Source organism: Bradyrhizobium sp. LTSP857 (assembly GCF_000938285.1).
Taxonomy (GTDB): Bacteria; Pseudomonadota; Alphaproteobacteria; order Rhizobiales; family Xanthobacteraceae; genus Bradyrhizobium.
Map to the genome: position 1 here is coordinate 33816 of NZ_JYMS01000027.1, position 57252 is coordinate 91067.

At 64.3% G+C, this 57252-nt stretch carries 52 protein-coding genes and 1 pseudogene (1 of these 53 cut by a window edge); 27 read left to right on the plus strand and 26 right to left on the minus strand.

Annotation, left to right across the window (positions count from 1 at the left end; all coding sequences use genetic code 11):
• Positions 1-87: 87 nt before the first annotated feature.
• Positions 88-1053, minus strand: coding sequence for a Bug family tripartite tricarboxylate transporter substrate binding protein (locus UP06_RS17570; protein ID WP_045004333.1), 966 nt, complete (start codon positions 1051-1053; stop codon positions 88-90).
• Positions 1054-1248: 195 nt separating this feature from the next.
• On the opposite strand from UP06_RS17570, the gene proB reads away from it, so the two are divergent.
• The 10 genes from proB (at position 1249) to UP06_RS17620 (ending at position 10898) form a co-directional block, all read left to right on the plus strand.
• On the plus strand, positions 1249-2370 hold the full coding sequence (gene proB, locus UP06_RS17575; protein ID WP_045004334.1) for a glutamate 5-kinase: 1122 nt from the start codon (positions 1249-1251) through the stop codon (positions 2368-2370).
• A 147-nt stretch (positions 2371-2517) separates the two neighbouring features.
• Positions 2518-3813: a glutamate-5-semialdehyde dehydrogenase gene (locus UP06_RS17580; RefSeq protein ID WP_045004336.1), complete on the plus strand. Its 1296-nt coding sequence runs from the start codon at positions 2518-2520 to the stop codon at positions 3811-3813.
• A gap of 23 nt (positions 3814-3836) precedes the next feature.
• Positions 3837-4481 carry a nicotinate-nucleotide adenylyltransferase gene (locus UP06_RS17585; RefSeq protein WP_045004338.1) on the plus strand — a complete coding sequence of 215 codons (645 nt, stop codon included), beginning with the start codon at positions 3837-3839 and terminating at the stop codon, positions 4479-4481.
• A gap of 224 nt (positions 4482-4705) precedes the next feature.
• Positions 4706-5062 carry a ribosome silencing factor gene (rsfS, locus tag UP06_RS17590; RefSeq protein WP_045004340.1) on the plus strand — a complete coding sequence of 119 codons (357 nt, stop codon included), beginning with the start codon at positions 4706-4708 and terminating at the stop codon, positions 5060-5062.
• A gap of 97 nt (positions 5063-5159) precedes the next feature.
• Positions 5160-5642, plus strand: a complete 483-nt coding sequence (gene rlmH / locus UP06_RS17595; protein ID WP_045004342.1) for a 23S rRNA (pseudouridine(1915)-N(3))-methyltransferase RlmH — start codon at positions 5160-5162, stop codon at positions 5640-5642.
• Between the two features lie 33 nt (positions 5643-5675).
• Positions 5676-7040, plus strand: a complete 1365-nt coding sequence (locus UP06_RS17600) for a murein hydrolase activator EnvC family protein (protein WP_045004344.1) — start codon at positions 5676-5678, stop codon at positions 7038-7040.
• Positions 7037-8395 carry a S41 family peptidase gene (locus UP06_RS17605; RefSeq protein WP_045004346.1) on the plus strand — a complete coding sequence of 453 codons (1359 nt, stop codon included), beginning with the start codon at positions 7037-7039 and terminating at the stop codon, positions 8393-8395. The genes UP06_RS17600 and UP06_RS17605 overlap by 4 nt, the downstream gene beginning before the upstream one ends.
• A gap of 145 nt (positions 8396-8540) precedes the next feature.
• Entirely contained in the window at positions 8541-9764 is a 1224-nt protein-coding gene (locus UP06_RS17610) for a divergent polysaccharide deacetylase family protein (RefSeq protein WP_045004347.1), read from the plus strand.
• A gap of 66 nt (positions 9765-9830) precedes the next feature.
• Positions 9831-10334, plus strand: coding sequence for an RNA pyrophosphohydrolase (locus tag UP06_RS17615; protein ID WP_045004348.1), 504 nt, complete (start codon positions 9831-9833; stop codon positions 10332-10334).
• A 63-nt stretch (positions 10335-10397) separates the two neighbouring features.
• A complete protein-coding gene (locus tag UP06_RS17620; RefSeq protein WP_045004349.1) occupies positions 10398-10898 on the plus strand; it encodes an RNA pyrophosphohydrolase in 501 nt (166 codons plus the stop codon).
• A 12-nt stretch (positions 10899-10910) separates the two neighbouring features.
• Here UP06_RS17620 and UP06_RS17625 read toward each other — a convergent pair whose 3' ends face one another.
• The 6 genes from UP06_RS17625 to UP06_RS17650 all read right to left on the minus strand — a co-directional run bounded on the left by UP06_RS17625 (position 10911) and on the right by UP06_RS17650 (position 17818).
• On the minus strand, positions 10911-12548 hold the full coding sequence (locus UP06_RS17625; protein WP_045004350.1) for an adenylate/guanylate cyclase domain-containing protein: 1638 nt from the start codon (positions 12546-12548) through the stop codon (positions 10911-10913).
• Positions 12549-12695: 147 nt separating this feature from the next.
• The gene (locus tag UP06_RS17630; protein ID WP_045004351.1) at positions 12696-13103 is read right to left on the minus strand and encodes a F0F1 ATP synthase subunit epsilon; all 408 of its coding nucleotides are present in this window, start codon (positions 13101-13103) and stop codon (positions 12696-12698) included.
• A gap of 90 nt (positions 13104-13193) precedes the next feature.
• Positions 13194-14636, minus strand: coding sequence for a F0F1 ATP synthase subunit beta (atpD, locus tag UP06_RS17635; RefSeq protein WP_045004352.1), 1443 nt, complete (start codon positions 14634-14636; stop codon positions 13194-13196).
• A gap of 70 nt (positions 14637-14706) precedes the next feature.
• Positions 14707-15582 (minus strand): F0F1 ATP synthase subunit gamma, encoded by an 876-nt coding sequence (locus tag UP06_RS17640; protein WP_045004353.1) that lies wholly within the window; start codon positions 15580-15582, stop codon positions 14707-14709.
• Between the two features lie 146 nt (positions 15583-15728).
• The gene (atpA, locus tag UP06_RS17645) at positions 15729-17258 is read right to left on the minus strand and encodes a F0F1 ATP synthase subunit alpha (protein ID WP_045004354.1); all 1530 of its coding nucleotides are present in this window, start codon (positions 17256-17258) and stop codon (positions 15729-15731) included.
• Positions 17258-17818, minus strand: a complete 561-nt coding sequence (locus UP06_RS17650; protein WP_045004356.1) for a F0F1 ATP synthase subunit delta — start codon at positions 17816-17818, stop codon at positions 17258-17260. Before UP06_RS17650 ends, atpA begins: the two co-directional genes overlap by 1 nt.
• Positions 17819-18467: 649 nt before the next feature.
• Here UP06_RS17650 and UP06_RS17655 point away from each other — a divergent pair.
• A complete protein-coding gene (locus UP06_RS17655; protein ID WP_045004357.1) occupies positions 18468-18974 on the plus strand; it encodes a septal ring lytic transglycosylase RlpA family protein in 507 nt (168 codons plus the stop codon).
• Positions 18975-19226: 252 nt separating this feature from the next.
• Here UP06_RS17655 and UP06_RS17660 read toward each other — a convergent pair whose 3' ends face one another.
• Entirely contained in the window at positions 19227-21437 is a 2211-nt protein-coding gene (locus tag UP06_RS17660; RefSeq protein ID WP_045004359.1) for a primosomal protein N', read from the minus strand.
• Positions 21438-21563: 126 nt separating this feature from the next.
• Here UP06_RS17660 and UP06_RS17665 point away from each other — a divergent pair, with 126 nt between their 5' ends.
• From UP06_RS17665 to UP06_RS17685, 5 genes are all read left to right on the plus strand, one after another.
• Entirely contained in the window at positions 21564-22529 is a 966-nt protein-coding gene (locus UP06_RS17665) for a tyrosine recombinase XerC (protein ID WP_045004360.1), read from the plus strand.
• A 191-nt stretch (positions 22530-22720) separates the two neighbouring features.
• Positions 22721-22966 carry a hypothetical protein gene (locus tag UP06_RS17670; RefSeq protein WP_045004362.1) on the plus strand — a complete coding sequence of 82 codons (246 nt, stop codon included), beginning with the start codon at positions 22721-22723 and terminating at the stop codon, positions 22964-22966.
• Positions 22953-24356 (plus strand): class I SAM-dependent methyltransferase, encoded by a 1404-nt coding sequence (locus UP06_RS17675; protein WP_045004363.1) that lies wholly within the window; start codon positions 22953-22955, stop codon positions 24354-24356. The genes UP06_RS17670 and UP06_RS17675 overlap by 14 nt, the downstream gene beginning before the upstream one ends.
• Positions 24357-24361: 5 nt before the next feature.
• Positions 24362-25894, plus strand: a complete 1533-nt coding sequence (locus tag UP06_RS17680) for a sulfatase-like hydrolase/transferase (protein WP_045004364.1) — start codon at positions 24362-24364, stop codon at positions 25892-25894.
• A gap of 103 nt (positions 25895-25997) precedes the next feature.
• On the plus strand, positions 25998-26585 hold the full coding sequence (locus UP06_RS17685) for a DUF4337 domain-containing protein (protein ID WP_045004366.1): 588 nt from the start codon (positions 25998-26000) through the stop codon (positions 26583-26585).
• 166 nt (positions 26586-26751) lie between these two features.
• On the opposite strand, the gene UP06_RS17690 is transcribed toward UP06_RS17685, so the two are convergent.
• The 13 genes and pseudogenes from UP06_RS17690 to UP06_RS17745 form a co-directional block, all read right to left on the minus strand.
• A complete protein-coding gene (locus tag UP06_RS17690; protein WP_045004368.1) occupies positions 26752-27282 on the minus strand; it encodes a hypothetical protein in 531 nt (176 codons plus the stop codon).
• A gap of 34 nt (positions 27283-27316) precedes the next feature.
• Positions 27317-28717, minus strand: coding sequence for a dihydrolipoyl dehydrogenase (lpdA, locus tag UP06_RS17695; RefSeq protein ID WP_045004370.1), 1401 nt, complete (start codon positions 28715-28717; stop codon positions 27317-27319).
• A 56-nt stretch (positions 28718-28773) separates the two neighbouring features.
• Positions 28774-29523: an SDR family oxidoreductase gene (locus UP06_RS17700; RefSeq protein WP_045004982.1), complete on the minus strand. Its 750-nt coding sequence runs from the start codon at positions 29521-29523 to the stop codon at positions 28774-28776.
• Positions 29524-29590: 67 nt separating this feature from the next.
• Positions 29591-30568: 2-oxoglutarate dehydrogenase complex dihydrolipoyllysine-residue succinyltransferase (gene odhB / locus UP06_RS17705; RefSeq protein ID WP_245305499.1), on the minus strand; the 978-nt coding region annotated here is incomplete at its 5' end.
• Position 30569: 1 nt separating this feature from the next.
• Positions 30570-30846, minus strand: a pseudogene (locus UP06_RS42120) (biotin/lipoyl-containing protein); the annotation flags it as partial.
• A 180-nt stretch (positions 30847-31026) separates the two neighbouring features.
• Complete coding sequence (locus tag UP06_RS17710; protein WP_045004372.1) at positions 31027-33996, minus strand: 2-oxoglutarate dehydrogenase E1 component; 2970 nt, start codon at positions 33994-33996, stop codon at positions 31027-31029.
• Between the two features lie 137 nt (positions 33997-34133).
• Positions 34134-35018: a succinate--CoA ligase subunit alpha gene (gene sucD / locus UP06_RS17715; protein ID WP_045004373.1), complete on the minus strand. Its 885-nt coding sequence runs from the start codon at positions 35016-35018 to the stop codon at positions 34134-34136.
• Between the two features lie 33 nt (positions 35019-35051).
• Positions 35052-35531 (minus strand): DUF1579 family protein, encoded by a 480-nt coding sequence (locus tag UP06_RS17720; protein WP_045004374.1) that lies wholly within the window; start codon positions 35529-35531, stop codon positions 35052-35054.
• Between the two features lie 4 nt (positions 35532-35535).
• Entirely contained in the window at positions 35536-36732 is a 1197-nt protein-coding gene (gene sucC / locus UP06_RS17725) for an ADP-forming succinate--CoA ligase subunit beta (RefSeq protein WP_045004375.1), read from the minus strand.
• 221 nt (positions 36733-36953) lie between these two features.
• Positions 36954-37922, minus strand: a complete 969-nt coding sequence (gene mdh, locus UP06_RS17730) for a malate dehydrogenase (RefSeq protein WP_045004376.1) — start codon at positions 37920-37922, stop codon at positions 36954-36956.
• Between the two features lie 280 nt (positions 37923-38202).
• Positions 38203-39387 (minus strand): cell division protein ZapE, encoded by a 1185-nt coding sequence (zapE, locus tag UP06_RS17735; RefSeq protein ID WP_045004378.1) that lies wholly within the window; start codon positions 39385-39387, stop codon positions 38203-38205.
• 101 nt (positions 39388-39488) lie between these two features.
• Positions 39489-40025 (minus strand): RNA 2',3'-cyclic phosphodiesterase, encoded by a 537-nt coding sequence (gene thpR, locus UP06_RS17740; RefSeq protein ID WP_045004380.1) that lies wholly within the window; start codon positions 40023-40025, stop codon positions 39489-39491.
• Between the two features lie 174 nt (positions 40026-40199).
• Positions 40200-40844, minus strand: coding sequence for an arylesterase (locus tag UP06_RS17745; protein WP_045004983.1), 645 nt, complete (start codon positions 40842-40844; stop codon positions 40200-40202).
• Between the two features lie 55 nt (positions 40845-40899).
• Between UP06_RS17745 and UP06_RS17750 the strand changes: the two genes are divergently transcribed.
• The 4 genes from UP06_RS17750 to UP06_RS17765 all read left to right on the plus strand — a co-directional run bounded on the left by UP06_RS17750 (position 40900) and on the right by UP06_RS17765 (position 46006).
• Complete coding sequence (locus tag UP06_RS17750; protein WP_045004382.1) at positions 40900-41622, plus strand: ABC transporter ATP-binding protein; 723 nt, start codon at positions 40900-40902, stop codon at positions 41620-41622.
• Positions 41619-44189 carry an ABC transporter permease gene (locus tag UP06_RS17755; protein ID WP_045004384.1) on the plus strand — a complete coding sequence of 857 codons (2571 nt, stop codon included), beginning with the start codon at positions 41619-41621 and terminating at the stop codon, positions 44187-44189. Before UP06_RS17750 ends, UP06_RS17755 begins: the two co-directional genes overlap by 4 nt.
• Before the next feature lie 269 nt (positions 44190-44458).
• A complete protein-coding gene (locus UP06_RS17760) occupies positions 44459-45250 on the plus strand; it encodes a Bax inhibitor-1/YccA family protein (RefSeq protein WP_045004386.1) in 792 nt (263 codons plus the stop codon).
• Between the two features lie 225 nt (positions 45251-45475).
• Positions 45476-46006 (plus strand): GNAT family N-acetyltransferase, encoded by a 531-nt coding sequence (locus UP06_RS17765; RefSeq protein ID WP_045004387.1) that lies wholly within the window; start codon positions 45476-45478, stop codon positions 46004-46006.
• Positions 46007-46152: 146 nt separating this feature from the next.
• On the opposite strand, the gene UP06_RS17770 is transcribed toward UP06_RS17765, so the two are convergent.
• The 3 genes from UP06_RS17770 to acnA all read right to left on the minus strand — a co-directional run bounded on the left by UP06_RS17770 (position 46153) and on the right by acnA (position 50849).
• Entirely contained in the window at positions 46153-46524 is a 372-nt protein-coding gene (locus UP06_RS17770) for a DUF2794 domain-containing protein (protein WP_045004388.1), read from the minus strand.
• Positions 46525-47129: 605 nt separating this feature from the next.
• Positions 47130-47909 (minus strand): DUF1223 domain-containing protein, encoded by a 780-nt coding sequence (locus tag UP06_RS17775; RefSeq protein WP_045004389.1) that lies wholly within the window; start codon positions 47907-47909, stop codon positions 47130-47132.
• Between the two features lie 219 nt (positions 47910-48128).
• Entirely contained in the window at positions 48129-50849 is a 2721-nt protein-coding gene (gene acnA / locus UP06_RS17780) for an aconitate hydratase AcnA (protein ID WP_045004390.1), read from the minus strand.
• A 244-nt stretch (positions 50850-51093) separates the two neighbouring features.
• Here acnA and ccmA point away from each other — a divergent pair, with 244 nt between their 5' ends.
• The 5 genes from ccmA (at position 51094) to UP06_RS17805 (ending at position 54003) form a co-directional block, all read left to right on the plus strand.
• Positions 51094-51696: a heme ABC exporter ATP-binding protein CcmA gene (ccmA, locus tag UP06_RS17785; RefSeq protein ID WP_045004391.1), complete on the plus strand. Its 603-nt coding sequence runs from the start codon at positions 51094-51096 to the stop codon at positions 51694-51696.
• A 58-nt stretch (positions 51697-51754) separates the two neighbouring features.
• Positions 51755-52423 carry a heme exporter protein CcmB gene (gene ccmB, locus UP06_RS17790; protein WP_045004393.1) on the plus strand — a complete coding sequence of 223 codons (669 nt, stop codon included), beginning with the start codon at positions 51755-51757 and terminating at the stop codon, positions 52421-52423.
• 76 nt (positions 52424-52499) lie between these two features.
• A complete protein-coding gene (locus UP06_RS17795) occupies positions 52500-53231 on the plus strand; it encodes a heme ABC transporter permease (RefSeq protein ID WP_045004395.1) in 732 nt (243 codons plus the stop codon).
• The gene (ccmD, locus tag UP06_RS17800; protein ID WP_082078609.1) at positions 53228-53413 is read left to right on the plus strand and encodes a heme exporter protein CcmD; all 186 of its coding nucleotides are present in this window, start codon (positions 53228-53230) and stop codon (positions 53411-53413) included. The genes UP06_RS17795 and ccmD overlap by 4 nt, the downstream gene beginning before the upstream one ends.
• Positions 53410-54003, plus strand: coding sequence for a DsbE family thiol:disulfide interchange protein (locus UP06_RS17805; protein ID WP_045004398.1), 594 nt, complete (start codon positions 53410-53412; stop codon positions 54001-54003). The genes ccmD and UP06_RS17805 overlap by 4 nt, the downstream gene beginning before the upstream one ends.
• Positions 54004-54167: 164 nt before the next feature.
• Here UP06_RS17805 and UP06_RS17810 read toward each other — a convergent pair whose 3' ends face one another.
• Positions 54168-54770 (minus strand): septation protein A, encoded by a 603-nt coding sequence (locus UP06_RS17810; protein WP_045004399.1) that lies wholly within the window; start codon positions 54768-54770, stop codon positions 54168-54170.
• A 128-nt stretch (positions 54771-54898) separates the two neighbouring features.
• Complete coding sequence (gene ftsY / locus UP06_RS17815; RefSeq protein ID WP_045004400.1) at positions 54899-55846, minus strand: signal recognition particle-docking protein FtsY; 948 nt, start codon at positions 55844-55846, stop codon at positions 54899-54901.
• A gap of 47 nt (positions 55847-55893) precedes the next feature.
• Between ftsY and UP06_RS17820 the strand changes: the two genes are divergently transcribed.
• On the plus strand, positions 55894-56595 hold the full coding sequence (locus UP06_RS17820) for an RluA family pseudouridine synthase (RefSeq protein ID WP_045004984.1): 702 nt from the start codon (positions 55894-55896) through the stop codon (positions 56593-56595).
• A 104-nt stretch (positions 56596-56699) separates the two neighbouring features.
• Positions 56700-57252: the beginning of a DUF2336 domain-containing protein gene (locus UP06_RS17825; RefSeq protein WP_045004402.1), read on the plus strand. Its footprint extends 557 nt past the window's final position; 553 of the gene's 1110 nt are visible here — the first part of the coding sequence; its start codon is at positions 56700-56702; its stop codon lies off the right edge, out of view.

Genomic DNA, 57252 nt, shown 5'->3' on the forward strand with positions numbered 1-57252 from the left:
CTCTCCGCGAGCCCAACTGCCACCGTCCCCGCAGAGACTCCCCCTCACCCCGACCCTCTCCCCGCAAGCGGGGCGAGGGAGAGGAATTCAATTCTCGATCTTGTATCCCGTCGCCGTCACGATCGGCTGCCAGAACGCCGTGTTCGCGGCGAGCTCCTTGGACAGACCTTCGGCATTGCTGCCGACCGGAATCAAGCCGATCGCGGTGAGCCTTTCCTTCACGTCAGGCTTGGCGAGCGCCGCGCTCGCGGCAGCGCCGAGCTTGCTTGCGAATTCCGGCGGGCTGCCGGCGGGGAGCCACATGCCGTACCAGGCATCCGCGACGAGATCGATGCCGCTCTCCTTCAGCGTCGGGACTTCTGGCGCGAAGGGCGAACGCTCCGCGCTCGAGACCGCAATGATGGTCACGCCCTTGGCGCGATGCTGCGGGAGTGCGTCGGCCAACGTCGTGATCCCGAACGAGATGTGGCCGCCAATGAGGTCGTTGAGGATCGGCGCGCTGCCGCGATAGGGCACGCGGGTCAAGGGAATGCCGAGATCCTTCTCCAGTTTCGATCCGGCAAAATGCGGAATGGTGCCGTTGCTCGGTACCCCGAACGACGTCTTGTCGGGATGCGCCTTCAGCCACGCCACGAATCCTTTGAAATCCGTGACATCGACTGCCGGACCGACCACGAGCGCGAACTCGAACCGCGCCAGGAGCGACACCGGCATAAAGTCCTTGGCGGTGTCGAAGCTCGGCACCGTCTCCACCATCGGCAGCAGGTACATGGTCGGACCCGTCGTCACCAGCACCATGCTGCCGTCGGGGCTTGCGCCCTTCACCGCCTTGATGCCGATCAGGCCGTCGCCGCCGGTGCGGTTCTCGACCACGATGGTCCGTTGCAGCACCGGGGCCATCTCCTGCGCGATCAGGCGGCATAGCGTATCGCCGCCGGCCCCCGCTGCGAACGGAAAGATGATTTTGGTGAGCCCGGCCTGCGCCTGTGCCCCGCCTGCCTGCGCGAGCAGCGGCAGCCCCAGACATCCGGCGACGAAATTGCGGCGATCCATTCGTTTCCTCGTTTGGCCCACTATAGTTGGCTGCAATTAGAGCCAGGCGGGCGTCCCGGACAAGGCCGTTTACCGGGCCTGCCGCCTTGCGCCGGCCATCGTCCTGCTGCAAAAGCAGGCCTCATCGGCGCCGCCTGTCGCTCCGCCGTCTTTCGAAGCAGAGCAATTCGTCGCAACGCGCCAATACATACACACATGGCCAGCCCCGAACTCAGTCAATTCCGCCGCATCGTCGTCAAGGTCGGCTCCGCGCTGCTGGTCGATTCAGACAAAGGCGAGGTGCGGGCGTCCTGGCTCGCCGCGCTCGCCGACGACATGGCCAAGCTGCACCGCGAGGGCCGCGACGTCCTCGTCGTCTCCTCGGGCTCGATTGCGCTCGGCCGCAGCCGGCTGAAACTGCCGCGCGGCCCCTTGAAGCTCGAGGAGAGCCAGGCTGCCGCCGCCGTCGGCCAGATCGAGCTCGCCCGCATCTGGTCGGAGGTGCTCGGCGCCCACGGCATCGGCGCCGGCCAGATCCTGGTGACGCTCCAGGACACCGAGGAGCGCCGCCGCTATCTCAATGCGCGCTCCACCATCGGCAAGCTGCTAGAGTGGCGCGCCATCCCCGTGATCAACGAGAATGACACGGTCGCCACCAACGAGATCCGCTATGGCGACAACGACCGCCTCGCCGCGCGCGTCGCCACCATGGCGAGCGCCGATTTGCTCGTGCTGCTGTCCGACATCGACGGGCTCTACGACGCTCCGCCGAAGAACAACCCGAACGCAAAGCTCATTCCCGTCGTCGACAGCATCACCTCGGAGATCGAGGCTGTGGCAGGAGACGCCGAATCCGAGCTGTCGCGCGGCGGCATGCGCACCAAGGTCGAGGCGGCGAAGATCGCCACCACCGGCGGCACGCATATGCTGATCGCCTCCGGCAAGATCGAGCATCCGTTGCAGGCGATCGCCAATGGCGGCCGCTGCACCTGGTTCCTGACGCCGGCCAATCCCATCACCTCACGAAAACGCTGGATCGCGGGCACGCTGGAGCCGAAGGGCACGCTGACCATCGACGCCGGCGCGGTGACGGCGCTGCGCGCCGGCGCCAGCCTGTTGCCGGCCGGCGTGATCAAGGTCGAGGGCCAGTTCGCCCGCGGCGACGCGGTGATCGTGCGCGGCCCCGACACCAGCGAAATCGGCCGCGGCCTGATCGCTTATGACGCCGAGGTTGCCGAGCGGATCAAGGGCCGCTCCTCCCCGGACGTCATGACCATCCTCGGCAGCAGCGGCCGCTCCGAGATGATCCACCGCGACGATCTGGTGGTGGGCGGGTAAGGCCGCAACGGCCGCTTTTTCACGGAATTTGCTAGGCCAATGACCTAGCCGGCACGCGGCCGGGAGACCAGCCATACCCTCCCGACCCTTCGCAGAAGCGGGATTTCCGTGCTAGGACACTGCCTTAGCAGAAGGTTGAACTCTCCTATGGCCGCCCCCCTCAAAGCCGTCGACGGCAATGCCGATCTCCAGGCGCTGATGACCGATCTTGGCACCCGTGCCCGCGCTGCCGCGCGCGTGCTGGCGCTGGCGCCGCCGGAGCAGAAGAACCGGGCGCTGGAAGCCATGGAACGGGCGATCCGCCAGAATGCGTCGGCGATCCTTGCCGCCAATGCCGAGGACGTCGCAGAGGCCCGCGCGTCCAGCAACATGACCTCCTCCTTCATCGACCGCCTGACGCTGACGCCGGCGCGGGTCGAATCCATGGCCGAAGGCATCGGCATCGTGCGCGGTATCGCTGATCCCGTCGGTGTCGTCACCGAGAGCTGGCAGCGGCCGAACGGCATGACCATCGAGCGCGTACGCGTGCCGCTCGGCGTCGTCGGCGTGATTTTTGAGAGCCGACCCAATGTTGCAGCAGACGCCGGCGTGCTGTGCCTGAAGGCGGGCAATGCCGTGATCCTGCGCGGTGGCTCCGACAGTTTTCGTTCGTGCCGTGCCATCCATGAATGCCTGGTGCAGGGCTTGCGTGAAGCCGGACTGCCCGAGGCCGCGATCACGCTGGTGCCGACGCGCGACCGCGCCGCGGTCGGCATGATGCTGTCCGGGTTGAACCGCGCGATCGACGTGATCGTGCCGCGCGGGGGAAAAAGCCTCGTCGCGCGCGTCGAGGCCGAAGCACGCGTGCCGGTGTTCGCCCATCTCGAAGGCGTCAACCACGTCTACATCGATGCCAGCGCCGACCTCGCCATGGCCAAGTCGATCGTGCTCAATGCCAAGATGCGCCGTACCGGCGTCTGCGGCGCCGCCGAGACGCTGCTGGTTGATCGCGCCGCTGCGGCCAAGAGCCTGAAGCCGCTGGTCGAGATGCTGATCGAGGCCGGCTGCGAAGTCCGCGGCGACGACGCCGTGCAGAAGATCGATGCGCGCGTAAAACCTGCGAGCGCTGACGATTGGGACACCGAATATCTCGACGCGATCATCGCAGCGAAAGTGGTCGACGGCGTCGACGGCGCGATCGCGCATATCCAGAACCACGGCTCGCAACACACCGATGCGATCGTGAGTGAGGATCAGGCGGCTGCGACGAAATTCCTGAGCGAGGTCGATTCCGCGATCGTGTTGCATAACGCCTCGACGCAGTTCGCCGATGGCGGCGAGTTCGGCTTCGGCGCCGAGATCGGCATCGCGACTGGGCGATTTCATGCCCGCGGCCCGGTCGGCGCCGAGCAGTTGACCAGCTTCAAGTATCGCGTCCACGGCACAGGTCAGACGCGGCCGTAAGTCATGTCGCGAGGCGCGGGGCATTGAGTAACAATTTCGTCGCGCCACGTTTCTTCGCGCAGGCCATACCGCCCTATACCGAGGGCATGCGCATCGGGCTGCTCGGGGGCTCGTTCAATCCGCCGCATCAGGCCCATCGCGCCATCAGCCAATTTGCGCTGAAACGCCTTCAGCTCGACCGCGTGTGGTGGCTGGTGACGCCGGGCAATCCGCTGAAGGAGAACGGCACGCTGCATGAGCTCGGCGAGCGCATGCAGGCCGCGCGCGACGTCGCCAACGATTCCAGGATCGAGGTCACCTGTCTCGAATCCGTCATTCGTACGCGCTACACTATCGACACGATCAACATTTTGCGCCGCCGTCTCAGTGGCTTGCGCTTTGTCTGGATTATGGGCGCCGATAACCTCGCTCAATTCCATCGTTGGCAGCACTGGCGGCGCATCGCCGACCAGGTGCCGATTGCGGTCATCGATCGCCCGCCACAGAGTTTTCGCGCCCTCGCCTCGCCGGCTGCCCAGGCGCTTTCGCGCTATCGCATGCCCGAGAATAAGGCAGCATTGCTTGCGGACCAGCGGGCGCCCGCCTGGGTCTTCCTGACCGGATTGAAGCTGAATCTCTCCTCGACGGGCTTACGGAACCCGGACGGGAGCTGGAAAGGTACGAAGTGAGACGGAGTGTGCGGAAGTCGTGTGGATTTTGGGGCTCTCTGGCATATTGAAACCCTTAACCCCACATGATGTAGTGTAACCAGTGAAGGTCGGATTCGGCCTTCGCGATACAGTGAAAGGAATGGTCCCTGGCCACGTCTGTATTGTCCAAGTCAGCTTCACCCAAGTCTGTTTTACCCAAGGCAACGAAACCGGCGCGTAAAACATCGACCAAAGCTGCGGCCTTGAAGGCGCAACCCGACGCCGACAAGACGCTGAGCCTGATCCTCTCCCGCCTCGAGGACATGAAGGCGGAAGAGACGGTCACCATCGACCTTCGCGGCAAATCGGCATACTCCGACTACATGATCGTCACCACGGGCCGGGCCAACCGGCACGTTGGCGCGATCGCGGAGAACGTGACGAAGAGCCTCAAGGAAACCGGCATCAAGAACATCCATGTCGAGGGCATGCCCAATTGCGACTGGGTGCTGATCGATTCCGGCGATGTGATCGTGCACGTGTTCAGACCCGAGGTCCGCGAGTTCTACAGTCTGGAAAGATTGTACACGCAGGGCCCAGGGGCGGCGAAGGCGATCTAGAGGCCTGACGAGCCGATTTCAAATCGGCTGACGCGCATGCTAGCGTCGTGCGCGCGCATCATGCGCGCGGTCTTGGAAACGCGACCCTGAAAATATCATGCGTGTTGCTGTCATTGCGGTGGGCCGGCTGAAGCAGGGCCCCGAACGGGAGCTTGCCGACCGCTATTTCGAGCGGTTCGACGAAGCCGGCCGCAAGCTCGGATTCCGCGAGCTCTCCGTCCACGAAATTCCCGAAAGCCGTGCCCGCGATACCGCGACGCGGATGGCTGAGGAGGCCGCGGCGATCTCCGCGCATATTCCCGACAAGTCGATCCTGGTGGCGCTGGACGAACGCGGCCAGAATCTCGATTCCACCGTATTCGCACGGAATCTCGGACGCTGGCGCGACGAGGGCGCCGGTCATACTATCTTCGTGATCGGAGGGGCGGACGGACTTTCGCCCGAATTGCGCCGTAAGGCCAAGCTCGCGATCGCGTTCGGCTCTGCGACCTGGCCGCATCAAATGGTCCGCGTCATGCTTCTGGAACAGCTTTATCGGGCCGCCACCATTCTGGCCGGCCATCCCTATCACCGCGCGTGATGCGCGCCACAACGAGCACCTTTGCTTAAAGCGATGCGAGCGCCGATCCTCAATTTGTTGCTGATTGCAAGCTGCGCCGGCGCAAGCCTCTTCGCTGAAGAGAGCCTCGCGCAAGCTCAGACGGCAACGCCGGCGCCACAGACCGCAGCCATTTCACCCGACGCCATCAAGCAGCGCGAGCAGGAGCTCGAAGCCGCGCGCGCGAGCAAGAAGAGCGCGGAGGAAGCGCAAGCCAAGCTGAAAAGCGAGATCACTGCGCTTGGCCAGGACCGCACCCAGTTCAATCAGCAATTGATCGACACCGCCGCCAATGTCCGCGCCGTCGAGACCAAGATCGACGAGGCCGAAGCGCGGCTGCGGACGTTGAACGGCCGCGAGCAGGAGACACGCGCCTCGCTTGATTCGCGCCGCGCCGACATCGTCGAGGTGCTGGCGGCCTTGCAGCGCGCCGGCCGGCGCACGCCGCCGGCGCTCTTGGTGCGGCCCGAAGACGCGCTGCAATCCCTGCGCACCGCGATGCTGCTCGGCGCCGTCGTGCCGGAATTGCGCGGCCGCGCTGAAAAGATCGCAGGCGAGCTTGGCGAGCTCGTTGTCTTGCGCAAGAGCATCGCCGCCGAGCGCGACCAGCTCGCCTCCGACCGCGACAGGGTCCGCAACGACCAGACCCGGCTCACCGCCCTGGTCGACGAACGGCAGCGCCAGCAGTCGGCGCGGGAAAAGGACCTCGACGCCGAGAATTCGCGCGCGATCACGCTGTCAAAGCAGGTCGGCGATCTCCAGGGGCTGATCGCCAAGATGGAGCAGGACCTGCAAAGCGCCGCCAAGGCCGCTGAGAAGGCGGCTGAGGCCGCAAAGCAGGCCGAGGCCAAGGAGGCCAAGGCAGCTGCAAACGCGGCCGCCAACGCCAAGCCCGGCCCGGCCACTTTCAAGGACCGTTCCCGGACCACCCCGGCGATTCTCTTCGCCTCGGCCAAGGGCCTGCTGCCCTTGCCGGTTAACGGTAACAAGATCAGGGACTTTGGCGGTTCCGACGGGGTCGGCGGGGTCCAGAAGGGCATTTCACTGGCGACCAGGCCCGGTTCGCAGGTCACAACGCCGTGTGACGGCTGGGTGGTCTATGCCGGACCGTTCCGCAGCTATGGACAACTCTTGATCCTCAATGCCGGGGGCGGGTATCATGTCCTGATCGCCGGGATGGAGCGCATTTCGGTAAACATCGGCCAGTTTGTGCTCACGGGGGAGCCGGTCGCGACCATGGGGTCGACTTCTCAAGTCGCCTCCATTCTTGCCACGAACGCGAGTCAACCTGTGCTCTATGTCGAGTTCCGCAAAGACGGCACTCCAATCGATCCAGGCCCATGGTGGGCCGCAAATGAAGGCGAGAAGGTTCGCGGATGATGCGCAAGACTTCAGTTATCCTCCTCAGCGCTGCCACCGGTGCGGCGCTGACGCTGTTCGTGACCCAGCCGCGCGCGGTGTTCATGGGCTCCAGCGCGCGAGCCGCGACCGCGGACACCTATCGCCAGCTCAATCTGTTCGGCGACGTCTTCGAGCGCGTGCGTTCGGACTATGTCGAGAAGCCCGACGACACCAAGCTGATCGAGTCCGCCATCAGCGGCATGCTCTCCGGCCTCGATCCGCATTCGAGCTACATGGATGCCAAGAGCTTCCGCGACATGCAGGTGCAGACCCGCGGTGAGTTCGGCGGCCTCGGCATCGAGGTCACGATGGAAGACGGCCTGATCAAGGTGGTCTCGCCGATCGACGACACGCCTGCTTCGCGCGCCGGCGTCATGGCCAACGACATCATCACCAATCTCGACGAGGAGGCGGTGCAGGGCCTGACCCTGAACCAGGCGGTCGAGAAGATGCGCGGCCCCGTCAACACCAAGATCAAGCTCAAGATCATCCGCAAGGGCCAGGACAATCCGATCGACGTCACGCTGGTGCGCGACAACATCCGCGTCCGTTCGGTGCGTGCTCGCATCGAGGCCGACGACATCGCCTATATCCGCATCACCACCTTCAACGAGCAGACCACCGAAGGCCTGAAGAAGGAGGTCGCCAACCTCTCGAATCAGATCGGCGACAAGTTGAAGGGCTACGTCATCGACCTCCGCAACAATCCGGGCGGCCTGCTCGAGGAAGCGGTCACCGTGTCTGACTCGTTCCTGGAGAAGGGCGAGATCGTGTCGACCCGCGGCCGCAATGCCGAGGAGACCCAGCGCCGCACTGCGCATTCAGGCGACCTCACCAAGGGCAAGCCTGTCATCGTGCTGGTCAACGGCGGCTCTGCTTCGGCGTCTGAAATTGTCGCCGGCGCGCTCCAGGACCACAAGCGCGCGACCATCGTCGGCACGCGTTCGTTCGGCAAGGGCTCGGTGCAGACCATCATCCCGCTCGGTTCGGGCAATGGCGCGCTGCGTCTGACCACGGCGCGCTACTACACGCCGTCGGGCAAGTCGATCCAGGCCAAGGGCATCGTGCCCGACATCGAAGTGCTCCAGGACGTGCCGGATGAGCTGAAGTCCCGCACCGACACCAAGGGCGAGGCTTCGCTGCGCGGCCATCTCAAGAACGACGGCGACGAGAAGACCGGCTCGCAGTCCTACGTCCCGCCGGACGCCAAGGATGACAAGGCGCTCAAGATGGCCGACGATTTGCTCCACGGCATCAAGAACAGCGCCTCCGCGGCACCCACGCCGGGCACCACCGACAAGGCGGCTGCCGACAAGCCGAAAGCTGCGAACTAAGCGCATTATCCGATCTGTCGAAAAGGGCGGCTCCTGGAGCCGCCCTTTTTGCTTGGAACTTCCGCGTCGCGCCCCCGGCCTATCCCGGCCTGCCGCCGCTTGACCCCGGCGTGGTATCGTCGGCACCAGTGATTCGGGATCGCGCATGACTGAAACGGCCGATGATCTGAGCGCCCCGCTCGGACAGGAGAAGCCGCGCCGGAAACGGCGGCTGCGGCTGCCGTTCACGGCCATGCAGGCACTCGCCATCCTGCTCGGCCTGTTCCTGGTCGCCTTTGCCGGCTTTGCCATCTTCAACAAGGATCCGCTCGGCGGCGAACCGATGACGCGGATCGCGATCCGCGACTCGAAAGCCACCGACGAGAAGCCCGCCGCCGAGGCGGCCGCGACCGGCCATGGGCAAGAGAGCAAGCACGAGACCAAGGAGGCGCCGAAGCCGGCCGCTTCAGGCGAGAACAAGACCGTCACCATGATCGACGGCTCCACCGGCGCACGCCGCGACGTGGTGATCGGCGGTGGCGACGCCGCTGACAAGGGCGAGGCAGCTTCCGCTGCGCCGGCCGTCATGGCCGGGATCGACCCCAAACTGCTGGAGAAATCGCGCTACGGCATGATCCCGGTGGTTTCCGGAGATCTGAAGCCGTTCAACGTCTATGCGGCCGATGCCGACCGCGCCAAGGCCGCCAAAATGCCGGTGGTCGCGATCGTGATCGGCGGCCTCGGCGTCGGCGCCGCCAAGACCACCGACGCAATCATGAAGCTGCCGGCGGCGGTGACGCTGGCCTTCACGCCTTATGGATCAGATCCTGGAAAACTTGCCGAGCGGGCCCGCGCCCAACGCCACGAGATCTTCCTTCAGATTCCGATGGAGCCCTACGACTTCCCGGACAATGATCCGGGGCCGCAGACGCTGCTGACCTCGCTGAGCGTCGACCAGAACACCGACCGCCTGTACTGGCATCTGAGCCGGATGCAGGGCTATGCCGGCATCACCAATTTCATGGGCGCCCGCTTCGTGGCGACCGACGCGGCGATGCAGCCGATCATCCGTGAGGCGTCCAAGCGCGGGCTCGGTTTCTTCGACGATGGTTCCTCGCCCCGCAGCATCGCGCCGCAGGCCGCGGGTAGCCTGGCGGTACCGTTCGGGAAGGGCGACATCGCCATCGACGCGGTGCCGACCCCGGCTGAGATCGACCGTGCCCTGAACAAGCTGGAATCGACAGCGCGAGAACGCGGCGTCGCCATCGGCACCGCCTCCGCCCTCCCGGTCTCGATCGAGCGGCTCGGCGCCTGGACCAAGACATTGAGCGACCGGGGTATCCTTTTGGTGCCATTGACAACCGCGATGCTGAAATCAAAATCCAGCTAAATCAACGAATTGGTACGGCAGGGGTCCTCGACATGCCTGCCGGCAGTACGCGAGAGGTCTGGCGGAATGGCGCGTTATGAGGATCTGCCCTACCGAACCTGCGTCGGAGTGATGCTGATCAACAATAAGGGCCTGGTGTTCATCGGCCGCCGCGCCGGCGGCATCGAGCATGTCGACGAAACCCATGTCTGGCAGATGCCGCAAGGCGGCGTCGATCCCGGCGAGAATACCTGGGACGCCGCCAGGCGCGAACTCTATGAGGAGACCAGCGTGCGCTCGGTCGAGCGGCTCGGCGAGGTCCCGGACTGGCTGATCTACGACATCCCGCGCACGGTCGCGGGGCGCGCCTGGAAGGGCCGTTATCGCGGCCAGCGTCAGAAATGGTTCGCGGTCCGCTTCACCGGCAAGGACAGCGAGATCAACGTCGAAAACCCCGGTGGTGGCCACAAGGCCGAGTTCGTCAACTGGCGCTGGGAGCCGATGAAGAACCTGACCGAGCTGATCATTCCCTTCAAACGCCCGGTCTATGAGCGCGTGGTGAAGGAATTCTCCGCGCTGGCGGAAGAATAGTCCTTATTGTCGTCCCGGTTCGATGCGCAGCATCGAGCCGGAATGACGACGAAAGATGCATGAGTGACTGATCAAAAACCCTACCGTCCCAATGTCGGGATCGCGCTGTTCAACGCCGATGGCCGCGTGCTGATCGGGCACCGCTTCAAGGGCGACGGCCCCGAGATCATCCTGCCGGGCCTCGACTGGCAGATGCCGCAAGGCGGCGTCGACGAGGGCGAGAACCTGCGCGATGCCGCGATACGCGAGCTCTGGGAAGAGACCAGCGTCAAGAGCGCAACCTATCTCGGCGAGACCGACTGGCTGACCTACGAGTTTCCGCCTTACGATGGGCCACAGACGCACCGGCTGGCGAAGTTTCGCGGCCAGCGCCAGAAATGGTTCGCGCTGCGCTTCACCGGCCGCGACGAGGAGATCGATCCGCTCACACCGCGCAACGATCAGCCCGCGGAGTTCGACGCGTGGCGCTGGGAGCGCCTCGACCGTGTCGCCGATCTCGTGGTGCCGTTCCGCCGCGACGTGTATCGCGCCGTGGCGACGCAGTTTGCGGTGTTTGCTGCTTAGGCCGAAGCAAGTTTAATTCGTCGGTCCCACCGTAAACGGGCCGATCGCGATCACGTGGCAGTCGCTGTCGTGCTTGACGCAATCGGCGAGGGCCGTGTTGATTGCGGTCTGCTCGTCGGCGGCTTTCAGGCCGAGACCGGGGCGACCAGCGCTGCCGACAGCGACGGCGTTCCAGCCCATGCCCTCGCCAAGCTTGCGCACGACATTGTCGCGCGCATCGGCCACGATCGAGGAATTGCTCGCGGCGTGGAAGAAGCCGGTGACCCTGAGCAGGGTTGGGATCGGCACGACGAAGACATCGTCGACCGCGACGATCATGCAGGCCACGCCTGCGATCGCGCCGCAAGATTCCAGCGAACGCCGCGTCGTCTCGTCGACCGACGATGCCCCCAGCACCATGAAATATTGTCCGCCGGGACCGAGTGCGATCGAGCGCGATTTCGCCGCCGGAACATACATGTTCTCGACGCGGACTTTCGCCTGGTCGCGCAGCATCGGAAAGTCCTTCGTCACGAAGGCGCGCTCGGTCATGGTGTCGTGCCGAACCCAGGGCTTCGGCGGCATCGGCGGCCCGCCATGCGTGTAGACGACGTTGTTGCCGACCGCATAGAGCTCGCAGCGCCGCGGCGATTGCGCGGCATCCGCGCGCTTCTGGCACTGGTCTAGCGCGGCATTGCGCGCGGCTTCCTCGTTTGGCTGATTGAGCGCAGAGCCGGAAAAGCCGCCGATGTTCAGGGCGAAGGCCTTGTAGTCGCCGGCGGCGGAATATTCGTTGGCCAGATAGGTACGCAGGCGTTCGCCGATGAACGGCACGGCGTCCGCGGGGAGCTTGCCGCTTGATGCGGCCGGCGGCGAAGGCATCGGCGCCGGCGTGGCCGCAGCATTTTGCGTCGGCATGGGCATCGGCGACTTCGCGGCCATTGTGGGCGTCGGGCTCGGTGTTACCGTCGGGCTCGGCGCTATCGCGGCGGCCGTCGACGGTCCCGTCGAGGTCTCGAGCTTGGTGAAATAGAGGAAGCCACCGACACCGATGGCGACGACGGAGACCACGCCGACCACCAGCGGCCACATCCAGTTCGGCGCGGAGCCTGCCTTCGCGACCTTCTTCACCTTGGGCGTGGAGTAAGTGCCGTCTTCGCGCCGCATCGCCACCATGTAGGCGTGCACCGGCGTCGGGATGTTCTTGACCTCCTGCGCGCCGATATCGGCGAACTGCACCGACAGCTTGTTGGCGACCTGCTCGTGCACGGCACGGGAGACGCAGATGCCGCCGACCTCGGCAAGGCCCTCCAGTCGCGCGGCAATGTTGACGCCGTCGCCGAGAAGATCGCCGTCGCGCTCGACCACATCGCCGATGGTGATGCCGATCCGGAACGACATCTGCCGACTCGGCGGATAAGCCATGTTGCGGGTTCGCAAGCTTTCCTGGATGTCGATCGCGCAGCGCACCGCATCCACGGCGCTCGGAAATTCCGCGAGCACGGCATCGCCGGCGGTATTGAAGATGCGGCCGTTTGCCTTGGCGATGAAATCGTCGATGAATTCACGGTAGGAGGCCAGACGCCGCAGCGTCTCTTCCTCGTCTTCCGCGACCAGCCTTGAGTAACCGGCAATATCGGCTGCGAAAATCGCCGCGATCTTGCGTTTCATCTGCTACCCGCCCCGGAACAAAGCTCGCGCGCAGAATGCCGCTATCGGCGGCGAGGTGCAACAAAGTTTCAGCGCCCGTCACGGTCGTGACGAGCGCTGAACTTATTCGGGAAATTTCGATCGAGCCCCGGAGCGGTACCCCGGGGCTTAATGCATAGCCGTCGAGTTGAGCTGCTGCTGGATGCTCTTGAAGTGGTCGAGCCGCTCGATGGCCTGATCGAGCTCGCTGCCCTCGTGCTCCTTGAGGCTCTCTTCCATGTCCGAGATGGTCTCGGCGAACTTGGCACGGTCGAGCTCGGTCAGCGACGTCGCGACGTCGGCGAGTACGGTCAGGCCCTTCTCGGAGACTTCGGCGAGGCCACCGAGCACGATGATCTTCTCGTGCTTGCCGCCGGTGGTGATGGTGAGAATGCCGGGGCGGATCGCAGCCACGACCGGCGCATGACCCGCCAGCACGCCGAAATCACCCTCGACGCCGGGGACGTCGACCTGGTCGACCTCGCCCGAGAATGCGAGCTTTTCCGGAGAGACGAGATCGAAGTGGAAGGAGGCCATGGAGAACGCCTTGCGAATGGTGAGGTGCGAATTGCGAAGTGTGAAAACAGGGAGCAGCTATCCGCCACTCCCTATTCGCTATTCGCCAGCTTAGGCGGCCTCAGCCGCCAGCTTCTTGCCCTTCTCGATCGCCTCTTCGATGGTGCCGACCATGTAGAAGGCGGCTTCCGGCAAATGGTCATACTTGCCTTCGCAGAGGCCGCGGAAGCCCTTGATGGTGTCCGCGAGGTCGACGAACTTGCCGGGCGAGCCGGTGAAGATTTCGGCGACGTGGAACGGCTGCGACAGGAAGCGCTCGATCTTGCGGGCGCGGGCCACCGTCAGCTTGTCCTCTTCGGAAAGCTCGTCCATGCCGAGAATGGCGATGATGTCCTGCAGCGACTTGTAGCGCTGGAGCACCTGCTGGACCTGACGCGCGGTGTCGTAGTGCTCCTGGCCGACGACGAGCGGCGAGAGCATGCGCGAGGTCGAATCGAGCGGGTCCACCGCCGGATAGATGCCCTTTTCCGAGATCGCGCGGTTCAACACCGTGGTGGCGTCCAAATGCGCGAACGAGGTCGCGGGCGCCGGATCGGTCAAGTCGTCGGCCGGAACGTAGATGGCCTGCACCGAAGTGATCGAGCCCTTCTGCGTGGTGGTGATGCGCTCCTGAAGCGCGCCCATGTCGGTTGCGAGCGTCGGCTGATAACCCACGGCCGAAGGAATACGACCCAACAGCGCCGACACTTCCGAGCCGGCCTGGGTGAAGCGGAAGATGTTGTCGACGAAGAACAGCACGTCCTGGCCCTGATCGCGGAAGTGCTCGGCGACGGTCAGACCGGTGAGGCCGACGCGGGCGCGCGCGCCCGGCGGCTCGTTCATCTGACCGAACACCAGCGCGCATTTCGACTTCACGCTCGGATCCGGATTGTGCGGATCGGCGTTGACCTTGGACTCGATGAACTCGTGATAGAGGTCGTTGCCCTCGCGGGTACGCTCGCCGACGCCGGCGAACACGGAATAACCGCCGTGCGCCTTCGCGACGTTGTTGATCAGCTCCTGAATCAGCACGGTCTTGCCGACGCCGGCGCCGCCGAACAGGCCGATCTTGCCGCCCTTGGCATAGGGCGCGAGCAAGTCGACGACCTTGATGCCGGTGACGAGAATTTCAGCTTCGGTCGACTGGTCGGTGTAGCTCGGCGCTTCCTGGTGGATGGCGCGCATGCCTTCGGACTGGATCGGGCCCGCTTCGTCGATCGGCTCACCGATCACGTTCATGATGCGGCCGAGCGTGCCAGCGCCCACCGGAACCGAGATCGGCTGGCCGGTGTCGGTCACTTCCTGGCCGCGCACCAGACCTTCGGTCACGTCCATCGCGATCGTACGCACGGTGGACTCACCGAGATGCTGCGCGACTTCCAGCACGAGGCGGATGCTGCCGTTCTTGGTTTCCAGCGAATTGAGAATGGCCGGCAAATGGCCCTCGAACTGAACGTCGACGACGGCGCCCATGACCTGGGTGACGCGACCGACCTGGTTAGCTGCTGTGGCCATGATTAGCTCTCCTTCGGAATTCTGTACTTGCGAAATTCTGGACTTGAACAACCGTCGTTTGGTTCGTGCGTCAGACCGCCTCGGCGCCGGAGATGATCTCGATCAGCTCCTTGGTGATCTGGGCTTGACGGGTTCGGTTGTAGATCTGGGTTTGCTTGCGGATCATTTCGCCGGCGTTGCGGGTGGCGTTGTCCATGGAGCTCATTTGTGCGCCGTAGAACGATGCGTTGTTTTCCAGCAGCGCGCGGAAGATCTGCACCGCGATATTCCGCGGCAACAGGCCGGAGAGGAGTTCGTCCTCCTCGGGCTCGTACTCGTATGAGGTCGCCGGACCGCTCGCGGCCTTTTCCTCGACGACCAGCGGGATGATCTGCTGCGCGGTGGGGATCTGCGCGATCACCGACTTGAACTGCGCGTAGAACAGCGTGCAGACGTCGAACTCGCCGGCGTCGAAACGAGCGAGCACCTTCTTGGCGATGTCCTCGGCGTTGACGAAGCCGAGCTGACGCACGCTGCGCAGGTCGAGATGTTCGACGATCTGCCTGTCGAACAAGCGGCGGAGCTGCTCATAGCCCTTGCGACCGACGCAGAAGAATTTCACTTCCTTGCCCTGCGCCATCAGCGCCTGGGCACGCTCGCGCGCCAGGCGCACGATCGAGGAGTTGAAAGCGCCGGACAGGCCGCGTTCGCCAGTGCAGACCAGAAGCAGGTGAACCTGATCCTTGCCGGTGCCAGCGAGCAGCGCCGGCGCACCGGGCGAGCCTGCGGCGGCGCCGGCGATATTGGAGATCACCGCGCTCATCTTGTCCGCATAGGGTCGCGCCGCCTCGGCCGCTTGCTGGGCACGGCGCAATCTGGACGCCGCAACCATCTGCATGGCCTTGGTGATCTTCTGCGTCGCCTTGGTGGAGGCGATGCGGACCCGCATGTCTTTAAGTGACGCCATTCTTCGTCCCCGACGGTTCGATCCCTTGCGGTCAAACCGCTAGCCTATCTCTATCGTCATGCCCGGGCTTGCCCCGGGCATCCAAATCTTCGACGTCCAGGCCTTCGTCATCCACGCGGTGAGGCGTGGATGGCCGGACGGCTCTCTTATGCGAAGCTCTTCGCGAAGCCTTCGACCACCGACTTCAGCTTGGCGGCGGAGTCGTCGGAGAGATCGCGGCTGTCGCGGATCGCGTTGAGGATCTCGACATTCTTGCCGCGCAGCAGCGAGAGCAGGCCGTCCTCGAACGCGCGCACCTTGCTGACCGGAAGCGGATCGAGATAGCCGTTGGTGCCGGCCCAGATCACGCAGACCTGCTCTTCCATCTTCAGCGGCGCGAACTGCGGCTGCTTCAGGAGCTCGGTGAGGCGCGAGCCGCGGTTGAGCAGGCGCTGGGTCGAGGCGTCGAGGTCGGAGCCGAACTGCGCGAACGCCGCCATTTCGCGGTACTGCGCGAGCTCACCCTTGATCTTGCCGGCGACCTTCTTGGTGGCCTTGGTCTGCGCCGAAGAACCGACGCGCGACACCGACAGACCGACGTTCACGGCGGGGCGAATGCCCTGGAAGAACAGGTCGGTTTCCAGGAAGATCTGACCGTCGGTGATCGAGATGACGTTGGTCGGAATGTAGGCCGACACGTCGTTGGCCTGGGTTTCGATGACCGGCAGCGCCGTCAGCGAGCCCGAGCCTTGGTCCTTGTTCAGCTTCGCCGCACGCTCGAGCAGGCGGGAATGCAGATAGAACACGTCGCCGGGATAGGCTTCGCGGCCCGGCGGGCGGCGCAGCAGCAGCGACATCTGGCGGTAGGCGACGGCCTGCTTGGACAAATCGTCATAGATGATGACCGCGTGCATGCCGTTGTCGCGGAAGTACTCGCCCATGGTGCAGCCGGTGAACGGCGCGATGTACTGCATCGGCGCCGGATCGGAGGCGGTCGCGGCGACGATGATCGAGTATTCGAGCGCGCCCTGCTCTTCCAGCACCTTCACGAACTGGGCGACGGTCGAACGCTTCTGGCCGATCGCGACGTAGACGCAATACAGCTTGATGTTCTCGTCGGTCTGCGCGTTGAGCGGCTTCTGGTTCAGGATGGTGTCGAGCGCGATCGCGGTCTTGCCGGTCTGACGGTCGCCGATGATCAGCTCGCGCTGGCCACGGCCGATCGGGATCAGGGCGTCGATCGCCTTGAGGCCTGTCGCCATCGGCTCGTTCACCGACTTGCGCGGAATGATGCCGGGCGCCTTGACGTCGACGCGCATACGCTTGTCGGCCTGGATCGGGCCCTTGCCGTCGATCGGGTTGCCGAGCGCGTCGACGACGCGGCCAAGCAGGCCCTTGCCGACCGGCGCGTCCACGATGGCGCGGGTGCGCTTGACGGTCTGGCCTTCCTTGATCTCACGGTCGCCACCGAAAATAACGATACCGACGTTGTCGGTTTCGAGGTTCAGCGCCATGCCGCGGGTGCCGTTCTCGAACTCGACCATTTCGCCGGCTTGGACGTTGTCCAGACCGTAGACGCGGGCGATACCGTCGCCGACGGACAGCACCTGTCCGACTTCGGAGACTTCAGCTTCCTGGCCGAAATTCTTGATCTGGTCCTTGAGGATCGCGGAAATTTCCGCGGCGCGGATGTCCATCAGCCTGCCTCTTTCATCGCGTGCTTGATCGAATTGAGTTTGGTGCGAAGCGAACTATCGATCATGCGGCTGCCAAGCTTGACCACGAGGCCACCGATGATCGAGGGATCGACCTTCACGTTGAGCGCGACGTCCTTGCCGGTTACCGACTTCAGGGCAACCTTGAGGGCATCGAGATTCTTGTCCGAAAGCGCCTCCGCGACGGTGACGTCTGCGGTCGCCTCGCCCTTGAACCTGGCAACGAGGGCGCGATAGGCGCGGATGACGTCAGCCACCACGAACAGACGGCGGTTGGCGGTCAGCACTTTCAGGAAATTAGCGGAGATGCCGGCGATACCGGCCTTGTCCAGCACGGCCGAAAGGGCCCTGGACTGGTCGGAGGCCGCGAACACCGGGCTGCGGACGAGGCGCTTCAGATCGGCGCTTTCGTTCAGCAACCCCTCGAACCTGTCGAGATCGGCCTTGACCTCGTCGACCACTTTCTGGTCGCGGGCCAATTCAAACAAGGCCGTTGCATAACGGCCGGACACACCGGAAACGGAGGTATCTTCTGCAGCCACAGACGTGCTCTTTTAGCTGTCAAATTCGCAAGGGAAAAACCGTCGCCACGAAGCGGCGCCTAGCGATCCAAGCCCTTGGAATTCAAGCGGGACTTCGATTTTCGACCGGCACGGGAAGCGCCGGGATCGTTAAAATCGCGGCTTTGCTAACATAGCAGGCGCGCACGTGCAACATGACGCCAAATTAAAGGCACGACGTTCTGTCGCCAGTTCGTCGCACTCGGCGACCCTGACACGCTGACTTGCACGACGACCTGCCGCGCCACGGAATTGCCGCGAACCTTAACGGCGGCAACCCGCCCATTCGTTCCTGCCCTCAGCGCATAGCGGCCATGAACACGGCTCGCAGAGCCGTGACTCGGAGCTCGTTCGCTTCACCCGCCGAATACTTACCCAATTCTAAACACTTCGAGAAAAGACTTAGTTTTACAGTATTCGCCAGTAATAGATCAGTTAACAAATCGTTAAAGCGAAAGATGACGGAGCATCGGCTGAATATCGGCGCGAGTAACAAGATGTTTCAGCCGCACACATAGCGGAATTACTGCCCAATTCATGCCTCATTGCCCAACGAAACGCCAACTCGCTCGCAACCTGATGGGGGCTCCACTGGCCACATATGTGGCAATACTAGCTTAGGGACCACTAAATGCTGTCTTTGAAGACGCTGGGCTTTGTGACCCGGCCGCGTACGGCGATCGCTTTTGTCGCTGCAACTCTCCTCGTTGGCGGAACTGCCACCGAAGCTTCCGCCAAATCCAGGCATCACCACCGGTACTCTCACCATCACCGCCACCAGGCCCAGGACGATTCCAACGCGACCTCCGATTGGCGCAACGCCAATGCGTCGATGACGCCGTCGTCGGGCACGGGCCGCAGCTTCTCCGGCATGGCCTCCTATTACGGCAACGAGTCCGGCAGCCGGACAGCGTCGGGCCAGCGCTTCAACCAGAATGCCATGACCGCGGCGCACCGTTCGCTGCCGTTCGGCACCAAGCTGCGCGTCACCCATGGTGGCTCGAGCGTCATCGTCACCATCAATGACCGTGGCCCGTTCGTGCGCGGCCGTGTGCTCGACCTCTCCACGGGCGCTGCCCGCGCCATCGGCCTCACCGGCGCCGGCGTCGGCCGCGTCACCGCGGAAGTCGTCTCCTAACGACACGCGACGCGCCTCAAGCGCTGGTCTCGTCATCGTCCGTGGGGACGTGTGAGCGGCCGGATCAGCGCAGGTGAAACAAGCCCGCCGTCTTGGGGGACGGCGGGCTTTTTGTTGGCTCCGTCATTGCGAGCCCCGATTCGTAGCCCGGATGGAGCACAGCGAAATCCGGGGTCTTCGTATGCGGATCGACTTGTCCCGGATTGCGCTCGCTCCATCCGGGCTACAGGCGCATCATTGCAAGCGCTGCCCTTACAAAAAGCTCTGCGGATCGACGTCCACCTCTAACTTTTGATTGCCCTTCGGCTTCGGGCAAACGGCGAGCCAATTGCGCAAATAGTCCGAGAGATCGAAACCGCGCGCCGATTTCAGCAGGATGCGGAAACGGTAGCGGCCCTTGATCACGGCGAGCGGGGCTTCCGCCGGGCCCAGCACCACCACGCGCTCGTCGCGTGGCGCGAGCGCAACGAGGCGGCGGCCAAAACCTTCCGCGCTTGGCCGATCGCCTGCGGAGATGATCAGGCTCGCGAGCCGGCCGAACGGCGGATAGAGCGTGCGCTCGCGCAGATCGATCTCGCTGTCGTAGAAGGCCTCGCGGTCGCAGGCGATCAGCGCCTTCATCACGGGATGGTCGGGCTGGTGGGTCTGGAGATAGCCGACGCCGCGGCCCTGCTCGCGCCCGGCGCGGCCGATCACCTGGTTGAGCAATTGCCAGGTGCGTTCCGAGGCGCGCGGATCGCCATTGCTGAGGCCCAGATCGGCATCGACCACGCCGACCAGATTGAGCCTCGGGAAATTGTGGCCCTTGGCCACGAGCTGCGTGCCGATGATGATGTCGACGCGGCCTTCGGCAATGTCGTTCAGCTCACTGCGCATCGTCTCGATCGAGGTGATGAGATCGCTCGACAGCACCATGGTGCGCGCGTCCGGGAACAGCGCAGCCGCCTCTTCCTGTAGGCGCTCAACGCCGGGGCCGACCGCGACCAGCGATTCCTCCGCCGCGCAGTGCGGGCAGGTCTGCGGGCGCGGCATCGAGAAGCCACAGTGATGGCAGACCAGCCGCTGCCGAAAACGGTGATCGACCAGCCAGGCATCGCAGATGGTGCAGGCAAAGCGATGCCCGCAGGCGCGGCACAGCGTCAGCGGCGCATAGCCGCGGCGATTGAGGAACAATAGCGCCTGCTCGCGCCGCTCGATCGCGATCTTGATCTCGCCAGCCAGCCGCGGCGAGATGAAGCGGCCGCGCGCCGGCGGCTCGCTGCGCATGTCGATCGCCTCGATATGCGGCATGTGCTGGCCGCCGAAGCGGGAGGGCAGCGCGATGCGCTGATAGCGGTTCTTGCGCGCATTGACCTCGGACTCGACCGACGGCGTCGCCGACGCCAGCACGACCGGAATTTTTGCGATATGCGCGCGCACCACCGCCATGTCGCGGGCGTGATAATGCACGCCGTCATCCTGCTTGTAGGCCTGGTCGTGCTCTTCATCGACCACGATGAGCCCGAGATTGGCGTAGGGCAGAAACAGCGCCGAGCGCGCGCCGACCACGACCGGCGCGCTGCCGTCGGAGATCGCCGCCCAATTGCGCGCGCGGGTGCGCGGCGTCAGCTCCGAATGCCATTCCAGCGGCCGCACGCCGAAGCGCTGCGCGAAGCGGTCGAGGAACTGGCCGGTCAGCGCGATCTCCGGCATCAGGATCAGCGTCTGCTTGCCGCGGCGGATGACCTCCGCAATCGCCTCGAAATAGACCTCGGTCTTGCCCGAGCCGGTGACGCCGTCGAGCAGCGCGACATGAAAGGTGCCGTTGGCGGCGAGCGCACGCATGGCATCGACGCCGGCGCGCTGAAGCGGCGAAAAATCCGGCCGGCCAAAATCCGGATCGGGCGCGGGTGGCGGCGGAGGCGGCGGCATCGGCTCGACCGTGAGCGTGCCTTCATCGACGAGCCCGTCGATCACACCGACCGACACACCGGCGTCCTTGGCGGCCTCGGATTTGCCGTGCAACAGCCGGTCCGACAGCAGTTCGATCACGCGCTGCCGCGCCGGCGTCAGCCGCTTTGGCGGATCGCCGACCAGGCGCACGCCGGCGCGCACCCGCTCAGGGCCGAGATTCTCACCCATCCGCAGGCACATGCGCAGCACCATGCCACGCGGGCTCAGCGTGTAATTGGCGACCCAGTCGACGACCGCGCGCAGCTCGGGCTTCAGGGGCGGAAGATCGAGCTTCTCGTTGACCTCCTTGAGACGGTTATGCAGGCGCGGATCCGGATTGGCGTTTTCCGCCCAGACCACGGCCAGCACCTCGCGCGGGCCGAGCGGTACGCCGATGAGATCGCCGGCCTTCAGCTCCATGCCGCGCGGCACCTTGTAGGAATAGGTCTGGTCGAGCGCGACCGGCACCAGCACGTCGACCATTTGGGTCGCGTTGGGAGAGGCAGTGTGGCTACGCGACGAATGATCCATCAAGGGGGGTCTTTGGGGCGGAGAATCGGAACCTGGGGCCTCAAGGCTAGCGCCACGCGCCGGCCTTAGCGAACAGTAAACGGGTGTGATGCGATATACTGTGCGGAATCACCACGTCCAGAGCGCATGAGCAAAGCGGCCGCCCCACACATCGAGCTCGCCAGCGCCGATCCGTCGATCGCGCAGGAGATGGCGCGCTGGCTGTCGCATCTCGGCGCCGAGCGGCGGCTGTCGCCGAAGACGCTGGAGGCCTATGGCCGCGATCTCAGGCAATGCCTGGACTTCCTCTGCGCCCATTGGGGCGAGCGCGTGACGCTGAAGCGCTTCGCCGCGCTCGAAGCCACTGACATCCGCGCCTTCATGGCGATGCGCCGCGCCGACGATATTGCCGGCCGCAGTTTGATGCGTGCGCTGGCGGGGCTGCGCTCGTTCGGCCGCTTCCTCGAACGCGAGGGCAAGGGCAAGGTCGGAGCGCTCTCGGCGATCCGCGCGCCGAAGGTAGCCAAGACCTTACCAAAACCGCTGCCGATGGCGTCGGCAAAACGCCTCGCGGACGCCGACGAGCGCGCCGGTGAGGACCGCGAGACCTGGATTTTGGTGCGCGACGCCGCCGTGATGGCGCTCTTGTACGGATCGGGCCTGCGCATCTCCGAAGCGCTCGGCCTGAAGCGCCGCGAGGTGCCGCGGGCCGGCGAAGGCGACGTGCTCATCGTCACGGGCAAAGGCAACAAGACCCGCATGGTGCCGGTGCTGCAAAATGTACTGGCGCTGGTCGACGAATATGACGCGACGTGCCCGCATCCGCTGCCGCCGGAAGGCCCGATCTTCCTCGGTGCGCGCGGCGGCCCGCTGAGCCCGCGCATCATCCAGCTCGCGATGGAGCGGCTGCGCGGCGCGCTTGGTTTGCCCGATAGCGCCACGCCGCATGCGCTGCGGCATTCCTTCGCCACGCATCTGTTGTCGCGCGGCGGCGATCTGCGCGCGATCCAGGAATTGCTCGGCCATTCCTCGCTCTCGACCACACAGATCTACACCGGCATCGATTCCGAGCGGCTGCTGGAGGTTTATGCGAGCGCGCATCCGCGGCGATAAAAATCGTTTCCGGGTATTTCCCACCTGCCTTATTTGCGGAATGCCGCAGTGAGGGCGTGGCGAAATTCGGGCCACCGTCGCCTTGATGGACAAGATTTAAGGTTACGCGCCCAGGTGGAATGCTACGATCCGTCACAGACAGCGTAGCTGGCCCGTTTACGTCCGGGCCGCTTTGTCACGACGGGGCTCGAATGAAGAACGAAAAATCTCCTGCTGCCATCATTGCGGTGCTGGCATGTCTTGCCGTGCTCATGCCGACCAGCGCATACGCCTATCTCGATCCGGGAACGGGGACGTTTGCAGTGCAAGGTCTGATCGCAGGTATTGCCGGCAGCCTCATCGCCGTTCGTGCCTACGGGCGGCGACTCCTGGGATTTTTGCGACGCTCGAAGACATCGAACTGGACCGAGGACCCCGACGGCAATGGCCACGCGTGATCCCGGCTCATTCCGCGATCCGTCCGGCACCATCTTCTCGTCCGGCGACAGTATCCTTCGTTCGCTCAACGCCGAGGCCGCGCGGAATTTCGCCTTGCTCAAATCGTCCGGGGCCTATGACGATCTAATCGGCAAAGGCTGGATCATCGGCGCACAGGAGGCCGACGCGGAGCAATTGGCGGACGTGCCGGATCTTGCGAAAACCGCGCCTGTCCTCGTCCATCCAAGATTGCCGTTTATCTCCTACCCCTACGAGTGGCCCTTCGCGCTGCTCAAGCGCGCGGCGCTGTTGCATCTGGACGTGCATTTGCGCGCGCTGGATTTCGGCTTCGCGCTGTCGGACGCGAGCGCCTACAATTTGCAGTTTGCAGGCGGCCGGCCGGTCTTCATCGACATCCCGTCCTTCGTGCCCTACCGCGACGGCGAGTACTGGACCGGCCAGCGGCAATTCATCGAGCAGTTCGTCAATCCGCTATTGCTGCGCGCGCTGTTCGGGATTGCGCACAACGCGTGGTATCGCGGCGCGCTCGAAGGCGTCGCGAGCCGCGACATCGTCGCGCTGATCGGCGGGCTCAGGCGCTGGCTCGCGCCCGACATCCTCGCCAATATCACGCTGCCCGATCTCATGCAGCGGCGCGCGCGAAGCGCACCGGATGCCGGCGCCCGCGCTGCCAAGCCGCTTCCCAAGGCCGCCCTGCAACTGATGCTGCGACGGCTGCATCGCTGGATTTCAGGGCTGACGCCGAAGCCGATCGGGCCCACGGAATGGCAGCAATATGAGCATGCGAACGTGTCCTATTCCGGCGGCGAGGAGCGCAGCAAGCAGGATTTCGTCGCCGACTTCGCGCGGCGCCATGCGCCCGGTTGCGCCTGGGACATCGGCTGCAACACCGGCCGTTATGCCGAGGCACTGCTGCAAAACGGCGCGGGATCGGTGATCGGCTTCGATACTGACCTCGACGCGCTGGAGATCGCGGCGTCGCGAACCCCGGCCAAGAGCCTCAACTTCCTGCCGCTGTTCTCGGATGCAGCGAACCCAAGCCCGGGACAGGGCTGGGCCGAGGCCGAGCGGGCCGGCCTGACCTCGCGCCGCAATGCCGACGCGGTCATTGCGCTCGCGCTGGTGCACCATCTCGCCATCGGCCGCAATGTCCCGCTGCCCTTTGTCGTGGAATGGCTCACGGGTCTCGCGCCACGCGGCGTGATCGAATTCGTGCCGAAGCCGGATCCGATGATCCAGCGCATGCTGCGGCTACGACACGATATCTTCGACAGCTATGACAGCGATCAGTTCGAGCAGGCGCTCGGACGCCATGCGCGGATCGTGCAACGGCTCGAACTCGCACCCGGCGGCCGCACGCTGTACGAGTTCGAGCGCCTGGCAGGTTAGCGACGATGCAGGTTCGAGATGACGACTGGATTCTGCTGCGATCGCTGCTGACCGCTACCCTGTTGTCGACGGCCGCCCTGCTCGATTTCTATGCCGGCAACATCAATGCGCTGGCCGATCCCTGGCGAGTCCTGCACTACGCGGCCGGAACGCTGGCGGCGACTGCAATCATCGCCGCCGGTCTGAAGATGCTGCTGCGACAACTTCCGCTCTGGTGCATCCTGATCGCGACCGGATTGATGGTCTTCGTCTTCTTCGCCTACGATGTCGATCTGATCCAGCGCGAGCTGAAAGCGCATCTCGGTCAGCTCGCGCCATTCGCCTGGACATCGGCGGCCCTGGGCGCCGGCATTCTGGCGCTGGCCACCATCCGCCGGCGCGGCGCCGTGACGGTCGCGCTGGTCCTCTCGGCCGCGTTCGTGGCGCCATCACTAGCGAGAATCGCGACCTTTGCGACGCGCGGCCATCCGGCACAGGCCGCCGCCGGGGCTGCGAGCGCGGAGCGGTTTGCCTTGTCGCCCAACATCTACTGGATCGTGCTCGACGGCTATCCGCGGCAGGATGTCCTCAAGCAGGATTTCGCCTTCGACAACAGTGGATTCATCGCGTCGCTGCGCACGCTCGACTTTGTCGTGCTTGGCAAGAGCCGCTCGAATTTTCCGGCTACCGTCAATTCGATCTCGAGCACCGTCAGCGCCGACTATACGGTCGAGGGCGAGGGCGACGAACTGAGGGCGCTGTCGGCGCAGGACATGCAGGCCCGCGTCAGAGGCAAAAACCGCACCGTCGCCCGTCTCAGATCGGCGGGTTACACCTATGTGCATTTCGAGAACGGCTATGACTATCTCACCGAATGCGCGTCGGACGAGCCGCGATGCGTTCGCGGCAATCTGGGTCTCGACGAGCTCGACATCGCGATCCTCTCCAACACGCCGATCGTTGACCTGATCGTTCAGCACCGGCAATCGACACCGTTCGCGTGGGGCGGAGTTGACGACCTTACGGCGAAGCTGGCCGTCATCCGCGCGATGCCTTCACCTTTCTTCCTCTATGCGCATGTGCTGGCGCCGCATCCGCCAATCCGCTTCCGGTCAGATTGCAGTTTTCGTCCGGCCGATCCGGATCTCCAGCGCTGGAGTCCCGAGGCGCGGCCGGCCTTCATCGAGCAACTCGGCTGCATCAACTTTCAGACGACGGCACTGCTGCACGACATCATCGGGACCGACCCCGACGGACTGATCATTCTTCAATCGGATCACGGCACCGCGTTTCGCGGCCAATTCAAGAAGCCGCCGAACGAATGGACGGACGAGGATTTGCACGAACGGTTCGGCGCCTTGAACGCGATGCGGCTACCCCGCCCCTGTCGTGCCATGGCGGCCGAAGATTTGACGCTGGTCGACACCTTCCCCCTGGTCGAATCCTGCCTGTCCGGCACGGCGTTCAAACCGCATCATCCGCGATTTTTTGTAACGCCATATGACGACAATGCGGATTTCGGCCGCGCGTATGAATATCCGCCCGAGCGCGTGAAATAGACTCTGGGCATTGCTGTGCCAGATGCCGTCGAGCGCGGCTTCGCGCTTGCGTCCGACATGACATTCGGTCAATCGTAGCGGACGACAGGCAGGAGGGGGAATCATGAGCGCACATGAAAGCATGGAGCATGCGGAGCATGCCGAGCACGCATCCGGCGAGAACAGGAAGATCGCCCTTCTGATCGCCGTGCTGGCGCTGTTCCTGGCGATTTCGGAAACGCTCGGCAAGGGCGCCCAGACCGAATCGATCAGCAAGAACGTCGAGGCCTCCAACCTCTGGGCCTTCTTCCAGGCCAAGAGCATCCGCCGCACGGTGGTGCAGACCGCGGCCGAGGGGGCCAAGCTGATCACCACGCCAGACGATGCCACCAAGGCCGCGGTGCAGAAGCAGATCGACGACTGGCAGAAGACCGCGGCACGCTACCGCTCCGAGCCGGAGACCAAGGAAGGTACCGAACAGCTCGCCGAGAAGGCCAAGGATGCCGAGCATGAGCGCGACGAGGCCACCGCGAAGTATCACCACTTCGAGCTTGCGTCCGCGGCCTTCCAGATCGGAATCGTGCTGGCGTCGGCGACCATCATCACTGGCATGGTCGCGCTCGCTTATATCAGCGGCCTGCTGACGCTGGCCGGCCTTGCGATGACCATACTCGGCGCGTGGTGGCCGCATCTGCTGCATCTGCACGGGTAGAACTTCGTACGAGGCTGCAAACTCGTCCCACCAACTCAGCTGTCATGCCCCGGCTTGACCGGGGCATCCAGTACGCCGCGGCTTCTCCGTGACCAATTGACGTCTCTGGAATACTGGATCGCCCGGTCAAGCCGGGCGATGACGGCGAGTGTGTGGCAAACAGCGCTCAGCGCGCTTCGTGCACGCTCTTGCGAAAACGCTGGATCAGGCGGAGCGTGCGTGAGGACCAGCCTTCGCCGTTGCCGCGGACGATGTCCTTGATGCGCCGCTTGACCGGATCGACGATCTCGGCGGCCTTGCCGCGCAGCTTGAGCATCAGCTCATAGAGTCGCTCGAACCAGTGCATCTCCAGAAGCTTGTCGCGCGTCACATCAAACACGAAGGCCGTGACGCCGACGCCGAGCAACTTCGCGAACAGGATCGTGAACACCGCGCTGGTCCAGTATTCATGCGTGAGCAGCCACAGGCCGACCAGCTTGAGCGGAAATAGCGGGATGATCGGGACCGCGAACACGATCAGCGTCATGGCCGGCGACAGCGCATCGACGCGGTCCGACAGCCACTGCTTGAACCGGGCGAGCGGAATGATTGCGACAACCCGCGCGACGATCGGTTCGAGATGGTCCCACAGCCAAGCTTCGATCAGGAAGATGATCGCCAGCAGGACCCAGACCGGTTGAAGAAGGCGGCGCAGCATGTGTTTCCCGCCCGATTCAGCGCTGGGCGCGTATCTACATATGGATGGCCCGCTTGCCGACTGCAAGCGCGGCTTCCTTGATGGCTTCCGAGCGGGTCGGATGCGCGTGGCAGGTGCGGGCGAGATCTTCCGCACTGCCGCCAAACTCCATGAGAACGCATGCTTCATGGATCATTTCCCCGGCTTCGCGGCCGATAATGTGCACGCCCAGCACGCGATCGGTTTTCGCATCTGCGAGAATCTTCACAAAGCCGTCAGTGGTCTGGTTGACCTTGGACCGGCCGTTGGCGGTAAAGGGAAACTTCCCGACAGTATAAGCCACACCCGCCTGCTTCAGTTCCTCCTCGGTCTTGCCGACGGAGGACACTTCCGGCGTGGTATACACGACACCTGGGATAACATCGTAATTCACGTGGCCGGCCTGTCCTGCGATAATCTCCGCCACCGCGACGCCCTCATCCTCCGCCTTGTGCGCGAGCATGGGACCGGCGACGACGTCGCCGATCGCATAGACGCCCTTCAGGCTGGTGGCGAAATGCGGATCGATCTGCACTCGGCCGCGATTGTCCAGCGCAACGCCGGCTTCCTTCAGGCCGAGCCCGTCGGTGTAGGGCACGCGGCCGATGCAGACGAGCACGACGTCGGCTTCCAGCGTCTCGGCGGCGCCGCCGGCAGCCGGTTCGATCGTCGCCTTCAGCGTCTTGCCGGAGGTATCGACGGCGGTGACCTTGGCGCCGAGCTTGAACGCAAAGCCCTGCTTTTCCAGGATGCGCTGGAATTGCTTGGCGATCTCGCCGTCCATGCCGGGCAGGATGCGATCCAGAAATTCGACGACGACGACTTCGGCGCCGAGACGATGCCAGACCGAGCCGAGCTCGAGACCGATCACGCCCGCGCCGACGATCAGAAGCTTGCCGGGGACTTTGTCCAGCGACAGCGCGCCGGTCGAGGACACGATGCGCGTCTCGTCGATCTCGATGCCCTTCAGCCGCGCGATATCGGAGCCGGTGGCGATGACGATGCTCTTGGTCTCGACCACTTGCGACTTGCCGTCGGCGGAGACTTCCACCTTGCCGGTGCCGAGGATCTTGCCGGCGCCCTTGAGCACGTCGATCTTGTTCTTCTTCATCAGGAACTCGACGCCCTTGACGTTGCCGTCGATGCCCTGCTGCTTGAAGTTCATCATCGCAGGCAGCTCGAGCTTCGGCGCAGAAACGCTGACGCCCATCTTGGCGAAGGAGTGCGCGGCTTCCTCAAACATTTCGGACGCGTGCAGCAGCGCCTTCGAGGGCATGCAGCCGACGTTGAGACAGGTGCCGCCGAGCGTGGCGTTCTTTTCCACCACGGCGACTTTCATGCCGAGCTGTGCTGCACGCACCGCGCAGACATAACCGCCTGGTCCGGTGCCGATGACGACGAGATCGTAGGAAGCCATGAGAGAAAGTCCCGTGAGTTAAGCGTTAGGAGAGGTGTCAGCGTCCGCGCGGCGCGTCAGCGTCCGCCGGACACATCGAGAATGGCTGAGGTGATGTAGGAGGCATCGTCCGACAGGAGCCAGACGATGGCGTTGGCGATTTCCTCCGCCGTGCCAACGCGCTTCATCGGCACCATATGGGCCAGACGATGGTGCCGATCGGGCTCGCCGCCGGAGGCGTGGATCTCGGTGTCGATCAGGCCGGGCCGGATGCCCGCGACGCGAATGCCTTCGCCGGCAACCTCATAACCGAGGCCGATGGTGAAGGAATCGATCGCGCCCTTGGACGCCGCATAGTCGACATAGGTGTTCGGTGCGCCGAGCCTGGCAGCAACCGATGACAGATTGACGATGACGCCGCCCTTGCCGCCATGCTTGGTCGACATCCGCTTTACAGCTTCGCGCGCGCAGAGGATGGAGCCGGTGACGTTGACCGCCATCACGCGCTGGATACGCTCGGCCGACATCTCGTCGACGCGCACGCCACTCTGGCCGACAATGCCGCCATTGTTGACGAGCGCGCCGAGCGTGCCGAACTTGTCCGCCGCCTTGAACAGTTCGAGGATATCGCTTTCCTCGGCGACATCGCATTTCACCGCGATGGCCTTGCCGTTGCTCGCCGCAATCTGGCTGACCACCTCGTCGGCGGCCGTCTTGTTGCTGGCATAGCCGACCACGACACGGAAGCCGCGCGCAGCCGCCGCAAGCGCAGTCGCCCGCCCGATGCCGCGGCTGCCGCCGGTGATGACAACGACTTTATCGGTCACGCGCGCCTCCAAGGTTCGACACACGCCGTCGCGCCAAAGAGCGACGGCGCTTGCAGAGCATCAGCGATCAGAGATCGAGCACCAGCCGCGCCGGATCTTCCAGGCTCTCCTTGACGCGAACCAGGAAGGTGACGGCTTCCTTGCCGTCGATGACGCGGTGATCGTAGGACAGCGCCAGATACATCATCGGGCGGACCTCGACCTTGCCGCCGATCGCCATCGGACGCTCCTGGATCTTGTGCATACCCAGGATGGCGGACTGCGGCGCGTTCAGGATCGGGGTCGACATCAGCGAGCCGTAGATGCCGCCATTGGTGATGGTGAAGGTGCCGCCCTGCATCTCGTCGATCTTGAGCTGGCCGTCACGGGCGCGGCGGCCGAAATCGGCGATGCCCTTCTCGATGTCGGCGATCGACTTGTTGTCGCAGTCACGCACCACCGGCACGACGAGACCCTTGTCGGTGCCGACGGCGACGCCGATGTGGTAGTAGTTCTTGTAGATCAGGTCGGTCCCGTCGATCTCGGCGTTGACGGCCGGGATATCCTTCAGGCCCTGCACGACGGCCTTGGTGAAGAAGCCCATGAAGCCGAGCTTCGAGCCGTGCTTCTTCTCGAACGCATCCTTGTAGTGCGCGCGCAGCGCCATCACGTTGGTCATGTCGACCTCGTTGAAGGTCGTGAGCATCGCCGCGGTGTTCTGCACGTCCTTGAGGCGGCGCGCGATGGTCTGGCGCAGCCGGGTCATCTTGACGCGCTCTTCGCGGGCGGCGTCATCGGCCGGCGACGGTGCGCGCACCTGAACGGCGGCGGCGGGCTGATTGACCGGGGTCGGCGCGGAAGCCGCGCGCTCGATCGCGGCGAGCATGTCGCCCTTGGTGACGCGGCCGTCCTTGCCGGAGCCGGGAACGGTCGAGGCGTCGACGCCGGTCTCGGCGGACAGCTTGCGCACGGACGGGGCCAGAGGGGCGTCGGCCGGCGGCGCCTTCGGCGCGCTAGGAGCCGGCGCGGGAGCAGCAGCCACAGCAGCCGGAGCGGCAGCGGCAGGNCAGGTTTGGCGGGCGCAGCAGCCGGCTTGGCAGCGCCTGCGGCGCCTTCCGTGATCTGGCCGAGCAGTGCACCGACCGCAACGGTCGTGCCATCGGCAGCGACGATCTCGCTCAGCGTGCCGGCGGACGGCGCCGGGACTTCGATGGTGACCTTGTCGGTCTCGAGCTCCACCAAGGGCTCGTCGACGGCGACGGAATCGCCGGCCTTCTTGAACCAGCGGCCGATGGTGGCCTCGGTGACGGATTCGCCGAGCGTCGGCACACGAATTTCAGTCATGGTCTTTTCCTTAAGGAGATCGCCAATGCGGTCGTGAATTTCATAAGTCATTGCCCGCCTTGTGCGCGCTTGCGCACCGGGGCGGGCAATCCATTACGCCGTGACCTTCGTGATCAGAACGAACACCGCGGAATACTGGATGCCCCGCCTTCGCGGGGCATGACGAGGTGTAAAGACTTCTTAGCTCAATGCTTCGTCCAGGAACGCCTTCAACTGCGCCTGATGTTTCGACATCAGACCAGTGGCGGTCGCAGCGGAAGCGGCGCGGCCGACATAACGCGGACGCCGGCTCGCGCCGTTCACCTGGTTCAGCACCCATTCCAGATAGGGCTCGATGAAGTGCCACGCACCCATGTTGCGCGGCTCTTCCTGGCACCAGATCACTTCCGCCTTCTTGAAGCGCGACAACTCGGCCACCAGCGCCTTCAGCGGCACCGGATAGAGCTGCTCGACGCGCATCAGATAGATGTCGTCGATGCCACGCTTCTCGCGCTCCTCGTAGAGGTCGTAATAGACCTTGCCGGTGCAGAGCACGATGCGGCGGATCTTGTCGTCCGGAACGAGCTTGATCGCCTCGTTCGGCAGCATCTGGGCGTCATCATAGAGGATGCGGTGGAAGGTCGTTCCCTTGGCAAGCTCTTCGAGACGCGACACCGCCCGCTTGTGGCGCAGCAGCGACTTCGGCGTCATCAGGATCAGCGGCTTGCGGATCTCGCGGTGGAGCTGGCGGCGCAGCACGTGGAAGTAGTTCGCCGGCGTGGTCGGATAGACCACCTGCATGTTGTCTTCCGCGCACATCTGCAAATAGCGCTCGAGACGCGCCGAGGAGTGCTCCGGTCCCTGGCCCTCGTAGCCGTGCGGCAACAGGCAGACAAGACCGGACATGCGCAGCCATTTGCGTTCGCCCGAGGAGATGAACTGGTCGAACACGACCTGCGCACCGTTGGCGAAGTCGCCGAACTGCGCTTCCCACAGGGTCAGCGTGTTCGGCTCGGCGAGCGAGTAGCCGTATTCGAAGCCGAGCACGGCTTCTTCCGACAGCAGCGAGTTGATGACCTCGTAATGGCCCTGCTCGTTGCCGAGATGGTTATACGGAGTGTAACGGCTCTCGTCCTCCTGATCGATCAGGACCGAGTGGCGCTGCGAGAAGGTGCCGCGCTCGGAATCCTGGCCCGACAGGCGGACATGGTGGTTCTCGTTGAGCAGTGTGCAGAACGCCAGTGCCTCGCCAGTCGCCCAATCGATCCCCGCGCCGGTGTCGATCGCCTTGGCGCGGTTGTCGAGGAAGCGCTGGATGGTGCGGTGAACGCGAAAACCGTCCGGCACCTTGGTGATCTTGCGGCCGATGTCCTTCAGCGCGGCGACGTCGACGCCGGTGACGCCACGACGGGCATCTTCTTCCTGGTCGGCGATCTTGAAACCGGCCCACTTGCCGTCGAGCCAGTCGGCCTTGTTCGGCTTGTAGGAGGTACCGGCCTCGAACTCCGCATCGAGCCGCGCGCGCCAGTCGGCCTTGGCCTTGTCGACCTCGCCCTCGGTCATCACGCCTTCGCTGATGAGGCGGCGGGCGTAGAGCTCGAGCGTCGTGGGATGAGCTGCGATCTTCTTGTACATCACCGGCTGGGTGAAAGCCGGCTCGTCGCCCTCGTTGTGGCCATGCCTGCGATAGCAGAACATGTCGATGACGACAGGCTTGTGGAACTTCTGCCGGAACTCGGTCGCGACCTTGGCCGCGAACACGACGGCTTCCGGATCGTCGCCGTTCACATGGAAGATCGGCGCGTCGATCATCTTCGCCACATCCGACGGATAGGGCGAGGAGCGCGAGTAACGCGGATAGGTGGTGAAGCCGATCTGGTTGTTGACGATGAAGTGCACGGAGCCGCCGGTGCGGTAGCCCTTCAGGTCCGACAGACCGAAGCATTCCGCGACCACGCCCTGGCCGGCGAACGCGGCGTCGCCGTGCATCAAGAGCGGCATCACCGAAATGCGCTGGTCCGGCGGATCGCCGTGCTGATCCTGCTTGGCGCGGACCTTCCCGAGCACCACGGGATCGACGATCTCGAGATGCGAGGGGTTCGCGGTCAGCGACAGATGGATGCGGTTGCCGTCGAACTCGCGGTCCGAGGACGCGCCGAGGTGATACTTGACGTCACCCGAGCCTTCGACGGCGTCGGGGTTGGCCGAGCCACCCTTGAATTCGTGGAACAGGGCGCGATGCGCCTTGCCCATCACCTGCGTCAGCACGTTGAGACGGCCGCGATGCGGCATGCCGACCACAACTTCCTTCACGCCGAGATTGCCGCCGCGCTTGATAATCTGCTCGAGCGCCGGAATCAGCGATTCAGCACCGTCGAGACCGAAGCGCTTGGTGCCGGTGAACTTGGTGTCGCAGAATTTTTCAAAGCCTTCGGCTTCGACCAGCTTCATCAGGATGGCACGGCGACCTTCGCGGGTGAACGAGATCTCCTTGTCCAGCCCTTCGATGCGCTCCTGGATCCAGGCCTTCTGCGCAGCGTTGCTGATATGCATGAACTCGACGCCGAGCGTCTGGCAGTAGGTGCGCTCGCAAAGCGCGGTGATTTCACGCAAGCTGGCGTATTCGAGGCCCAGCACGTGATCGAGGAAGATCTTGCGGTCGAAATCGGCTTCACTGAAACCGTAGGTGCGCGGGTCGAGCTCTTCGCGGTTGCGCGGGGCTTCGATGCCGAGCGGATCGAGCTTGGCGTGGAAGTGGCCGCGCATGCGATAGGAGCGGATCAGCATCAACGCACGGACCGAGTCGCGCGTCGCCTGGAGCACGTCGGCGGAGGAGATGGCGGAGCCCTTGTCGCCCGCTTTGGCTTGCGCCTTGGCGGCGATCTTACTGCCGACCACCTTCTCGACTTCCGCCCAATTGCCGTCGAGGGCGGAGGTCAAATCGTCCTGCGGCGTCAGCGGCCAGTTGGCGCGCTCCCAGGACGGGCCCTGGGCATTCTTGCGGACGTCGTCCGGCTGGTCCTTCAGGCTCTTGAAGAACTCCTGCCACTCGGCGTCGACCGAGGACGGGTCCTTCTCGTAGCGGGCGTAGATTTCGTCGATGTAGGTGGCGTTGGTGCCCTGCAAAAAGGAGGAGAGGGCAAAGGCTGCGTTCGCGTCTTGGCGAGACATACTTGAGTTCCTGGCGATTTCGGTTCGCGCATAACAAACGGCGCTGGCGCTGAGCTCCCCGGCAGAGGCTCAGCGCGACAGGCACCATTTACCCTATTTGCTGCGAAATTTCGCCCGGAAAAGCACGAAGAAGTGAATTAGCCCTTCAACTTTTCGGCAAGCGTGTGGCCGAGGCGGGCGGGAGACGGAGACACTGTAATCCCTGCCGATTTCATCGCGTCGGTCTTGGAACCGGCGTCGCCCTTGCCACCCGAAATGATCGCGCCGGCATGGCCCATGCGGCGGCCGGGAGGTGCGGTCACGCCGGCGATGAAACCGACCATCGGCTTCGTGCGGCCGCGCTTGGCCTCGTCCTTGAGGAACTGGGCGGCGTCCTCCTCGGCGGAACCGCCGATCTCGCCGATCATGATGATCGATTCGGTCTTGGGGTCGCCGAGCAGCATTTCCAGCACGTCGATGAACTCGGTTCCCTTGACCGGGTCGCCGCCGATGCCGACCGCGGTGGTCTGGCCGAGGCCCTCCTGCGAGGTCTGGAACACGGCTTCATAGGTCAGCGTGCCGGAGCGGGAGACGATGCCGACGGAGCCGGTCTTGAAGATGTTGGCCGGCATGATGCCGATCTTGCACTCGCCGGCGGTCATGACGCCCGGGCAGTTCGGTCCGATCAGGCGCGACTTGGAGGCCGCGAGCGAGCGCTTCACGCGGACCATGTCGAGGACCGGAATGCCCTCGGTGATGCAGACGATCAGCGGGATCTCGGCGTCGATGGCTTCGCAGATCGCGTCGGCCGCACCCGGCGGCGGCACGTAGATCACCGACGCATCGGCGCCGGTCTTCTCACGCGCCTCGCGCACGGTGTCGAACACCGGCAAGTTCAGATGCGTCGCACCGCCTTTGCCCGGCGAGGTGCCGCCGACCATCTTGGTGCCGTAGGCAATCGCGGCCTCCGAATGGAAGGTGCCGTTCTTGCCGGTAAAGCCCTGGCAGATGACCTTGGTGTTCTTGTCGATCAGGATGGACATGAGGTCTGCTTTCGCGAAACTAACAGTGAGAGGTCAGTGGATGCGGCGGTAGACGCCGGTGAGCACGTCAGCCCAGCCTTCCGCGTCCGGTGAGAACTGGATCTTCAACGAATAGGCATTGTCGTCGATGATCTCGTAGACGTGGCGCGCATTGCCGCGCAGCGAGCCGCGCACCAGCGTCAGCGTCTTGCCGACCCAGCCGCCGGAGGCGGGCGAGGGCGGCGTGTAGCCGAGCGAGTCGTACCAGAACAATTTGTAGGTCCGGTCCTCGCGGTCGTAGGTGAAGATGCCGTGGGTGGCGAAGATCTGCTTGCCGTCGCGCATCTGCACCGAGTCCTGGATCAGGTAGAAGCCGTTGAGATCCATGCGCGCGACGGTGTGCGAGGTCGCCGGCCCGCCGGCGGTCCAGCGCGACGGAAAGACCACCTCTTCGCCATTCCATTCGCCGGCGAACGCGGCAAGGCGCGCGTGCTCGGGCAGCGGGGATGATGCGGCGAGATGGTCTTGGGTCATGGCCTTAGCCTCCCTTGACGGCCTTCACGATCTTCTGCGCAGCGTCGTCGAGATTGTCGGCCGGCACCACGTTCAGGCCGGATTCACGGATGATCTTCTTGCCGAGCTCGACATTGGTGCCTTCGAGGCGGACCACCAGCGGCACGCTGAGACCCGCTTCGCGCACCGCCGCCGTAACGCCTTCGGCGATGACGTCGCACTTCATGATACCACCGAAGATGTTGACGAGAATGCCCTTCACGTTCGGGTCGGCGGTGATGATCTTGAAGGCGGCCGTGACCTTCTCCTTGCTGGCGCTGCCGCCGACGTCGAGGAAGTTCGCCGGCGCCATGCCGTAGAGCTTGATGATGTCCATCGTCGCCATGGCGAGGCCGGCGCCGTTGACCATGCAGCCGATATTGCCGTCGAGGGTGACGTAGTTGAGGTCGTATTTCGACGCCTCGATTTCCTTGGCGTCTTCCTCGGTCTCGTCGCGCAGCGCGAGCACCTCGGGATGACGGAACAGCGAATTGTCGTCGAACGACACCTTGGCGTCGAGCACGCGGAGCTGGCCCTGCTTGGTCACGACCAGCGGGTTGATCTCCAGCATCGACATGTCCTTGGCGACGAACGCCGTGTAGAGCTGCGCGGTGAGCTTCTCGGCCTGCTTGGCGAGGTCGCCCGTGAGCTTCAGGGCATTCGCGACAGTGCGGCCGTGATGGCCCATGATGCCGGTCGCGGGATCGACCGAGAAGGTCACGATCTTCTCAGGGCTGTTGTGGGCGACGTCCTCGATGTTGACGCCGCCCTCGGTCGACACCACGAAGGAGACGCGCGAGGTCTCGCGGTCGACCAGGATCGAGAGGTAGAATTCCTTGTCGATGTCGGAGCCGTCCTCGATGTAGAGGCGGTTGACCTGCTTGCCGGCGGGACCGGTCTGGATCGTCACGAGCGTCGCGCCGAGCATCTGCTTGGCGAATTCGGTGACCTCTGCGGCCGACTTGGCGATGCGGACGCCGCCCTTGTCGCCGGCCGAGGCCTCCTTGAATTTGCCCTTGCCGCGGCCGCCGGCGTGGATCTGGCTCTTCACCACCCAGACCGGACCCGGGAGCGCCTTGGCGGCGGCTTCCGCGTCGGCCGCCTTCAGGACAGGAACGCCCTTGGAGATCGCCACGCCGAACTCGTTCAGCAGCGCTTTGGCCTGATATTCATGGATATTCATATAGTCGCTCCCTGAACCCGCGGGCGGTGACCTCGTAGGCCCACCTCAGTCTTGTGGCTGGCATACCATATACCACAGGAACTGCAACCCGGATTCTCTGACATCGAGATCTCTGGACTTTCGAACCCGGAACCCGCCCAGCCTTAAACTAAGGTTTGGCGGGGTCCGGAAGTGAAACCGCCGAAGACCGGTTTTTTCGATCTTCGGCGGGATTGTTGGGATTAGCGGCCGAGAAGATCGGGTGCGATCTTCTTGCAGGCGTCGACCAGACCCTGCACCGCGCCGACCGACTTGTCGAAGGCCTCGCGGTCCTTGCCGGTGAGCTCGATCTCGACGACGCGCTCGACGCCCTTGGAGCCGATCACGACGGGCACGCCGACATACATGTCCTTCACGCCGTATTCGCCGTTGAGGTAGGCGGCGCTCGCCAGCACGCGCTTCTTGTCGCGCAGATAGCTCTCGGCCATCGCGATTGCCGAGGCTGCCGGCGCATAGAAGGCCGAGCCGGTCTTGAGCAGATTGACGATCTCGGCGCCGCCGTTGCGGGTGCGGTCGACGATCTCGTCAAGGCGTGCCTGCGAGGTCCAGCCCATCTTGACGAGGTCAGGCAGCGGGATGCCGGCGACGGTGGAATACTTCACCAGCGGCACCATGGTGTCGCCATGGCCGCCGAGCACGAAGGCGGTGACGTCTTCGACCGAGACGTTGAACTCGTCGGCCAGGAAGTAGCGGAAGCGCGAGGAATCCAGCACGCCGGCCATGCCGACGACCTTCTTGTGCGGCAGGCCCGAGGCTTTCTGGAGTGCCCAGACCATGGCGTCGAGCGGGTTGGTGATGCAGATGACGAAGGCGTCCGGGGCGTACTTCTTGATGCCGGCGCCGACCTGCTCCATGACCTTGAGGTTGATGGAGAGGAGATCGTCGCGGCTCATGCCCGGCTTGCGCGGCACGCCGGCGGTGACGATGCAGACGTTTGCGTTGTCGAGCGCCTCGTAGGAATTGGCGCCGGTGTAGTGCGCGTCAAACCCGTCGACCGGCGAGGATTGCGCGATGTCGAGCGCCTTGCCCTGCGGCACGCCCTCGGCGATGTCGAACATCACCACGTCGCCCAGTTCTTTCAGGCCGATGAGATGAGCCAGCGTTCCGCCGATCTGACCGGAGCCAATCAAAGCAATCTTGTCGCGCGCCATGTGAGCCTGTCCTCTAGACATCCAAGGAGGGGAAACTGACAGGGTGGTTATCCCTTTCGCTTCCCCCGTTCAAGTCGGTGGATGCCCAATTGTCGGGCTTGCTGACGCCTCGGGCACGCAGCCCTGTCATTCCGGGGCGCGACGCAAGTCGCGAGCCCGGAATCCATCGGGCAACAGAGCGCACTGATGAATGGACACCGGGCTGTCGCTTCCGCCTTCGCTCTTCGAGCTTCGGCGGACAAGCCGCGACGCCCGGAATGACAACGCTGGCAAATAGGACTTAAGTCTCCACCAGGCCCTTGGTCGAGCCACTGGCGGTGGAATCCTTGCGGCCGTGAGGCAGCGCCAGATAGGATTCCGAGCTCATTTCGATCAGCCGCGACGAGGTCCGCTTGAACTCGTTGGCCTCGTTGCCTTCGTGGGCCAGGTACAGCGAGATCGGGTTGGCATCGGCCGAGGCCATCAGCTTCACGGCATTGTCATAGAGCGTGTCGATCAGCGTGATGAAGCGCTTGGCGGAGTTGCGCTGAGACAAGTCCATCACTGGAATATGGTCGACCAGGATGGTGTGATAGTCGTGCGCGAGCCTGAGGTAGTCGGATGCCCCTAACGGCTTCTCGCAGAGATCAGCGAACGTGAACCGCGCCACACCATGGGCCGAGCACGGCACGTGCAGGATGCGGCCCTTGATCGAAATATCGCGCGACTTGCACTGGGCGCCGCCGGTCATCTTCGACCAGGCACGGTCAAGCGCGGTGTCCGCGTCGGCATCGGCCGGCGTCAGCCACATCGGCACGCCCTGAAGTTTCTCGAGCCGGAAGTCCGTGCGCGCGTCCAGCCGCAGCACGTCCATGTGGTCGGTGATCTGCTTGATGAAAGGCAAGAACAGCGAACGGTTCAAGCCGCCCTTGTAGAGATCATCCGGCGCGACGTTGGAGGTCGCAACCACGACGGTGCCAAGCTCGAGCAGCTTTGCGAACAGGCGGCCGAGGATCATCGCGTCCGCGATATCGGTGACGTGGAATTCGTCGAAGCAGAGCAGCCAGCTCTCCTCGAAGATCGCATGCGCGGTCAGCGTAATGACGTCGCCATCGGCGATCTCGCCGCGCGCGATGGCCTGGCGATAGTCGTAGATGCGCTCATGCACGTCGGCCATGAATTCGTGGAAATGCGCGCGCCGCTTGTGCTCGACGGTACTGTGCTGGAAGAACAAATCCATCAGCATGGTCTTGCCGCGGCCGACCTCGCCATGGACGTAGAGCCCGCGCGGCGCCTCGTCCTTGTCGCTGCTGAACAGACGGCTGAGCAGGCCCTGCTTGCGCGGCGGCTTGTAGTTCGCGAGCCGCTGGTCGAGCGCGGCATAAGCCTCGGCGACTTCGGCCTGCGCAGCATCGGGCTCGATCGCACCGGACGCGATCTGGGCCTGATAGGCGTCGCGGAATGAGGAACTGGGGGTCGAGAGCATTGCTCTTTACCGCCAGAGACGGCGGCAAATTGCAAGCCGTGAATTGGTGCGGGGCGCTATGCGTTCCGTTGCCCGCCCCGGAACGGGGCGAGGTGAAGACCTCACGGGCAAAGTTCGTAGGCGTCCTCGACCACATACGGGCCACCGCCGGTGGAGGCGCGCGACGAGAACAGCACGAAGCGTTCGGCCACGAACGCCTTGCTCGGAAAATAGCCGCGCAGCGAGAGATAGTCGGCGACGTCGCGGTCGGAGGCGTCATGCAGCCGGGCCAGCGTGACATGCGGGATGAACTTGCGGCCCTCGGGATCGAGACCCATCCGCTGCATCATGCGTTCGAGCTCGGCCTGCAACTCGATCAGCGGCCTGCTCGGCTCGATAGCCGCGACCACCGCGCGCGGCTTGCGTCCGCCGAAGCTCGTGAGGCCTTGCAGCTTCACCTCGAACGGCTTGCGGTTGACGCGAAACAGCATCGAGGCGATCTCGTTGGCGGACATGCCGTCGATATCGCCGATGAAGCGTAAGGTGACGTGATAATTTTCGGGATCGATCCAGCGGGCGCCTGGAAGGCCGCCCCGCAAATTGGAAAGCGTCTGGCCGACTTCGGCCGGGATTTCCAGACCAGTGAACAAACGCGGCATCGTTTCGCACTCCCGATGCTTGGGCATGATCCTTGGGAAGGACCCTATCCAAATTGTAGAGCCGGTGACGAATCACCGGTACCCTGATTCCTATCGCAGTTGTGTGACTCTGCGAAGAGTGCCCAACACTACACCGGGAAAACCCTGGTTATTAGGGTTAGCATTGCCTGCTTTTCAACGGCGTTGCTCGCTGATCGTGCGCAAGAATGCCTCCGCCGTGGGCAGCATGTTGTTGACGATGATGTCGACGCCGGCCGCGGTCGGATGAATGCCGTCGGCCTGGTTGAGCTTGGCGTCGGCCGCGACACCATCGAGGAAGAATGGATAGAGCGGCACATCGAATTGTTTCGCCAGATCCGGATAAATCGAATTGAAGCGCACGGCATAATCGGCGCCGTAATTCGGCGGCGCCATCATGCCGCAGAGCATCACCGGAATCTTGCGCGCCTTCAGCCGCGTAACGATGTCGGTCAGCGCAGCGCGCGTCAAATCCGGGTCGATGCCGCGCAGCGCGTCGTTGGCGCCGAGCTCGACGATCACGCCCTCGGTTCCCTCCGCCACCGACCAGTCGAGCCGGTCGCGGCCGCCGGAGGAGGTGTCGCCGGACACTCCGGCATTGACCATATCGATGTCTATGCCTTTGGCCTGCAAGGCTTTTTGAAGCTTTGCGGGAAATGCCTCCTGGGCCGGAAGGCCAAGACCAGCACTTAAGGAATCGCCGAGGACCACCAGCTTGATCGGCTTGGCGGCCGGCTGTGCTTGTACCGACGCACTTGTCGCAATTGTCATCAAAGCGAACATCAACACGGCTATGTGCATGAAGAATCCGTAACGCCTCTCGACCGCGCTATCGGAGTTGCCATATGACCGGACCATGGACAGTCGCATCGAATCCTCTTCGCTCGCCGGCACCACGCCGGACACCATCGCCATCTCCAACGTTAACCTCTCATTGGGTACGGGGGCGGCACGCGTTCACATCCTCAAGGATATCAGCCTGCGCGTCGGCTCGGGCGAGACGATCGGCCTGATCGGCCCGTCAGGCTCGGGCAAATCCACGCTGCTGATGGTGATGGCGGGGTTGGAGCGTCCTGATAGCGGAGAGGTGGTGGTCGACGGCACACCTTTCAATGCCCTCGACGAGGATGCGCTGGCCCGCTTCCGCGGCCGCCAGGTCGGCATCGTCTTCCAGTCCTTCCATTTGATCCCCACGATGACGGCGCTCGAGAATGTCGCGGTGCCGCTCGAGCTCGCCGGCAATCCGGACGCCAACAAACGCGCAGCCGAGGAGCTGCAATCGGTCGGGCTCGGCGATCGCCTGCATCACTATCCAACGCAGCTGTCCGGCGGCGAGCAGCAGCGCGTCGCACTCGCGCGCGCGCTGGCGCCCGATCCCGCCATCCTCGTCGCCGACGAGCCGACCGGCAATCTCGATGAGGCCACGGGAAAACAAATTGTCGATCTGCTGTTCGGCAAGCATGCCGAGCGCGGCATGACGCTGGTACTTGTGACGCACGATGCTTCGCTCGCGCATCGCTGCGATCGCGTGATCCGCCTGCGCTCGGGCCGCATCGACACGCAGACGATTCAAGCATGAGCGCTGCTGTCGAACCGTTCACGCGGCCCAATGGTGCCGCGTTGGCGCTGCGTTACGCACTGCGCGAATTGCGCGGAGGCCTGCGCGGCTTCTACGTTTTCATCGCCTGCATCGCGCTCGGCGTGATGGCGATCGCCGGCGTCGGCTCGGTCTCGGCGAGCCTCAGCGACGGTCTCGCCCGCGAAGGCCGTACGCTGCTCGGCGGCGACGTCTCTTTCGTCTTGTTTCAGCGCGAGGCGAAGCCAGAGGAGGTCGCCTTCCTGCGCTCGCGCGGCACCGTCTCCGTCGCCTCCACTCTGCGCGGCATGGCGCGTTCGGCCGACGGCCAGCTGGCGCTGGTCGAGATGAAGGCTGTCGACGACACTTATCCGATGCTCGGCCAGTTGACGCTGGCGCCGCCACTGCCGCTGACCGATCTGCTGGTCGAGCGCGATGGTGCCTTTGGCGCCGCCGCCGATCCGACACTGCTCGCGCGGCTGTCGCTCAAGACCGGCGACCGCGTCACCATTGGCTCCGCGACCTTCCAGATCCGCAGCACCGTCGAGGCCGAGCCCGACAAGCTCGCCGGCGGCATCGGCTTCGGCCCGCGCTTCCTGATCAGCGAGGCCGGCTTGCGCGCCACCGGCCTGATCCAGCCCGGTAGCCTGGTGCGCTGGGTCTATCGGGTGAAGTTGCCTGATACCGCCAACAGCGACCGCGCCACCGACGCCTTTATCGCGGACGCGCGCAATGCCGCGCCACAGGCCGGCTGGGAAGTCCGCAGCCGTTCCAATGCCTCGCCGCAGCTCGAACGCAATATCAGCCGCTTCACGCAGTTCCTGACGCTGGTTGGCCTCGCCGCGCTGCTGGTCGGCGGTGTCGGCGTCGCCAATGCCGTGAAGAGCCATATCGACCGCCGGCTCGAGGTGATCGCGGCCCTCAAGGCCGTCGGCGCCACCGGCCGCGACGTGTTCGGCATCTACCTCGCCCAGGTCGTCTTGCTTGCCGCGATCGGCTCCCTGATCGGACTGGCGCTCGGCGCCGCGATGCCTTTCGCTATCGTCGGCCTGTTCGGCAAACTGTTGCCGCTGCCGGTGGTGCCGGCCGTGCATGCCGACGAACTCGCGCTGTCCTTTGTCTACGGCCTGCTGACCGCGCTCGCCTTCGGCCTGTGGCCGCTCGGGCGGGTGCACGACGTGCCGGTCGCGGCACTGTTCCGCGACACCGTCGCCGCCGAATGGCACCGGCCGCGCTTGAGCTATCTCGCCTTCATGGCCGTCGTCGTCGCCCTGCTGGTCGCCGTCGTGATCGGACTGTCGTTCGACAAGCGCATCGCCGCGGTGTTCGTGCTCTCGTCCGTCGTCGTGTTCGCACTGCTGCGCGGCGTCGCTGCGCTGCTGATGGCGATCGCACGGCGGCTGCCGCGCTCGCGCTTCACCATGCTGCGGCTTGCCATCGCCAACATCCATCGGCCGGGCGCGCTGACGCCCTCGGTGGTGCTGTCGCTCGGCCTCGGGCTCGCGGTGCTCGTCACCATCACCCAGATCGACGGTAATCTGCGCCGGCAATTTCTGGCGGCGCTTCCCGAGCACGCGCCGTCGTTCTACTTCATCGACATTCCGAGCACGCAGGCAGCACCCTTCGACGATTACCTCCGCCAGATCGTGCCGAGCGCGAAGGTCGAGGACGTGCCGATGCTGCGCGGGCGCATCGTCGCTGCGCGCGGCGTCCGCGCCGAAGACCTCAAGCCCACCACCGATTCCGAATGGGTGCTGCAAAGCGACCGCGGCCTGACCTATACCGGTGAGCTGCCGAAAGGCTCCAAGGTGGTCGAGGGCGAATGGTGGGGCGCCGATTATTCCGGCCCGCCGCTGGTCTCGATGGAGAAGAAGATCGCCGACGGGCTCGGCCTCAAGCTTGGCGACGAAGTCGTCGTCAACGTGCTCGGGCGCGACATCCCGGCGAAAATCGGCAATCTGCGCACCATCGACTGGCAGGGGCTCGGCATCAATTTCGTGCTGGTGTTCTCGCCGAACGCCTTCAAGGGCGCGCCGCACACCCATATCGCGACGCTGACGGAAGCCGGCGGCGACGCGGCCGGCGACGGCAAGATCATCAAGCAGGTCGCGGATGCTTACCCGATGGTCACGAGCGTGCGCGTGCGCGAGGTGATGGAGACGGTCGGCGCGGTCGTGACCAATCTGGCGCTCGCGATCCGCGGCGCCAGCGCCGTGACCCTGATCTCGGCGATCCTGGTGCTGGGCGGCGCGCTCGCCGCCGGCCATCGCCACCGGGTCTATGATGCGGTGATCCTGAAGACGCTGGGTGCGACGCGGCTGCGGCTGCTCGGCGCCTACGCGCTCGAATATCTGCTGATCGGGCTCGCCACCGCGATGTTCGGCGTGTTTGCCGGCAGCATCGCGGCCTGGATGATCGTGACGCGGCTGATGACGCTGAGCTTCGTCTGGCAGGCCGGCAGCGCCGCCGGCGTGGTCGCGGCCGCCCTGATCGTCACCGTCGGGCTTGGCCTCGCCGGCACGCTCCTGGCATTGAACAAAAAGCCCGCCACGGTGTTGCGGAATTTGTGACAAATGGTAGCGGCTGGCCGCGCGCGAGCGGAATCCCGGGATTTCTGCGGTTAACCACGTCCGCTCGCCATGATTGCGAGCAAGGGCGACATTCAGCCGCGCGTGGACGGTTGCAGCGAATGTGTTAGTTTCCCACATATCGAGTGGGTTCGGATCCCCGATTGTTATGCAAATTTAATGTCGGCAGACATCGGTATCCGAGATAGAATTGACGAACCGGCGGGCACGACAACCCTCGTGCCGGACCGGGCAACCAACGGGAATCGACCATGTCGGACCTAGACCGTAACTACGCTTCTCCTTTCGGCAGGGCCGCCGGGCGTGTTGACGCCGCGACGGTCGACGCCGGCCTGCGCGCTTACATGCTGCGCATCTACAATTACATGAGCATTGGCCTGGCCATCACCGGCCTGGCCGCGCTCGGCGTCTACATGGCCGCCGTGACGGACGTTCCGACGCCGGAAGCCGTCCGCGTCGGCAAGCTGTTCCTGACGCCGTTCGGCTACGCAATGTTCGTGAGCCCGCTGAAATGGCTGTTCATGCTGGCGCCGCTCGCCATGGTGTTCGTGATCTCGGCAGGCATCAACCGTCTCGCGCCCTCGACCGCCCAGATCCTGTTCTGGGTGTTCGCGGCGCTGATGGGCGTCTCGCTGTCCTCGATCTTCCTGGTGTTCACGCACACCTCGATCGTGCGGGTGTTCTTCATCACCGCGGCGACCTTCGGCGCACTGAGCCTCTACGGCTACACCACCAAGCGTGACCTGAGCGGGATGGGATCGTTCCTGTTCATGGGCCTGATCGGCATCGTCATCGCGAGCCTGGTCAACGTGTTCCTGGGAAGCACGTTGCTGCAGTTCGTCGTGTCGGTGGTCGGCGTGCTGGTGTTCGCGGGCCTCACCGCCTGGGATACCCAGCGGCTGAAGAACGACTACATCTACGGCTACGCCTCGGCCGGCGGTGACATCGCAGAGCGTGCGGCGATCACCGGTGCGCTGTCGCTGTACCTGAACTTCATCAACCTGTTCACGCTGCTGTTGCAGCTCCTCGGCCAGCGCGACTAAGCGAGAGACTGAGAGAACGGATACGAACCCCGGCCGTGAGGCCGGGGTTTTTGTTTGAGCCTGGTGTTTCCTCGCGCTCCGTCATTGCGAGGAGCCCTTGCGACGAAGCAATCCAGAGTCCCTCCGCGGATGCATTTCTGGATTGCTTCGCTGCGGTCGCAATGACGGGTGTGGCAACGACGCTGCCCCTTCCAGCGGCCGCCGGAAGGCTCTAATCTTCTCCCCATGTCAGCACCCGAAATCAGGCCCGCCACCGAGGCCGACGTTCCCGCCATTACCGCCATCTACCAGCAGGCCGTCCGCGAGGGCACCGCGACGTTCGAGCTGGCACCGCCCGACCTCGCCGAGATGATGCGGCGCTATCGCGCGCTGGTTGACGGCGGCTATCCCTATTTCATCGCCAAGCTCGACGGCCGCGTCGCAGGGTACGCTTATGCCGGCGCCTACCGGCCGCGGCCGGCCTATCGCTTCACGGTCGAGAACTCGATCTATCTCGATCCGTCCTTCCATCGCCGCGGCATCGGCATGTTGCTGTTGGAGCAACTGATCACCGAATGCGAGGCGCGCGGCTTCCGCCAGATGATCGCCGTGATCGGCGATTCCGCCAATGCCGGCTCGATCGGCGTGCACACCAAGGGCGGCTTCAAGATGATCGGCACCCATCCCAATGTCGGCCTGAAATTCGGCCGCTGGCTCGACACGGTGATGATGCAGCGGGATCTCGGCGAGGGTGCGAGCACGGTGCCCACGAGATAGTTTCGTAGGGTGGGCAAAGCGACTTGTCCGCCATAGCTCGAAGAGCGAAGGCGGAAGCGTGCCCACCATGATCGGCCATTGAGGAGAGATGGTGGGCACGGCGCGTTGCGCCTTTGCCCACCCTACGTCGGCTACGACAACGGCCGCTACACCACTGCCAGCTTGCGGTCGATCACCAGCAGCACGCGCTCGAGCTCCTGGCCGCGGCGCAGGATCAAACCGGTCGCCGAGATCACGCTGTACATACCCTGCTTGCGCGCGAGCCGCGGGTCTTTCTCGATGCGATAGATCGGCACTTCGGACGCGCGGCGAAACACCGAGAACACCGCACGGTCCTTCAGGAAGTCGATGGCATAGTCGCGCCACTCGCCGTCGGCGACCATGCGGCCATAGAGATTGAGGATACGGTTCAGTTCGAGCCGGTTGAACGTCACCCGGTTCGGGTGGGCATTCGCAGCGGCGGGACGCGCCACTGCGCGCTGCTCGCTCGGATCGGCATCCTCCGACGTCAGACTCATGGAACGCCTCCTGTCACACCAGCATGATCGCGTCCGCGAAGACCGTCCCCGGACCGCGGATCATGACAATTGCATGATTGCTCCAACCGTTCGCCACCGCAAGAGGCTGTTGCAAAGGCTGCGAACGGGCTCCGGCTCAACCCGCCAAATAGGTTGCGAATCATGACACACGCAACGGTGGAACTTCTCAGCGGCAAACCGTCACGGGATCGTTAGCAGGAATCATAGTATCGCCTCTTTTCTGCCTAGCGACTGCCGCCCTGCATTGCGAAAAGACTTGTGTGCGTTGACCCGGTCCTTTCGGTTCCGGATTCCTCAGCCCCCAGCCCCCCGGGGTCGTTGGGATCGGGTCTGTACGCACGAAAAAGAGGGCCAACGCAAGTTGGTCCTTTTTTGTTTGTGGCGGGATATAGCTGCCGTCGCGTGCTCTCCGAACATCCGCGCGAAAACTCTCTCCCTCATCCTGAGGAGCCGCGAAGCGGCGTCTCGAAGGATGAGGCCGAGCTGCAGCAGCGCGCGCCTGCGTGGTTCGAGACGCTAACGCGCCTCCTCACCACGAGGGGATAGTGTTTTGCGAGTCAGGGAAGAAGTGTGAAGCCTACGCTTCAGTGCAGCGACGTGTACGCGGCACCGAGCATCGGGCCGGGCTTCTCGCGGCTGCCGTCCTGGACATAGACCACCGCGCCGTCGACGCCGTCGCGCGACGTGAGGTTCTCGATCGGCACCGTCCAGCTTTCCGAATGTCCGTTCCAGTCGCCGACCTTGAGCAAATTGCGCACGACGTTGTGATAGGTGAGTTGCTGTCCGCGATTCTCGCCGCGGCTGATCTCGATCGGCACCGATTTCGTGATCGAGCAGATCCAGACCTCGCCATGCGAGATCGCCGGCTCCTTGCTCGCGGCCACCGACACGTTGATCTGCTTGCCCGAGAGCGACATCGTCACCGGCACGCTCATTACACCTGTGCCCTTGTCGGTCTTGCCGATTGCACTTTCGATGCCGGCGCGGTCGCTGCCGATGACATGTGCGGAGCCGTTGACGACGACCTGCGGCGTATAGACCTCGCGGTCACCGCGCATCCGTGAATAGGCACGCTGCCGCGCCGAGAAGCGCGAATCCGCCAGCGTGTCCTTCCAGCCGAGATAGTCCCAATAGTCGATCGGCATGCTCAGCGCGATGACCGAGGGATCGTTGGCGAGATCGCCGATGACCTTGTCAGCGGGCGGGCAGGACGAGCAGCCCTGCGAGGTGAAGAGCTCGACCACGGCGCGGGGATCGGCCTCGGCGGGACGGATGACGGCGACGATCGCACAGATACCAAGTGCTCCCGACCAGAGTGCCCCGGACCACCGCGAAACCAAATGAGAAGCCATCATTCCAGTCATATCGAACGTCACATACCGTAACTCGTTGGGGGAAGATCCTATCGCCTGATGGTCACCGTAGTCTTACGGGCACGGCACATTCAACCGTCCAAAGCGGACTTTTCCGCCGGGCGGGCCCATCCGAAGCATGCCGTAACGCACGAAGGCGGCCTTGTGATAGGCCGCCTTCGACTAACCTTCTACTCACTTACCAGTGAGCCACCGTTCACAAATCCGCGCTTACGCCGCGAGCTTGCGCAGCACATAGTGCAGGATGCCGCCGTTGCGGTAGTAATCGAGCTCATCCAGCGTATCGATGCGGCAAAGCAGCGAAACGCGCTGCAACGAACCGTCGCCGGACACGATCTCCGCGGTCAGCTTCTGACGCGGCTTCAGATCGCCGACCAGGCCGCGCAGCGTGACCTTCTCGTCGCCCTTCAGGCCGAGCGACGACCACGAGGTGCCATCCTCGAAGGTCAGCGGCAGCACACCCATGCCGACCAGGTTGGAGCGATGGATGCGCTCGAAGCTCTGGCAGATCACGGCGCGCACGCCGAGCAGACGCGTGCCCTTGGCAGCCCAGTCGCGCGAGGAGCCGTTGCCGTATTCAGCGCCGGCGAACACGACCAGCGGCACTTGCTCCTGCTGGTACTTCATCGCGGCGTCGTAGATCGACATCTGCTCGCCGTCGGGCCAGTGCTTGGTGAGACCACCTTCGGGAATGTTGCCGTCGGCGCCCTTGAGCATGAAGTTCTTGATGCGGATGTTGGCGAAGGTGCCGCGCATCATGACTTCATGGTTGCCGCGCCGCGTGCCGTACTGGTTGAAGTCGGCGGGCCGCACCTGATGCTCGCTGAGATACTTGCCAGCGGGCGAGGTGAGCTTGATCGAACCAGCCGGCGAGATGTGGTCGGTGGTGATCTTGTCGCCGAACATGGCAAGGATGCGCGCCTCGACGATGTCGGTGACCGGCTCCGGCTCCTTCTTCATGCCGTCGAAATAGGGCGGGTTCTGCACATAGGTCGAGCTCATATTCCAGCGATAGGTCTCGCTCTCGACCGTCTTGATCTTGCGCCAGTTGGCGTCGCCCTTGAACACGTCGGCATACTTCTTCTTGAAGATCGCCGCGGTCACGAACTTCTTCATGAAGGCGTTGATCTCCTTCGTCGTCGGCCAGATGTCCTTGAGGTACACCGGCTTGCCGTCCTTGCCTTCGCCGAGTGGCTCGATCGCGAGGTTCTTGGTCACGCTGCCCGCGAGCGCGTGGGCGACGACCAGCGGCGGCGAGGCGAGATAATTCGCCTGCACGTCCGGCGAGACGCGGCCTTCGAAGTTGCGGTTGCCGGAGAGCACGGCAGCCGCGACGATGCCGTTGTCGTTGATCGACTTCGATATCTCCTCCGGCAGCGGACCGGAATTGCCGATGCAGGTGGTGCAGCCGAAGCCGACCAGGTTGAAGCCGACCTTGTCGAGATCGGTCTGGAGACCGGAATCGGCGAGATAGGCTGCAACGACCTGGCTGCCCGGGGCGAGCGAGGTCTTCACCCACGGCTTGGCCTTGAGGCCCTTGGCGGCGGCGTTGCGCGCGAGCAGACCGGCGCCGATCAAGACGCTCGGATTCGAAGTGTTGGTGCAGGAGGTGATGGCGGCGATCACGACGTCGCCATGGCCGAGGTCGAAATTCTTGCCGTCGACTGCGAAGCGCTTGTTGGGCTCATCGGCCTTCTTGTATTCGGTGCCAAGCGCGAGCGAAAAGCCTTCGGCGACCGACGGCAGCGCGATGCGGCCTTCGGGGCGCTTCGGGCCGGCCATCGAGGGCACGACGTCGGCGAGGTCGAGCGTCAGCGTTTCCGTGAACACCGGATCCGCCGACTTGGCAGTACGGAAAAGCCCCTGTGCCTTGGCATAGGCCTGCACCAGCGCGACGCGCGGCGCCGCACGACCGGAGGTCTTCAGATAGTCGAGCGCGGCAGCGTCGACCGGGAAGAAGCCGCAAGTCGCGCCATATTCCGGCGCCATGTTGGCGATGGTCGCCTTGTCGGCGACGGAGAGATGGTCGAGGCCGGGGCCGAAGAACTCGACGAACTTGCCGACCACGCCAAGCTTGCGCAGCATCTGGGTTACGGTCAGCACGAGGTCAGTGGCCGTGACGCCTTCCTTCATCGCGCCCTTCAGCTTGAAGCCGACGACGGTCGGCAGCAGCATCGACAGCGGCTGGCCGAGCATGCAGGCTTCCGCCTCGATGCCGCCGACGCCCCAGCCGAGCACGGCCAGACCGTTGACCATGGTTGTGTGGGAATCGGTGCCGACCAGCGAGTCGGGATAGGCGACCTCGAAGGTGCCGGTCTTCTTGCCGACCGTCATCTTCTCCTTCTTGGTCCAGACCGTCTGGGAGAGGTATTCGAGATTGACCTGGTGGCAGATGCCGGTGCCGGGCGGCACGACGGAGAAGTTCGTGAACGCCTTCTGGCCCCACTTCAGGAACTCGTAGCGCTCCTGGTTCTGCTTGTATTCCTCGGTGACGTTCTTGCCGAAGGCCTTGTTGTCGCCGAAGAAGTTCACGATCACGGAGTGGTCGATGACGAGATCGACCGGCACCAGCGGGTTGATCTTCTCGGCATCCCCGCCGAGCTTCTGCATGGCGTTGCGCATCGCGGCCAGGTCGACCACCGCGGGAACGCCGGTGAAATCCTGCATCAGCACGCGGGCGGGGCGGAAGGCGATCTCATGCTCCAGCGACTTCTTGCGCAACCACTTCGAGAACGCGACGATGTCTTCCTTCTTGACCGTACGGCCGTCCTCGTTGCGGAGGAGGTTTTCGAGCAGGACCTTCATCGAATAGGGAAGTTTCGAAATTCCCTTCAGACCATTCTTCTCGGCCGTGGGCAGGCTGTAATAGACATAGGTCTTGGCGCCGACCTTGAGGGTCTTTTTGCATTTGAAGCTGTCGAGCGAGGTCATGAAAGGAAATCCCAATTGTTAGTTATACCCGGCAAAGGGTATTTTAACACCGTCAGCGAATCCAGCTGGGTCGCTTGCAGGGGCAGGTTGAGTTGCTGCATCAAGTAGTTCCGGGCTTATAGAAGCTTTCTAACGGCGCCGCCACAGCCACAATCGTACCGCAGCAATTCGCGAGCCAAAAATTCTGATGCGCTACCCCAAGATTTTCTGAGGCCTGGCTTTGAGCGGGTCGACACGAGCCAAGATGCAGCTGTCCGGACGCGGGGTCACCTGCGTGCGGGGCGGCCGCGAGGTGTTCACCGGGCTCGATTTCGAGACCATTTCCGGCGAAGCGATGGCTGTCGTGGGCCGCAACGGGTCGGGCAAGACCTCGCTGTTGCGGCTGATCGCGGGCCTGCTCATTCCGGCTGGCGGCACAATTGCACTGGACGGGGGCGACGCAGAGCTGACGCTGCCCGAGCAGTGCCACTATCTCGGCCACCGCGATGCCCTCAAGCCGGCGCTGAGCGTGGCGGAAAATCTGTCATTCTGGGCTGATTTCCTGGGCGGCGAGCGATTTGACGCGACTGATAGCCTCGCCGCCGTCGGCCTCGACCACACCACCGACCTGCCCGCGGCCTTCCTGTCCGCCGGCCAGCGCCGCCGGCTGTCGCTGGCCCGGCTGCTCACCGTGCGCCGCCCAGTCTGGCTGCTGGACGAGCCGACCACGGCGCTGGATGTGGCCGGCCAGGACATGTTCGGCGGCCTGATGCGCGATCATCTCGCAAGCGGCGGCCTGATCGTGGCTGCTACCCACGCCCCGCTGGGGATCGAGGCGCAGGAGCTGCGGATCGGGGGGACGGCATGAAACGACCCGACCCTCAGCTTTTTTCGGGCGTGCCGCCCTTTCACTCGGAAGGCACCTCATGACCGCCCTCGCCGCCCTCATTCGCCGGGACATCCGGATCGCGCTCCGCGTTGGCGGCGGGGCATTGATTGGCGTGCTGTTTTTCCTGACCGTGGTGGTCCTGATGCCGTTCGCGGTGGGGCCGGACCTGGCGCAGCTCGCGCGGCTGGGGCCGGCGATCCTGTGGCTCGGCGCCCTCTTGGCGAGCCTGCTCACGCTGGACCGGCTGTTCATGACCGACCATGAAGACGGCTCGCTCGACCTGATCACGATGAGCCGGACGCCGCTGGAACTGGCCTGCGCCTCGAAAGCACTGGCGCATTGGCTGGCTGCCGGCCTGCCGCTGATTGTCGCAACCCCCGTGCTCGGCCTGCTGCTCAACCTCGACATGGTCTCAACCGGCGCGGTGGCGCTGACGCTGCTCGCGGGCACCCCGGCGCTGACGTTTACCGGCATGATCGGCGCGGCGCTGGCGGTGACGCTGCATCGCGGCGGGCTGCTGATGGCCGTGCTGGTGCTGCCGCTGTCGATTCCTGTGCTGATCTTCGGGGTTGCGGCCTCGCAGGCTGCGATCACCGGGCCATTGTCGTTCGGCGCGCCGTTCTCGATCCTCTGCGCGCTGTCGCTGGTGAGCCTCGTGATCGGCCCGTTTGCAGCAGCAGCGAGCCTGAAGCATGGACTGGATTGAGCTTGACCCCGATCAACTTTCGCTGCGCGCTTTGATGCTGATTGCGTGAGCAGCCTCCGGTGACTATCAGAATACAATGACGCTGATCGACCTCGCCAATCCCTCACGGTTCCTCGCGCTGTCAGCGCGGGTGTTGCCGTGGCTCGCGGCCGCGACCGTCATCCTGCTCACGATCGGACTCTATCAATCCGCCACCGCGCCCGACGACTATCAGCAGGGCGCGACGGTGAAGATCATGTTCATCCACGTGCCCAATGCCTGGCTGTCGATGTTCGTGTGGGGGGTGATGAGCGTGGCCTCATTGGGCACGCTGGTGTGGCGGCATCCGCTCGCCGACGTCGCCGCGAAATCGGCAGCTCCCATCGGCGCCGCCTTCACTTTCCTCGCGCTGCTCACGGGCTCGCTGTGGGGCCGGCCGATGTGGGGCACCTATTGGGAATGGGATGCGCGGCTGACCTCCGTGCTGATTCTGTTCCTGATGTATCTCGGCTTGATGGCACTATGGCGCGCGGTCGAGGACCCCTCGCGCGCGGCGCGCGCCGCTGCAGTGCTCACGCTGGTCGGTGCGATCAACCTGCCCATCATCAAATTCTCGGTCGATTGGTGGAATACGCTGCACCAGCCGGCCTCGGTGATGCGCATGGGCGGCTCGACACTCGACAAGTCTTTCCTAATCCCACTCCTGGTGATGGCGGTGGCATTCACGCTGCTGTTCGTCACGCTGCATCTGGCGGCAATGCGCAACGAGATCTTGCGCCGCCGCGTTCGCTCCCTGCAAATGATGCAGGCGAGCCAGAAAGCTGCGTGACGATGTCGCTTGGTCCCTACGCGTCGTTCATCGTGACGTCCTATGCCGCAGCTGCGATCGTGGTCGCGCTTCTGATCGGCTGGGTCGTGCTCGACTATCGCAACCAGACAAGGCGGCTGCGCGAGCTCGATCGCAGCGGCATCACCCGCCGCTCAGGCCGCAGCGCTGTGGACACACCATGAGCGATCAATCGACCCCCGCGACGCCGCCGCGACGCACCTTCCTGATGGTGCTGCCACTGATCGCTTTCATCGGTCTCGCCCTGCTGTTCTGGTTTCGGCTCGGCAGCGGCGATCCCTCGCGGATTCCCTCCGCGCTGATCGGACGGCCGGCGCCGCAGACCACGCTGCCGGCGCTCGAGGGATTGCAGGCCGACAGCGCGCAAATCCCGGGCCTTGATCCCGCCGCGTTCAAGGGCAAGGTCAGCCTCGTCAATGTCTGGGCCTCCTGGTGCGTGCCGTGTCATGACGAAGCGCCGCTGTTGACGGAGCTCGCGAAGGACAAGCGCTTCCAGATCGTCGGCATCAACTACAAGGATGCGCCCGACAATGCCCGGCGCTTCCTCGGCCGCTACGGCAATCCCTTTGGCCGCGTCGGCACCGACGCCAACGGCCGCGCCTCGATCGAATGGGGCGTCTATGGCGTGCCGGAGACCTTTGTCGTCGGCCGCGAAGGCACCATCGTCTACAAGCTGGTCGGCCCGATCACGCCGGAGAATTTCCGGAGCGTGCTGCTGCCGCAGATGGAGAAGGCGTTGAAGGCGGGGAGCTGATCGCGCTCAACTGGCAGCGAAAGAGGCCAGCCCCACACACCGCCGTCATGCCCCGCGCAGGCGGGGCATCCAGTACGCCGCAGCCTATCGATCAATCACAATCGTCTCGGAGTACTGGATCGCCCGCCTTCGCGGGCGATGACAGTTGAGTATGTGGCGAGCACCTACCCCTCCCGCACATCCCCCGCCTCGGCCTCGCTGGTCTCCAGCGACACCGGCTCGACACCATAGCGCTTGGTCAGCGGCATCTGGGCGATGGCGAAGATCATAGTCAGGGGCGTCACGCCGAACACCTTGAAGTTCACCCAGAAGTCCGTGCTCTGGGTGCGCCAGACGATTTCGTTCAGCACCGCCATGCCGGCGAAGAACAGCGCCCAGCGCAGCGTGAGGATGCGCCAGCCCTGCGGCGTCAAATTGAACATCTGGTCGAACATGACGGCGATGAAGGAGCGGCCGAACAAGAGGCCGCCGCCGAGGATCGCGGCGAACAGGCCGTAGATGATGGTCGGCTTGACCTTGATGAAGGTCTCGTCGTGCAGCACCAGCGTTAGCGTGCCGAACACCAGCACGATCACGCCGGTGACGATCGCCATGATCGGGATGTGGCGCGTCACCACATAGGAGGCGATCATCGCCGCCACGATCGCGACCATGAAGGCGCCGGTCGCAGCAAACAAATTGAACTTCGCATTGACGAAGAAGAAGACGAGCAGCGGACCGAGCTCGGTCGCAAGCTTGAACAACGGATGCGGCTGGGTTTTGTCCATTCCTCGACCTTTGTTGCTGTCATCCCCCCGCGAAGGCGGGGGATCCAGTATTCCGAGGCGCCTGTGATCTACAACTAGCGGCGCGGCGCACTGGATGCCCCGCCTGCGCGGGGCATGACGAGAGAAACCTACGATTCGATTCCGGCAATGGCACGGGCGAAATCGCGCGCGGTGAACGGCGCGAGATCGTCGACACCTTCGCCGACGCCGATGAAATGCACCGGCAGTTTGAATTTTTCCGCGAGCGCCACCAGAATGCCGCCGCGGGCGGTGCCGTCGAGCTTGGTCATCACGAGGCCGGTGACCCCTGCGGTGCGATGAAAGGCCTCGACTTGCGACAACGCGTTCTGGCCGACGGTGGCGTCGAGCACGAGTAGCACCGCGTGCGGCGCTGATACGTCTACCTTCCGGATGACGCGCACGACCTTCTCGAGCTCGTTCATCAGCTCGGTCTTGTTCTGCAAGCGGCCGGCAGTATCGATCAGGAGCACGTCGATGTTCTGCTCCTTCGCAGCCGTCAGCGCGTTGAAGGCGAGGCTTGCCGAATCCGAGCCTTGCGCGCCCGCGATGACCGGTGTCTTCGTGCGCTCGCCCCACACCTTGAGCTGCTCGATGGCTGCTGCGCGAAACGTGTCGCCGGCGGCCAGCATCACCTTGCGGCCTTCGGAGGCGAATTTTTGCGAGAGCTTGCCTATGGTGGTGGTCTTGCCGGAGCCGTTGACGCCGACCACGAGGATGACGAACGGCTTTTTCGCCGCATCGATCTCGAGCGGTTTGGCGACCGCTGACAGCACCTTCTCGACCTCGGTCGCGACGACGTCCTTGACCTCGTCGGCCGAGATCGCCTTGTCATAGCGCCCGGTGCCGACGGCGTCTGCTATCCGCACCGAAACCTGCGTACCGAGGTCGGCGCGCAGCAGCACGTCCTCGATATCGTCGAGCATGGCGCGGTCGAGCTTGCGCTTGGTGACGAGGTCGGCGACCGCGGTCCCGAGCGAGGACGAGGTGCGCTTCAGCCCGTCGGACAGGCGGCGCCACCAGCTCAGCTTGGGGGTCTCGGAGGTGGTATCGTTCATGATGGCGGTGTGTTAGCCGTTCCCGCTTCTAAACGAAAGTCTTGCAATTGCTCGATGTTCCCGAATTGACCGCCGACGAGATCTTAGGCCGCGTGCTCCATCGCGACGGGCTGATGCTGGTGATCAACAAGCCGGCCGGCCTGCCGGTGCATCGCGGCCCCAAGGGCGGCGCCAATCTGGAAACCTCGTTCGACGCGCTTCGTTTCGGCCTGCCGCGGCCGCCGGTGCTGGCCCACCGGCTGGACAAGGACACTTCCGGTTGCCTTGTGCTTGGCCGCCATCGCAAGGCGACCGCTTCGCTCGGCCTGCTGTTCAAGCACGGCAAGATCGGCAAGACCTACTGGACACTGGTCGAGGGCGGACCTGCCGAGAATGAAGGCACGATCGATATGCCGCTTGGCCGGCTCAACGCCGAACGCGGCTGGTGGCAGAAGCCGGATCCCGAGGGCCAGAAGGCGGTCACCAACTGGAAGGTGATGGGCCGGGGCGATGGCCTGACCTGGCTCGCCATGGAACCGGTCACGGGCCGGACCCATCAATTGCGGGTGCATTCGGCTTCGACCGGATGGCCGATCTTCGGCGATAACATTTACGGCAACGGCCCGCGCTTCGGCGAGCCGCGGCTGCACCTGCATTCCCGCGAGATCGTGGTGCCGATTTCCCGGAATAAAGAGCCGGTCCGCGTGGTGGCGCCCGCCCCGCCCCACATGCACGAGCGGCTCCGCGCCTGCGGCTGGAATGGGGAATAACGCCCGCCCGGGTGCATGGTTTACGAAACGTTCAGTGCTCGTCTCTAATGATAGCGGCTGCTTAGAACAAGCTTCCGTCAATCGCTCAGGACGAGCAACGCGTCATGTCCAAGGCCGAGCTATCGATCATCCAAGAGGTCGAATCCGCTATTCGGATCGGCTCGGCGGAAAAGGGCCTGGAAACCGCCCGACGCGTCACCGACCTGTTCCTGTCCTCCGCCGGCAGTTTTGACGACGAGCAGATCGCGCTGTTCGACGACGTGCTCGAACGCCTGATCGGCACCATCGAGCTGCGCGCGATTGCCGACATGGGCGCGCGCGTGGCGCTCGCCGAAATCAGCGCTCAGCTCGCGCCGATCGCGCAGGCGCCGCCGTCGGTGATCCGCCGCCTCGCCAACAATGACGAAATCCGCATCGCAGGCCCCGTGCTCCAGGAATCCGCCCGCCTCGACGATGGCGAACTGGTCAAGATCGCGGCGTCCAAGGGCGAACCGCATCTGCTCGCGGTCGCCGGCCGCTGGTGGCTCAAGGAGATCGTCACCGACGCGCTGCTGGCGCGCCGTTATCCGAGTGTGAGCCGGCGGCTCGCCGCCAATCCCGGCGCGCGCGTTTCCGGAGGCGGTTTCGCCGTCATCGTCGGCCAGGCCGAGAGCGACC

Excerpts from the sequence above, each read along its gene's own strand:
- UP06_RS17570 (WP_045004333.1), bottom strand. The coding sequence starts at position 1,053 with ATGGATCGCCGCAATTTCGTCGCCGGATGTCTGGGGCTGCCGCTGCTC.
- proB (WP_045004334.1), top strand. The coding sequence starts at position 1,249 with ATGGCCAGCCCCGAACTCAGTCAATTCCGCCGCATCGTCGTCAAGGTC.
- UP06_RS17580 (WP_045004336.1), top strand. The coding sequence starts at position 2,518 with ATGGCCGCCCCCCTCAAAGCCGTCGACGGCAATGCCGATCTCCAGGCG.
- rlmH (WP_045004342.1), top strand. The coding sequence starts at position 5,160 with ATGCGTGTTGCTGTCATTGCGGTGGGCCGGCTGAAGCAGGGCCCCGAA.
- UP06_RS17600 (WP_045004344.1), top strand. The coding sequence starts at position 5,676 with ATGCGAGCGCCGATCCTCAATTTGTTGCTGATTGCAAGCTGCGCCGGC.
- UP06_RS17605 (WP_045004346.1), top strand. The coding sequence starts at position 7,037 with ATGATGCGCAAGACTTCAGTTATCCTCCTCAGCGCTGCCACCGGTGCG.
- UP06_RS17610 (WP_045004347.1), top strand. The coding sequence starts at position 8,541 with ATGACTGAAACGGCCGATGATCTGAGCGCCCCGCTCGGACAGGAGAAG.
- UP06_RS17615 (WP_045004348.1), top strand. The coding sequence starts at position 9,831 with ATGGCGCGTTATGAGGATCTGCCCTACCGAACCTGCGTCGGAGTGATG.
- UP06_RS17625 (WP_045004350.1), bottom strand. The coding sequence starts at position 12,548 with ATGAAACGCAAGATCGCGGCGATTTTCGCAGCCGATATTGCCGGTTAC.
- UP06_RS17630 (WP_045004351.1), bottom strand. The coding sequence starts at position 13,103 with ATGGCCTCCTTCCACTTCGATCTCGTCTCTCCGGAAAAGCTCGCATTC.
- atpD (WP_045004352.1), bottom strand. The coding sequence starts at position 14,636 with ATGGCCACAGCAGCTAACCAGGTCGGTCGCGTCACCCAGGTCATGGGC.
- UP06_RS17640 (WP_045004353.1), bottom strand. The coding sequence starts at position 15,582 with ATGGCGTCACTTAAAGACATGCGGGTCCGCATCGCCTCCACCAAGGCG.
- atpA (WP_045004354.1), bottom strand. The coding sequence starts at position 17,258 with ATGGACATCCGCGCCGCGGAAATTTCCGCGATCCTCAAGGACCAGATC.
- UP06_RS17655 (WP_045004357.1), top strand. The coding sequence starts at position 18,468 with ATGCTGTCTTTGAAGACGCTGGGCTTTGTGACCCGGCCGCGTACGGCG.
- UP06_RS17660 (WP_045004359.1), bottom strand. The coding sequence starts at position 21,437 with ATGGATCATTCGTCGCGTAGCCACACTGCCTCTCCCAACGCGACCCAA.
- UP06_RS17665 (WP_045004360.1), top strand. The coding sequence starts at position 21,564 with ATGAGCAAAGCGGCCGCCCCACACATCGAGCTCGCCAGCGCCGATCCG.
- UP06_RS17670 (WP_045004362.1), top strand. The coding sequence starts at position 22,721 with ATGAAGAACGAAAAATCTCCTGCTGCCATCATTGCGGTGCTGGCATGT.
- UP06_RS17675 (WP_045004363.1), top strand. The coding sequence starts at position 22,953 with ATGGCCACGCGTGATCCCGGCTCATTCCGCGATCCGTCCGGCACCATC.
- UP06_RS17680 (WP_045004364.1), top strand. The coding sequence starts at position 24,362 with ATGCAGGTTCGAGATGACGACTGGATTCTGCTGCGATCGCTGCTGACC.
- UP06_RS17685 (WP_045004366.1), top strand. The coding sequence starts at position 25,998 with ATGAGCGCACATGAAAGCATGGAGCATGCGGAGCATGCCGAGCACGCA.
- UP06_RS17690 (WP_045004368.1), bottom strand. The coding sequence starts at position 27,282 with ATGCTGCGCCGCCTTCTTCAACCGGTCTGGGTCCTGCTGGCGATCATC.
- lpdA (WP_045004370.1), bottom strand. The coding sequence starts at position 28,717 with ATGGCTTCCTACGATCTCGTCGTCATCGGCACCGGACCAGGCGGTTAT.
- UP06_RS17710 (WP_045004372.1), bottom strand. The coding sequence starts at position 33,996 with ATGTCTCGCCAAGACGCGAACGCAGCCTTTGCCCTCTCCTCCTTTTTG.
- sucD (WP_045004373.1), bottom strand. The coding sequence starts at position 35,018 with ATGTCCATCCTGATCGACAAGAACACCAAGGTCATCTGCCAGGGCTTT.
- UP06_RS17720 (WP_045004374.1), bottom strand. The coding sequence starts at position 35,531 with ATGACCCAAGACCATCTCGCCGCATCATCCCCGCTGCCCGAGCACGCG.
- sucC (WP_045004375.1), bottom strand. The coding sequence starts at position 36,732 with ATGAATATCCATGAATATCAGGCCAAAGCGCTGCTGAACGAGTTCGGC.
- mdh (WP_045004376.1), bottom strand. The coding sequence starts at position 37,922 with ATGGCGCGCGACAAGATTGCTTTGATTGGCTCCGGTCAGATCGGCGGA.
- zapE (WP_045004378.1), bottom strand. The coding sequence starts at position 39,387 with ATGCTCTCGACCCCCAGTTCCTCATTCCGCGACGCCTATCAGGCCCAG.
- thpR (WP_045004380.1), bottom strand. The coding sequence starts at position 40,025 with ATGCCGCGTTTGTTCACTGGTCTGGAAATCCCGGCCGAAGTCGGCCAG.
- UP06_RS17745 (WP_045004983.1), bottom strand. The coding sequence starts at position 40,844 with ATGCACATAGCCGTGTTGATGTTCGCTTTGATGACAATTGCGACAAGT.
- UP06_RS17750 (WP_045004382.1), top strand. The coding sequence starts at position 40,900 with ATGGACAGTCGCATCGAATCCTCTTCGCTCGCCGGCACCACGCCGGAC.
- UP06_RS17755 (WP_045004384.1), top strand. The coding sequence starts at position 41,619 with ATGAGCGCTGCTGTCGAACCGTTCACGCGGCCCAATGGTGCCGCGTTG.
- UP06_RS17760 (WP_045004386.1), top strand. The coding sequence starts at position 44,459 with ATGTCGGACCTAGACCGTAACTACGCTTCTCCTTTCGGCAGGGCCGCC.
- UP06_RS17765 (WP_045004387.1), top strand. The coding sequence starts at position 45,476 with ATGTCAGCACCCGAAATCAGGCCCGCCACCGAGGCCGACGTTCCCGCC.
- UP06_RS17770 (WP_045004388.1), bottom strand. The coding sequence starts at position 46,524 with ATGAGTCTGACGTCGGAGGATGCCGATCCGAGCGAGCAGCGCGCAGTG.
- UP06_RS17775 (WP_045004389.1), bottom strand. The coding sequence starts at position 47,909 with ATGACTGGAATGATGGCTTCTCATTTGGTTTCGCGGTGGTCCGGGGCA.
- acnA (WP_045004390.1), bottom strand. The coding sequence starts at position 50,849 with ATGACCTCGCTCGACAGCTTCAAATGCAAAAAGACCCTCAAGGTCGGC.
- ccmA (WP_045004391.1), top strand. The coding sequence starts at position 51,094 with ATGCAGCTGTCCGGACGCGGGGTCACCTGCGTGCGGGGCGGCCGCGAG.
- ccmB (WP_045004393.1), top strand. The coding sequence starts at position 51,755 with ATGACCGCCCTCGCCGCCCTCATTCGCCGGGACATCCGGATCGCGCTC.
- UP06_RS17795 (WP_045004395.1), top strand. The coding sequence starts at position 52,500 with ATGACGCTGATCGACCTCGCCAATCCCTCACGGTTCCTCGCGCTGTCA.
- UP06_RS17805 (WP_045004398.1), top strand. The coding sequence starts at position 53,410 with ATGAGCGATCAATCGACCCCCGCGACGCCGCCGCGACGCACCTTCCTG.
- UP06_RS17810 (WP_045004399.1), bottom strand. The coding sequence starts at position 54,770 with ATGGACAAAACCCAGCCGCATCCGTTGTTCAAGCTTGCGACCGAGCTC.
- ftsY (WP_045004400.1), bottom strand. The coding sequence starts at position 55,846 with ATGAACGATACCACCTCCGAGACCCCCAAGCTGAGCTGGTGGCGCCGC.